At 68.8% G+C, this 54,248-nt stretch carries 54 protein-coding genes and 6 pseudogenes (1 of these 60 running past the window's edge); 24 read left to right on the top strand and 36 right to left on the bottom strand.

Annotated features, from left to right (window positions below):
• Positions 1 to 44, bottom strand: partial view of an SHOCT domain-containing protein gene (locus ACFYYJ_RS06600; protein ID WP_389129214.1) — the beginning only. It extends 241 nt beyond the left edge of the window; the window shows 44 of its 285 coding nt (coding positions 1-44); the start codon lies at positions 42 to 44; the stop codon falls past the left edge of the window.
• A gap of 379 nt (positions 45 to 423) precedes the next feature.
• Between ACFYYJ_RS06600 and ACFYYJ_RS06595 the strand changes: the two genes are divergently transcribed.
• On the top strand, positions 424 to 1,089 hold the full coding sequence (locus ACFYYJ_RS06595) for a class I SAM-dependent methyltransferase (RefSeq protein ID WP_389129211.1): 666 nt from the start codon (positions 424 to 426) through the stop codon (positions 1,087 to 1,089).
• Between the two features lie 105 nt (positions 1,090 to 1,194).
• Here ACFYYJ_RS06595 and ACFYYJ_RS06590 read toward each other — a convergent pair.
• Positions 1,195 to 1,299 (bottom strand): annotated as a pseudogene (locus tag ACFYYJ_RS06590) (universal stress protein); the annotation flags it as partial.
• Between the two features lie 361 nt (positions 1,300 to 1,660).
• On the opposite strand from ACFYYJ_RS06590, the gene ACFYYJ_RS06585 reads away from it, so the two are divergent.
• From ACFYYJ_RS06585 to ACFYYJ_RS06565, 5 genes are all read left to right on the top strand, one after another.
• Positions 1,661 to 2,443: a CBS domain-containing protein gene (locus tag ACFYYJ_RS06585; RefSeq protein ID WP_389129208.1), complete on the top strand. Its 783-nt coding sequence runs from the start codon at positions 1,661 to 1,663 to the stop codon at positions 2,441 to 2,443.
• A gap of 38 nt (positions 2,444 to 2,481) precedes the next feature.
• Positions 2,482 to 3,087 (top strand): CBS domain-containing protein, encoded by a 606-nt coding sequence (locus ACFYYJ_RS06580; RefSeq protein ID WP_389129205.1) that lies wholly within the window; start codon positions 2,482 to 2,484, stop codon positions 3,085 to 3,087.
• 12 nt (positions 3,088 to 3,099) lie between these two features.
• Entirely contained in the window at positions 3,100 to 3,726 is a 627-nt protein-coding gene (locus ACFYYJ_RS06575; RefSeq protein WP_389129202.1) for a CBS domain-containing protein, read from the top strand.
• Positions 3,727 to 3,735: 9 nt separating this feature from the next.
• Positions 3,736 to 4,392, top strand: a complete 657-nt coding sequence (locus tag ACFYYJ_RS06570; RefSeq protein WP_385129566.1) for a CBS domain-containing protein — start codon at positions 3,736 to 3,738, stop codon at positions 4,390 to 4,392.
• Between the two features lie 77 nt (positions 4,393 to 4,469).
• The gene (locus ACFYYJ_RS06565; protein ID WP_389129198.1) at positions 4,470 to 5,345 is read left to right on the top strand and encodes a universal stress protein; all 876 of its coding nucleotides are present in this window, start codon (positions 4,470 to 4,472) and stop codon (positions 5,343 to 5,345) included.
• A gap of 23 nt (positions 5,346 to 5,368) precedes the next feature.
• Here ACFYYJ_RS06565 and ACFYYJ_RS06560 read toward each other — a convergent pair whose 3' ends face one another.
• Entirely contained in the window at positions 5,369 to 5,887 is a 519-nt protein-coding gene (locus ACFYYJ_RS06560; protein ID WP_389130474.1) for a CBS domain-containing protein, read from the bottom strand.
• A gap of 231 nt (positions 5,888 to 6,118) precedes the next feature.
• Here ACFYYJ_RS06560 and ACFYYJ_RS06555 point away from each other — a divergent pair, with 231 nt between their 5' ends.
• Entirely contained in the window at positions 6,119 to 6,994 is an 876-nt protein-coding gene (locus ACFYYJ_RS06555) for a universal stress protein (RefSeq protein ID WP_389129196.1), read from the top strand.
• Between the two features lie 586 nt (positions 6,995 to 7,580).
• On the opposite strand, the gene ACFYYJ_RS06550 is transcribed toward ACFYYJ_RS06555, so the two are convergent.
• The 8 genes from ACFYYJ_RS06550 to ACFYYJ_RS06515 all read right to left on the bottom strand — a co-directional run bounded on the left by ACFYYJ_RS06550 (position 7,581) and on the right by ACFYYJ_RS06515 (position 15,517).
• Positions 7,581 to 9,056, bottom strand: a complete 1,476-nt coding sequence (locus ACFYYJ_RS06550; protein ID WP_389130470.1) for an AAA family ATPase — start codon at positions 9,054 to 9,056, stop codon at positions 7,581 to 7,583.
• 103 nt (positions 9,057 to 9,159) lie between these two features.
• Positions 9,160 to 10,035 carry a universal stress protein gene (locus ACFYYJ_RS06545; protein ID WP_389129193.1) on the bottom strand — a complete coding sequence of 292 codons (876 nt, stop codon included), beginning with the start codon at positions 10,033 to 10,035 and terminating at the stop codon, positions 9,160 to 9,162.
• A 259-nt stretch (positions 10,036 to 10,294) separates the two neighbouring features.
• Entirely contained in the window at positions 10,295 to 11,659 is a 1,365-nt protein-coding gene (locus tag ACFYYJ_RS06540; protein WP_385124606.1) for a Ni/Fe hydrogenase subunit alpha, read from the bottom strand.
• The gene (locus ACFYYJ_RS06535) at positions 11,656 to 12,474 is read right to left on the bottom strand and encodes an oxidoreductase (protein ID WP_389129191.1); all 819 of its coding nucleotides are present in this window, start codon (positions 12,472 to 12,474) and stop codon (positions 11,656 to 11,658) included. The genes ACFYYJ_RS06540 and ACFYYJ_RS06535 overlap by 4 nt, the downstream gene beginning before the upstream one ends.
• 1 nt (position 12,475) lies before the next feature.
• Positions 12,476 to 13,282 (bottom strand): FAD/NAD(P)-binding protein, encoded by an 807-nt coding sequence (locus ACFYYJ_RS06530; RefSeq protein ID WP_389129189.1) that lies wholly within the window; start codon positions 13,280 to 13,282, stop codon positions 12,476 to 12,478.
• The gene (locus ACFYYJ_RS06525) at positions 13,279 to 13,773 is read right to left on the bottom strand and encodes a cyclic nucleotide-binding domain-containing protein (RefSeq protein WP_389129187.1); all 495 of its coding nucleotides are present in this window, start codon (positions 13,771 to 13,773) and stop codon (positions 13,279 to 13,281) included. The genes ACFYYJ_RS06530 and ACFYYJ_RS06525 overlap by 4 nt, the downstream gene beginning before the upstream one ends.
• Positions 13,770 to 14,939, bottom strand: a complete 1,170-nt coding sequence (locus tag ACFYYJ_RS06520; protein ID WP_389129185.1) for a 4Fe-4S dicluster domain-containing protein — start codon at positions 14,937 to 14,939, stop codon at positions 13,770 to 13,772. Before ACFYYJ_RS06520 ends, ACFYYJ_RS06525 begins: the two co-directional genes overlap by 4 nt.
• Positions 14,936 to 15,517: a hydrogenase maturation protease gene (locus ACFYYJ_RS06515; RefSeq protein ID WP_385124596.1), complete on the bottom strand. Its 582-nt coding sequence runs from the start codon at positions 15,515 to 15,517 to the stop codon at positions 14,936 to 14,938. Before ACFYYJ_RS06515 ends, ACFYYJ_RS06520 begins: the two co-directional genes overlap by 4 nt.
• Here ACFYYJ_RS06515 and ACFYYJ_RS06510 point away from each other — a divergent pair.
• Positions 15,438 to 16,046, top strand: a complete 609-nt coding sequence (locus tag ACFYYJ_RS06510) for a CBS domain-containing protein (protein WP_389129181.1) — start codon at positions 15,438 to 15,440, stop codon at positions 16,044 to 16,046. The genes ACFYYJ_RS06515 and ACFYYJ_RS06510 overlap by 80 nt on opposite strands.
• Before the next feature lie 108 nt (positions 16,047 to 16,154).
• The gene (locus tag ACFYYJ_RS06505) at positions 16,155 to 16,859 is read left to right on the top strand and encodes a response regulator (protein WP_389129178.1); all 705 of its coding nucleotides are present in this window, start codon (positions 16,155 to 16,157) and stop codon (positions 16,857 to 16,859) included.
• Positions 16,860 to 17,182: 323 nt separating this feature from the next.
• On the opposite strand, the gene ACFYYJ_RS06500 is transcribed toward ACFYYJ_RS06505, so the two are convergent.
• The 5 genes from ACFYYJ_RS06500 to ACFYYJ_RS06480 all read right to left on the bottom strand — a co-directional run bounded on the left by ACFYYJ_RS06500 (position 17,183) and on the right by ACFYYJ_RS06480 (position 21,827).
• The gene (locus ACFYYJ_RS06500; RefSeq protein WP_389129176.1) at positions 17,183 to 17,482 is read right to left on the bottom strand and encodes a DUF1876 domain-containing protein; all 300 of its coding nucleotides are present in this window, start codon (positions 17,480 to 17,482) and stop codon (positions 17,183 to 17,185) included.
• An 18-nt stretch (positions 17,483 to 17,500) separates the two neighbouring features.
• The gene (locus ACFYYJ_RS06495) at positions 17,501 to 20,185 is read right to left on the bottom strand and encodes a cation-translocating P-type ATPase (RefSeq protein WP_389129173.1); all 2,685 of its coding nucleotides are present in this window, start codon (positions 20,183 to 20,185) and stop codon (positions 17,501 to 17,503) included.
• Positions 20,178 to 20,690 (bottom strand): hypothetical protein, encoded by a 513-nt coding sequence (locus ACFYYJ_RS06490; RefSeq protein ID WP_389129170.1) that lies wholly within the window; start codon positions 20,688 to 20,690, stop codon positions 20,178 to 20,180. Before ACFYYJ_RS06490 ends, ACFYYJ_RS06495 begins: the two co-directional genes overlap by 8 nt.
• A gap of 178 nt (positions 20,691 to 20,868) precedes the next feature.
• Positions 20,869 to 21,372 carry a flavodoxin domain-containing protein gene (locus ACFYYJ_RS06485; protein ID WP_389129167.1) on the bottom strand — a complete coding sequence of 168 codons (504 nt, stop codon included), beginning with the start codon at positions 21,370 to 21,372 and terminating at the stop codon, positions 20,869 to 20,871.
• On the bottom strand, positions 21,369 to 21,827 hold the full coding sequence (locus ACFYYJ_RS06480) for an Hsp20/alpha crystallin family protein (RefSeq protein WP_389129165.1): 459 nt from the start codon (positions 21,825 to 21,827) through the stop codon (positions 21,369 to 21,371). The genes ACFYYJ_RS06485 and ACFYYJ_RS06480 overlap by 4 nt, the downstream gene beginning before the upstream one ends.
• A gap of 372 nt (positions 21,828 to 22,199) precedes the next feature.
• On the opposite strand from ACFYYJ_RS06480, the pseudogene ACFYYJ_RS06475 reads away from it, so the two are divergent.
• Positions 22,200 to 22,547: pseudogene (locus ACFYYJ_RS06475) on the top strand (nicotinate phosphoribosyltransferase); the annotation flags it as partial.
• A gap of 136 nt (positions 22,548 to 22,683) precedes the next feature.
• Here ACFYYJ_RS06475 and ACFYYJ_RS06470 read toward each other — a convergent pair.
• From ACFYYJ_RS06470 to ACFYYJ_RS06460, 3 genes are all read right to left on the bottom strand, one after another.
• Positions 22,684 to 22,839 carry a hypothetical protein gene (locus ACFYYJ_RS06470; protein ID WP_389129162.1) on the bottom strand — a complete coding sequence of 52 codons (156 nt, stop codon included), beginning with the start codon at positions 22,837 to 22,839 and terminating at the stop codon, positions 22,684 to 22,686.
• 466 nt (positions 22,840 to 23,305) lie between these two features.
• Positions 23,306 to 23,986 carry a helix-turn-helix domain-containing protein gene (locus ACFYYJ_RS06465; RefSeq protein WP_389129159.1) on the bottom strand — a complete coding sequence of 227 codons (681 nt, stop codon included), beginning with the start codon at positions 23,984 to 23,986 and terminating at the stop codon, positions 23,306 to 23,308.
• Positions 23,952 to 24,317: a hypothetical protein gene (locus tag ACFYYJ_RS06460; RefSeq protein WP_389129156.1), complete on the bottom strand. Its 366-nt coding sequence runs from the start codon at positions 24,315 to 24,317 to the stop codon at positions 23,952 to 23,954. Before ACFYYJ_RS06460 ends, ACFYYJ_RS06465 begins: the two co-directional genes overlap by 35 nt.
• Positions 24,318 to 24,478: 161 nt before the next feature.
• Here ACFYYJ_RS06460 and ACFYYJ_RS06455 point away from each other — a divergent pair.
• Positions 24,479 to 25,078, top strand: a pseudogene (locus tag ACFYYJ_RS06455) (MBL fold metallo-hydrolase); the annotation flags it as partial.
• A 10-nt stretch (positions 25,079 to 25,088) separates the two neighbouring features.
• Here ACFYYJ_RS06455 and ACFYYJ_RS06450 read toward each other — a convergent pair.
• Positions 25,089 to 25,372: pseudogene (locus ACFYYJ_RS06450) on the bottom strand (cytochrome P450); the annotation flags it as partial.
• A 670-nt stretch (positions 25,373 to 26,042) separates the two neighbouring features.
• On the opposite strand from ACFYYJ_RS06450, the gene ACFYYJ_RS06445 reads away from it, so the two are divergent.
• Positions 26,043 to 26,894 carry an IS5 family transposase gene (locus ACFYYJ_RS06445; RefSeq protein ID WP_389129154.1) on the top strand — a complete coding sequence of 284 codons (852 nt, stop codon included), beginning with the start codon at positions 26,043 to 26,045 and terminating at the stop codon, positions 26,892 to 26,894.
• Between the two features lie 145 nt (positions 26,895 to 27,039).
• Here the strand turns inward: ACFYYJ_RS06445 and ACFYYJ_RS06440 are convergent, their stop codons facing one another.
• The 4 genes and pseudogenes from ACFYYJ_RS06440 to ACFYYJ_RS06425 all read right to left on the bottom strand — a co-directional run bounded on the left by ACFYYJ_RS06440 (position 27,040) and on the right by ACFYYJ_RS06425 (position 30,335).
• Positions 27,040 to 27,270, bottom strand: coding sequence for a hypothetical protein (locus tag ACFYYJ_RS06440; RefSeq protein WP_389130530.1), 231 nt, complete (start codon positions 27,268 to 27,270; stop codon positions 27,040 to 27,042).
• A gap of 112 nt (positions 27,271 to 27,382) precedes the next feature.
• Positions 27,383 to 27,880: pseudogene (locus ACFYYJ_RS06435) on the bottom strand (pyridoxal-dependent decarboxylase); the annotation flags it as partial.
• Between the two features lie 132 nt (positions 27,881 to 28,012).
• Positions 28,013 to 28,657, bottom strand: a complete 645-nt coding sequence (locus tag ACFYYJ_RS06430; protein WP_389130467.1) for a GAP family protein — start codon at positions 28,655 to 28,657, stop codon at positions 28,013 to 28,015.
• Between the two features lie 388 nt (positions 28,658 to 29,045).
• Entirely contained in the window at positions 29,046 to 30,335 is a 1,290-nt protein-coding gene (locus ACFYYJ_RS06425) for a cation:proton antiporter (protein ID WP_389129152.1), read from the bottom strand.
• Positions 30,336 to 30,971: 636 nt separating this feature from the next.
• Between ACFYYJ_RS06425 and ACFYYJ_RS06420 the strand changes: the two genes are divergently transcribed.
• The 4 genes from ACFYYJ_RS06420 to ACFYYJ_RS06405 all read left to right on the top strand — a co-directional run bounded on the left by ACFYYJ_RS06420 (position 30,972) and on the right by ACFYYJ_RS06405 (position 34,135).
• Positions 30,972 to 31,586 carry a DUF6230 family protein gene (locus ACFYYJ_RS06420; RefSeq protein WP_389129150.1) on the top strand — a complete coding sequence of 205 codons (615 nt, stop codon included), beginning with the start codon at positions 30,972 to 30,974 and terminating at the stop codon, positions 31,584 to 31,586.
• Between the two features lie 90 nt (positions 31,587 to 31,676).
• A complete protein-coding gene (locus ACFYYJ_RS06415) occupies positions 31,677 to 32,138 on the top strand; it encodes a DUF6114 domain-containing protein (protein WP_389130464.1) in 462 nt (153 codons plus the stop codon).
• A gap of 670 nt (positions 32,139 to 32,808) precedes the next feature.
• Positions 32,809 to 33,303, top strand: coding sequence for a hypothetical protein (locus tag ACFYYJ_RS06410; protein WP_389129148.1), 495 nt, complete (start codon positions 32,809 to 32,811; stop codon positions 33,301 to 33,303).
• A gap of 355 nt (positions 33,304 to 33,658) precedes the next feature.
• On the top strand, positions 33,659 to 34,135 hold the full coding sequence (locus ACFYYJ_RS06405) for an SRPBCC family protein (RefSeq protein ID WP_389130461.1): 477 nt from the start codon (positions 33,659 to 33,661) through the stop codon (positions 34,133 to 34,135).
• Between the two features lie 46 nt (positions 34,136 to 34,181).
• On the opposite strand, the gene ACFYYJ_RS06400 is transcribed toward ACFYYJ_RS06405, so the two are convergent.
• The 4 genes from ACFYYJ_RS06400 to ACFYYJ_RS06385 form a co-directional block, all read right to left on the bottom strand.
• The gene (locus ACFYYJ_RS06400) at positions 34,182 to 34,355 is read right to left on the bottom strand and encodes a hypothetical protein (protein ID WP_389130528.1); all 174 of its coding nucleotides are present in this window, start codon (positions 34,353 to 34,355) and stop codon (positions 34,182 to 34,184) included.
• 363 nt (positions 34,356 to 34,718) lie between these two features.
• Positions 34,719 to 35,753 (bottom strand): intradiol ring-cleavage dioxygenase, encoded by a 1,035-nt coding sequence (locus ACFYYJ_RS06395; RefSeq protein WP_389129146.1) that lies wholly within the window; start codon positions 35,751 to 35,753, stop codon positions 34,719 to 34,721.
• Positions 35,754 to 36,257: 504 nt separating this feature from the next.
• The gene (locus tag ACFYYJ_RS06390) at positions 36,258 to 36,779 is read right to left on the bottom strand and encodes a hypothetical protein (RefSeq protein WP_389129143.1); all 522 of its coding nucleotides are present in this window, start codon (positions 36,777 to 36,779) and stop codon (positions 36,258 to 36,260) included.
• A gap of 28 nt (positions 36,780 to 36,807) precedes the next feature.
• Positions 36,808 to 39,216: an arylsulfatase gene (locus ACFYYJ_RS06385; RefSeq protein ID WP_389129140.1), complete on the bottom strand. Its 2,409-nt coding sequence runs from the start codon at positions 39,214 to 39,216 to the stop codon at positions 36,808 to 36,810.
• Positions 39,217 to 41,082: 1,866 nt separating this feature from the next.
• On the opposite strand from ACFYYJ_RS06385, the gene ACFYYJ_RS06380 reads away from it, so the two are divergent.
• Positions 41,083 to 41,529 carry a DUF6325 family protein gene (locus tag ACFYYJ_RS06380; protein ID WP_389129138.1) on the top strand — a complete coding sequence of 149 codons (447 nt, stop codon included), beginning with the start codon at positions 41,083 to 41,085 and terminating at the stop codon, positions 41,527 to 41,529.
• 1 nt (position 41,530) lies between these two features.
• Positions 41,531 to 41,692: a hypothetical protein gene (locus ACFYYJ_RS06375; protein ID WP_389129135.1), complete on the top strand. Its 162-nt coding sequence runs from the start codon at positions 41,531 to 41,533 to the stop codon at positions 41,690 to 41,692.
• A 111-nt stretch (positions 41,693 to 41,803) separates the two neighbouring features.
• Here ACFYYJ_RS06375 and ACFYYJ_RS06370 read toward each other — a convergent pair whose 3' ends face one another.
• Both ACFYYJ_RS06370 and ACFYYJ_RS06365 read right to left on the bottom strand, forming a co-directional pair.
• Positions 41,804 to 42,142, bottom strand: a complete 339-nt coding sequence (locus ACFYYJ_RS06370) for a hypothetical protein (protein WP_389129132.1) — start codon at positions 42,140 to 42,142, stop codon at positions 41,804 to 41,806.
• Between the two features lie 176 nt (positions 42,143 to 42,318).
• Positions 42,319 to 43,314, bottom strand: a complete 996-nt coding sequence (locus ACFYYJ_RS06365) for a formylglycine-generating enzyme family protein (RefSeq protein ID WP_389129128.1) — start codon at positions 43,312 to 43,314, stop codon at positions 42,319 to 42,321.
• A 464-nt stretch (positions 43,315 to 43,778) separates the two neighbouring features.
• On the opposite strand from ACFYYJ_RS06365, the gene ACFYYJ_RS06360 reads away from it, so the two are divergent.
• From ACFYYJ_RS06360 to ACFYYJ_RS06350, 3 genes are all read left to right on the top strand, one after another.
• Positions 43,779 to 43,973, top strand: coding sequence for a hypothetical protein (locus tag ACFYYJ_RS06360; RefSeq protein WP_389129125.1), 195 nt, complete (start codon positions 43,779 to 43,781; stop codon positions 43,971 to 43,973).
• Between the two features lie 164 nt (positions 43,974 to 44,137).
• A complete protein-coding gene (locus ACFYYJ_RS06355; protein WP_389129122.1) occupies positions 44,138 to 44,263 on the top strand; it encodes a hypothetical protein in 126 nt (41 codons plus the stop codon).
• Between the two features lie 182 nt (positions 44,264 to 44,445).
• Positions 44,446 to 44,646, top strand: coding sequence for a hypothetical protein (locus tag ACFYYJ_RS06350; protein ID WP_389129119.1), 201 nt, complete (start codon positions 44,446 to 44,448; stop codon positions 44,644 to 44,646).
• A gap of 491 nt (positions 44,647 to 45,137) precedes the next feature.
• Here ACFYYJ_RS06350 and ACFYYJ_RS06345 read toward each other — a convergent pair whose 3' ends face one another.
• Positions 45,138 to 45,374, bottom strand: a complete 237-nt coding sequence (locus ACFYYJ_RS06345; RefSeq protein WP_389129115.1) for a hypothetical protein — start codon at positions 45,372 to 45,374, stop codon at positions 45,138 to 45,140.
• An 840-nt stretch (positions 45,375 to 46,214) separates the two neighbouring features.
• Positions 46,215 to 46,685 carry a GNAT family N-acetyltransferase gene (locus ACFYYJ_RS06340; protein WP_389129111.1) on the bottom strand — a complete coding sequence of 157 codons (471 nt, stop codon included), beginning with the start codon at positions 46,683 to 46,685 and terminating at the stop codon, positions 46,215 to 46,217.
• A 147-nt stretch (positions 46,686 to 46,832) separates the two neighbouring features.
• Between ACFYYJ_RS06340 and ACFYYJ_RS06335 the strand changes: the two are divergent.
• The 3 genes and pseudogenes from ACFYYJ_RS06335 to ACFYYJ_RS06325 all read left to right on the top strand — a co-directional run.
• Positions 46,833 to 47,300, top strand: a pseudogene (locus ACFYYJ_RS06335) (transposase family protein); the annotation flags it as partial.
• 474 nt (positions 47,301 to 47,774) lie between these two features.
• Complete coding sequence (locus tag ACFYYJ_RS06330) at positions 47,775 to 48,611, top strand: class II glutamine amidotransferase (protein ID WP_389129107.1); 837 nt, start codon at positions 47,775 to 47,777, stop codon at positions 48,609 to 48,611.
• Positions 48,612 to 48,645: 34 nt separating this feature from the next.
• The gene (locus ACFYYJ_RS06325; RefSeq protein ID WP_389129104.1) at positions 48,646 to 48,888 is read left to right on the top strand and encodes a hypothetical protein; all 243 of its coding nucleotides are present in this window, start codon (positions 48,646 to 48,648) and stop codon (positions 48,886 to 48,888) included.
• A gap of 111 nt (positions 48,889 to 48,999) precedes the next feature.
• On the opposite strand, the gene ACFYYJ_RS06320 is transcribed toward ACFYYJ_RS06325, so the two are convergent.
• The 4 genes from ACFYYJ_RS06320 to ACFYYJ_RS06305 form a co-directional block, all read right to left on the bottom strand.
• Positions 49,000 to 49,677, bottom strand: coding sequence for a hypothetical protein (locus ACFYYJ_RS06320; protein ID WP_389129101.1), 678 nt, complete (start codon positions 49,675 to 49,677; stop codon positions 49,000 to 49,002).
• Positions 49,678 to 50,379: 702 nt separating this feature from the next.
• Entirely contained in the window at positions 50,380 to 51,744 is a 1,365-nt protein-coding gene (locus ACFYYJ_RS06315; RefSeq protein WP_389129098.1) for a glutamate decarboxylase, read from the bottom strand.
• A gap of 118 nt (positions 51,745 to 51,862) precedes the next feature.
• A complete protein-coding gene (locus tag ACFYYJ_RS06310) occupies positions 51,863 to 53,443 on the bottom strand; it encodes a GMC oxidoreductase (protein ID WP_389129095.1) in 1,581 nt (526 codons plus the stop codon).
• 173 nt (positions 53,444 to 53,616) lie between these two features.
• Positions 53,617 to 54,204: a gluconokinase gene (locus ACFYYJ_RS06305; protein WP_389129093.1), complete on the bottom strand. Its 588-nt coding sequence runs from the start codon at positions 54,202 to 54,204 to the stop codon at positions 53,617 to 53,619.
• Positions 54,205 to 54,248: the final 44 nt, after the last annotated feature.

Genomic DNA, 54,248 nt, shown 5'->3' with positions numbered 1-54,248 from the left:
GCGATCCAGCCCCATCCGCCCATTCCGGGGTCGTACCAGAACATGACTCACGCTCCTGTTGCGACGGTCCGGGACACGGCCCGCAGGGCATATCCCCGATGTCCTCACCGTCCGTCGGCCCGTGCCGTCCCGGCATGGGCCGGTTGGGGTCGCGGGCGGGGCCGATAGGCCCATCCCCATGGCGGTGTCCGCCCCCTGGCCAGGCAGCGGGGACTCACACGAAGGCCGCAATGAGTACGCGTTCCGACCCCGGGCGCCACCTCAAGCGTCGGCTCGCCATCGCATAACTTGTGGCAGAGGCCAAGTATCGACGGCACGGACTGCCGTGGCGCAGTGTGCGGGCGCCGGACAGCACGGTGTCCTTCCAGGTGGCCTGGCGGGGGCCGGTTGGGGCGATACCGGCCTGGTGAGGAGAGTGTCAGCATGTCGGATCCGGAGCAGGGCCTGGGCGATGTTCAGCGTGCGCACTGGCAGCAGATCTACGGCGAGCATCCCGGCATGTACGGCGAGGAGCCGTCCGATCCGGCGATCCATGCCGCTGCCGTCTTCGGGGCCGCTGGTGCCCGGAAGGTGCTGGAGCTGGGGGCCGGCCACGGCCGCGATGCGCTGTACTTCGCCCGCCGGGGACTCTCCGTATGGGCCGCCGACTTCAGCCCGGCGGGTCTGGAACAGCTGCGCGTAGCCGCCGCGGCCCAAGGGTTGGCCGGGCAGGTCACCACGGCGGTTCACGACGTCCGCCAGCCTCTGCCCATCGCGAACGCCTCGGTGGATGCCGTGTTCGCGCACATGCTGCTCTGCATGGCGCTGTCCACCCAGGAGATCCACGCCCTGGTCACCGAAGTACGACGGGTACTACGGCCGGGCGGAGCCTTCGTCTACACCGTCCGCCACACCGGGGACGCCCACTACCGAGCCGGTACCGGGCACGGAGACGACATCTGGGAACACGGCGGCTTCGCCGTCCACTTCTTCCCCCGCGACCTCGTCGACGCCCTCGCCAGAGGCTGGATTCTGGACGAGGTCGCCGCGTTCGAGGAAGGCGACCTCCCCCGGAAGCTGTGGCGCGTCACGCAGACCGTCCCTCAGTGAGGAACTGTTGAGGGCCCAATGCTGTCCGATCTCGGGTTCTGGTCGGACTCTGTCATGCCGCCCCGATGCTCGGTGCACCGGGCGTCAGACCTCGTCAGGCAGTCCTCACCGAACGGGAACCGTGATCACCGGGCAGTGCGCCCGGTGCAGCAACCCGTGGACGACCGATCCGAGACGCATACCGGTATACCCACCCCTCCCTCGACGGCGTGCGGCTTCCGCCGCTGCCCACAACGCCGCCCGCCGCGGGCCGGTTCGGACCCGCCGACGCCGGCGCCGAGTTCCGAACCGCTCGCGGTGCCTTCCATGGTTCCCCCCTCAGGGAGCCGTCAGGGGTCCGGCTCTCGGGTCGGCTCGTCGGGCTCCTCCGCCAGGAGGGCCGTCCAGTCCCTGACAGGGACGGGTGGTCCTGGTTCATGCGATCCCGCGCCGTGGGTGCGGCACGGGTCCGATCGGGCCCAGCTCCGGACCATTCGGCCCTCCTCCTCCCTTCGCATGCGGCGGATCGTGGATATCGGCGTCCTCCGGCCTTCCCGTCCGGGTGGATCACCGCAACGGCAGGAGATGCCTCATGAAGCACATCAAGGTCGAAGACCTGATGACCGACGAGGTCGTCTCGGTCGTGACGTCCACCCCTTTCAAGGTTGTCGCCAAGCTGCTCGCTCAGCACGACATCAGCGGACTGCCGCTCCTCGACGACGAGGACCGCGTGCTCGGCATCGCCTCCGAGAGCGACCTGATCGGCCGCGCAGCCGCCGATCACGCACCGGTGAGCGAAGAGCCCGATGCCGGCTGGGGCGGAACCGCGTCTCCGTCCGAGGTGACCTTCACCGCTGGTGAGGCCATGTCCGCACCGGCAGTCACTGTTCACGCGGACGAGACCGCGGCAGGAGCCGCCCGGCTGATGGCCCGCCGAGGCGTCGAGCGGCTGCCGGTCGTGGACGACGAGGACCGACTCGTCGGCATCGCCACCCGCCGTGACCTGCTCTGGCTCTTCCTGCGACCGGACTCGGAGATACGGCACCGCGTGTGCGCGGACATACTGGTGGACACCATGGGACTGGGCGCCAAGGCGGTCACCGTCCACGTGGTCGACGGCATCGTGACGCTGGAGGGCCGACTGGAACGTCAGAGCCAGGTTCCGGTCCTGATCCGCCTCACCAGCCAGCTGGACGGTGTGGTCGCAGTCGCCTCCCGACTGGCCGCCACCCTCGACGGCTCCCTGCTCACCCCAGCGCGCTGCGGCGCGCCGCAGCGCCTACGGGGTGTCCCCGTAGGCGCGACGCCCCGGGTGGACCGTCTGGGGGACTCCCCCGACGACCGCTCGCCGCGTTTGCGGCTTCACCCGACTTGACGCTGTCGGACCTATCAGGACGCCGCTCTGGAGGCATCATGAAGCACCTTCGCACCGTCGAGGACGTGATGACCCATGCCGTCATCTCCGTCGAGCACAGAACAACGTTCAAGGACATCGTGGAGTCCATGCGGCAGTGGCGGATCAGCGCCCTGCCCGTCCTGTCGGAGGAGGGACGGGTCGTCGGCGTGGTGTCCGAAGCGGATCTGCTGCTCAAGGCCCAGGGCACGGACGAGTCTCGCGCAGTCACCGCCGGGCAGCTGATGACCGTACCTGCGGTCACCGTGACCAAGGACGCCACGATCCCCGGCGCCGCCCGCCTGATGGCTCGCGGCCACTTCAAGCGGCTCCCGGTCGTCGACGGCGACGGCCGCCTCATCGGCGTGGTCAGCCGGGGCGACCTCCTCAAGATCTACCTCCGCCCCGACGCCGACATCGCCGAGGAACTCCGCGAACTGATCACGGCAGAGCTCATCCCGGCCGGATCGGCCATGGTCCAGGTCCACGTGGCCGACGGCATCGTGTACCTGGACGGCTCCATCCCCGACCCGGCCCTCAAGGACGTGCTGGTGCGTGTCGCACGCACCGTCCCGGGCGTCGTGGACGTCACCGCCGTGCGCCTCGACACCGAAGTCCGTACGTGAGGGAGGCTGACGATGAGGCACCGCAGGGTCGCCGACCTGATGACCCCGACAGCCGTCAGCGTCCAACGGGGCACCCCGTTCAAGGAAATCGCCAGGCTCCTCAAAGAGTTCGACATCTCCGCCGTGCCCGTGGTGGACGAGGCCGAACGTCCCGTGGGCGTCGTCTCCGAAGCCGACCTGCTCCGCAAGCGCAGCTCCGGCAGCGGCACGAACACGGCCGCCGATCTCATGACCAGCCCCGCCATCACAGCCCAGACCGAATGGAGCGTCGTCCGTGCTGCGCGAGTCATGCGGGGGCGCCAGGTCAAGAGACTGCCCGTGGTGGACGCCACCGGCCGACTGATCGGCATCCTGAGCCGCAGCGACCTGCTTCAGCTCTTCCTGCGCAGGGACCACGCGATCCAGGAGGAGATCCTCGAAGACGTGCTGACCCACACCCTCGGGCTCAGCCCGTCGTCGTTGACCGTCGAGGTCACCGACGGGCTGGTGACCCTCAGCGGCGCCGTGAGCAGACGCAGCCTGGTCCCCGTCGTGCTGCGCCTGTGCCAGAGCGTCGACGGCGTCGTCGACGTCGTCAACCGGCTCGAGTACGAGCAGGACGACGTGTCGGTCGGCGCACGAACGCCCACCGAGCGGTAGGAGAAGAGCATGAAGCATCGGGAAGTCCGCGAGCTGATGACCCGCGAGGTCGTCACCGTCCCCAACAACGCTCCGTTCAAGGAGATCGCCCGCACCCTGACGGAGCACAAGGTGTCGGCCGTTCCGGTCGTCGACTCTGCCGGCCGACCGCTCGGCGTGATCTCGGAAGGGGACCTGCTGCCGAAGTCGGCAGGCCAAAGCGACTACTTCCGGTCAGCTCCGGAACGGGAGGCCTGGCAGGAGGACAAGGCCTCGGGTACGCGCGCCGAGGAGCTGATGTCCTCGCCCCCCGTGTGCGCCAGACCGGACTGGACCGTAGCCGAAGCCGCCAGGTTGATGGAAGCCCAAGGAGTCAAGCGGCTCCTGGTCGTGGACGACTCGGACGTACTGATCGGAATCGTCAGCCGACGGGACCTGCTGCGGATCTTCCTCCGCGACGACGAGGACATCCGTCACGAGATCATGGGTGACGTGCTCGAACTCGGCGCGCGTCAGAGCCCCTCGGCCATCACCGTGGCCGTCACCGACGGCCGGGTGGAACTGCACGGAACCGTCGACTTCAAGAGCCTCATCCCGCTCATCGAACGCCTCTGCCGGACCGTGGACGGCGTGGTCTCCGTAACCCAGCATCTCGGATACGCCATCGATGACACGAACTCAGCCTGAAGAAACCGCTGCGCCGCCTCGACACGTGCGAAGACGAACTCCCTGACCCATGCGGGCCCCTGCCGAGAGAAGCCATCATGAACGATCGAATCGCCGCCGGCCTCGACGGATCCGCGGAAAGCCTCGCTGCCACCCACTGGGCGGCACGAGAGGCCCTGCTGCGCGGCGTGCCACTTCATCTCGTCCACGCCGAGGAATGGTCAGCTCCCCCGGGCCTCCCGGTGCCGACGAGCGATGTGCGCCACCACTGGGCCCAGGCAATGCTGAACGAGACGGCCGACGGACTGCGCGCGAGCCACCCCGAACTGGAGGTCGATGTCCGGTCCTTCGACGGCAGGCCGGCCGCCGAGCTCGCCGGCGTCGCGGCCGGCGCGAACATGATCGTCCTGGGCTCTCGGGGGCTGGGCACCGTCGCGGGCTTCGTCCTCGGTTCCGTCGGCATGGCGGTCATCCAGGCGACGGTGCGGCCGGTGGTCATGGTGCGGGCGAGCGAGGACGCGGCGCCGCACCCCGACGGCCGGCACGCGGCCCGTGAGCTGCTGGTGGGCGTTGACATCAGCCGGCCGTGTGATGCAGTGCTCGCCTTTGCCTTCGAGGAAGCAGCGCGGCGCGCATGCGCCCTCCACGTCCTGCACAGCTGGTCGCTGCCTCCCCTGGTCGGGTACGGCGCGGCGTACGATCCGAGGGTTCACGCCCAGCTCGAAATGAGCGCGGAGGCCTCGCTGCGGGATGTCCTGGTGCCCTGGCAGGAGAAGTACCCCGATGTCGGGGTCATCGCACGCGCGAGCGTCGGGCACGCCGCCACAGAACTCATCGGGATGGGCTCCGGGGCGGGTCTCATCGTCGTCGGCCGCCGCATCCGACGGAGCTCGATCGGCGCGCACATCGGACCGGTCACCCACGCGGTCCTCCACCACGCCAAGGCGCCGGTCGCCGTCATCGCACACGAATAGCCCCCCATGCGTGGTGCTGCGGCTCACCGCTCCGCGCAGATCGTCTCGACGAAGTGTCCCACCTGCACCTCGGACAGGTGCCTGGCGAGATCGGCCTCACTGATCATGCCGACGAGGCGGTGGTCCGCGATCACCGGGACACGCCGGATCCGGTGATCCTGCATCGCCTTCAGCACCTGGCTCGTGTCAGCATCCGCGTCGACCGTGATCGGCTTGCCCTGCGCCAGCTGTCCGGCTGTCATGTGGTGTGGGTCCTTGCCCTTGGCCAGGCACTTCAGCACGATGTCACGGTCGGTGATGATGCCGTGCAGACGGTCGTCGGGCCCGCAGATCGGCAGTGCGCCGACGTCCAGTTCGCTCATCCGCCGGGCCGCGTCCATAAGCGTCTCGGTCTCCTGTACGCAGGTGGCACCGCTGTGCATGACGTCCCGCGCGGTGGTCAGGGCTGCCTCCTCACATATGTCTCTTCCATGCCGTCTCCAGTCCGGGCTTGGGTCCAGCACCGCGCTCGTCGACGCGAGATCATGGGGACGTGGCTTCATCTGCGCCACGGGAACAAACGGAAGGCCTTGCGAGCGCTTGCCGGACGTCGGGCAGACCTGCAGGCCGCCTGACGTGACCGGCTCCGGTTGGTCAGGCCCCACTTTCGTGCACCGCACCGGAGACAGGCCAGTCGGTCTCCGGGCCGACCGGCCCCTCAACAGGAGGCCCTCGGGTAGTCAGTCTGAAGTTGACGGGAGAAGCGCCGACCCACGAAGAGGGAGATGGAGACCATGGCGAACCGAGTGACCGTCGGCCTCGACGGGTCCCCGGAAGGTGCGGCGGCCGCCCGCTGGGCAGCCCATGAGGCCGAGGTTCGCGGTGCCTCCCTGGACCTGGTCCACGCCGAGGAATGGCTGGAGAATCCTCCCCTTCCCGTCACGACCACCGAGGAACGTCGGCAGTGGGCCGCGGCCGTCCTCCGTGACACCGCCGATGAGACGCGCCGCGTACATCCTTCCCTGAAGATCGACACCCGCCTAGTGCGCGGGCTGCCTTCCCTGGCCCTCGCGCGCGCCGCCGAGGACTCCGACATGCTCGTACTCGGCTCGCGTGCGCTCGGCAGCATCAGGGGGTTCCTCGTCGGGTCCACCGGCGCCGCCACCCTCATCGAGGCCGTGCGCCCCATTGTGCTGGTCCGGTCCGTGGACCACGCGGGCAATCCGCCGGACAATACCCGCGACCGAGGGCCCATCGTGGTCGGTGTGGACATCCACCAGCCCAGTGACAAACTGCTCGCCTTCGCCTTCGAGGAGGCCTCCCACCGTCACTGCCCGCTCGTGATCATCCACGGCTGGTCACCACCGCCCATCCTCAGCTACGCACCGGCTCTCGACCCCGGGGTCCAGCAGGAAATGGCCCACGGCATCACCACCACACTGGACGAGATGATCAGCCCCTGGCACGAGAGGTACCCTTCACTGCAGGTCGACTCCCGGGCCAGCATCGGCCAGCCGGCGATTCAGATCCTCGACGCGGCTTCCACCGCCGCCCTTGTCGTCGTCGGCCGCCGTGTCCGCCACTCCGCGTTCGGCACTCACATCGGCCCCATCACACACGCCGTGATGCACCATGCCGTCGCGCCGGTCGCCGTCATCGCCCACGAGTGAAGCCGTACGGCGACGTCATGACTCTGGGCAGATACCTCGGGCCGTGGCCGCGGCGCCTGCCCGAACGGCTTCGACAGCACTCTGGTGCACGGTCCGACTGGCTCGTTCGCTACAGGACAGGGGGCTTCCGGTCATGGTGCACCACTCGGGGGCGCCCCCGTACTGCACCGCGATGTGGGCCTGTCCGTCCTTCCACGTGGTGCGTACGCCCACCTCGCCGGTGATGATCCCGGCCTCGTCGGTGCGGACGCCACCCGCCCCGGTGAACACTCCTGCGGTCGTCCACGTCGGTGTCATGTCCCGTGTCCTCCTCCGCGCTTCCCCCCCCCCCACACACACACACACACGGCCATGCTCCACCGGGCGGTAGGCGTGGTGCAGGGCTGATTGGCCCCCCGGCCAGGGCCGCACGGCCCAAACAGTCCGGCAGCTCGCGCGGCAGTCCGAGGCCCCCGGCAGGGAAACGGTTCAGGCGGCCCGAGACATGAACGTGTCTCGGGATACGGCCATGCACGACATGCGGCATTGCCCCGGCAGGACGTTGGTTGCGGCGAGCGTGCCCGTGCACGCGGCGTCGCCACTCTGCTCAGTCCGGTTCCATGTAGGGGCGGCGGAAAACCGGGGCTTGGCCGGAGCCGTACGGGCGTACGGCCGCCATCGCCTGGATGACCGCGGCCTCCAAGAGGCCGCCGGTGTCGATGGGGACGGCCTCCTCCCACGGCGGCTCTGCGGCTGCCATGGCCGTGGCCACCTCAGGAGTGGCGTCGGAATCCCCGGGGGCACGGGTGCGCAGGCGCGCTGCCGACACGTCTCCCGGAGCCTGGCAGTGCAGGGCCACCAGGTCGGAGCTGGTGCGTTCGGCCATGCGCAGGGCGGCTTCACGCTGTCCGGCATCGGACCAGGTGGCGTCGAGGACGACGGACTCACCCCGGGACAGGAGAGCGGAAGCCCGGTCGAGTAGCGCCGTGTACGTCCTCACGGTCCACTCGGGCGTGTACAGCCCTTCGCCGTAACCGGCGGCTGCGGATTCCTCCGCCGGCATGCCTGCCAGTTCCTTGCGGAGACGGTCGCTGCTGAGCAGCGTGACGCCCAGGCGATCGGCCAGTGCGCCGGAGAGCGTGGACTTACCGCTGCCCGGGAGGCCTCCGACGAGGGTCAGGCTGACAGCGGAGGTGCGCAGGTGACGCAGCGTCGTGCTGACCAGTCGCCGCGCTGCCGTCTCTGCGCCGCCGGCGCCTTGAGCTGCCTGGATCAGGGACACCTTGGCCCGGACGAACGCGCGGTAGGCGACGTAGTGGTGCCACAGGGACGGCGGTGCGGAGTCGCCGGAATGCTCGCCGTACTGGGCGAGGAAGAACGCCGCGGCCTCCGGGGCACCCGCCTGCTCCAGGTCCATGGCCAGGAAGGCCGCGTCGTCGAGACCGTCGACGGAGCGAAGGCGGTCGTCGAACTCCAGGCAGTCCAGGACGCGGGGGCCGTCGTCGAGACAGAAGATGTCCTGGGCGAGCAGGTCGCCGTGGCCGTCGACCACCCGCCCCTGCTCGATGCGTGTGTCGAACAGTTTCTCGCGGCCGACGAGATAGCGCCGCACCAAGCGCTCGATCTCCTCCACCCCGTCGAGCAGTTGGACGTCGTCGATCAGTCCCCTGACCTGCGTGAAACTCGCTTCCCAGCGCGCGGACAGCGCGTCCCGCCTGCCCTGCTCGTCGATGTCCGGGCCGCGGGGGGCATCCGCGTGACGGGAGGCGAGGAGGCGTGCAACGGTCCGCAGAGCGTCGTCGACGTCGGCGCCTTGGCTCACGAGCGAGGACAGGCGGCGTTCCGCCGGCATGCGGCGCATCACCACGACCGGTTCGGGCCTCTCCACGTCCGGGCTGCGGAATTCTCCCAGCCCCAGGTAGACGTCAGGGGCGAAGCGGCGGTTGAGAGCGACTTCCTGTTCGCACGCGGTCCGCCGGGCCGCCGTGGTCGTGTAGTCGAGGAACCCCAGGTCGACCGGCTTCTTGACCTTGTAGGCGCGGTCACCGACGAAGAACAGCACGGCCGTGTGCGTCTCGCACACCTCGGCCCGCGGAAGCGGCGGAACATCGAGGCCGACGCCGGTCCGGAGCACGGAAGCGTCGGCCCGGTGCGCCGAGACCGGCGGCTCCTCGGGGTGGCCCGGCTCAGTCATGGGGAATGACGGCGACGGGGCAGCGCGCGTGATGGATGGCGGCAGTGGCCACGGAACCCAATGGGGGCGCGAGGGCAGGGCGGTGCCTGCGGCGGCCGACAACCAGTAGTCCTGCACCCTCGGCGGCCCGGACAACGGCCTTCGTAGGGCTTTCAAGACCGACGCCGTCGACCACTTCCACGCTCGGGAACTTCTCGCGCCAGGGACGGAGGGCGTCGTTCAGGAGCTTCTGCGCGTCCTGCCTGATCTTCTCGGTCACGTCGTGGTCCACGCCCCAGGGAGCATGAGCGTGCAGGGGCACGCTTCGGCCGTGGACGGCTCGAAGGGGCACACCCCGTGCCGCGGCGGCAGCGAAGGAGAAGGCGAGCAGGTCGTCGCACGGACCGTGGAGTTTCAGCGCCACCACTACGCCGCCTGAGGCGCCTGGAGCGGACGACGTCCCCTCTTCCCACGTCCCGGCGCGTACCAGGACCACCGGCCGCTCGGCCCGTGCCACGACGGGCATGCTGATGTCACCCAGGAAATAGCTCTCGACGGGTTCAATCCCCCGCGAGCCGAGCACGGTCATCTCGGACTCCGCTGCCGCTCTGAGCAACGCCTCCTGGGCATCTTCGGCGACCAGATTGCCGACGATGGAGAGGCCCGGGTGACGCGCCTGGAGCTCGGCCTTCGCGTTGTGCACGATCCGCTTGGCCCAGTAGTTCTGATCCATCTCGGCAGGAAGGTGGGTCGGTTCCGGCACGAGCAGGGGCCACGCGTGAAGCAGCCGCAGCGTGAGTCTGCGGCGGGCGGCCTCGTCAGCGGCCCAACGGGCGGCGGCGAGGCTCTCGGGCGAGCCGTCGAGGCCCACGGTGACGACTGGCTCCATGCCGGCTGCTCCGTCTGGTAGATGGCTGGAATGGCGGTGAGGTATCCGTCCGGCCGACCCGGAGCCTGTCTCCCCGCGCTCGCGCCGCTAGCCGTGCAGCGACCGTATGCGGTACTTGACGAAGCAACTGCGCCAACGCGCCGAACACACGGCCGCATGTCATCCGAGCAGCACTCGATGCCTCCCCGCAGCCCAGGTGACGACGCCTTGCGGACCGAACGCAGGCCCGCGTGGAGCAACCGGTCATGCCTGGGCGGGATCAGCGGGTGCGCTCGATGTCCAGTTCCAGGAAGTGGGCCGAACAGGAGATGCACGGGTCGTGGTTGCGGACGGCCCGCTCGCACAGCCGGGTGAGCTCGGCCTCGGAGTCCTCACCCCGGTCGAGCCCGGCTTGGACCAGCCGACGCAGGTCCTCCTCGATGGCGCCCTGGTTCTGGGCGGTCGGCGGAACGATGCAGGCGTCGGTGACACGGCCCCCGCCGTCGAGCGCGTAGCGGTGGTAGAGCAGGCCGCGTGGCGCCTCCGTACCACCGTGCCCGGTGCCGACCCGGGCCGGCACCTCTGCGTACGGGCGGGCGGGACGTTCGTACGCCGCGATGATCCTGAGGGCCTCTTCCACCGCGTACAGGACTTCCACCGCACGGACCAGGATGCTTCGGTAAGGGTTCCTGCAGACCTCTCCCCGCCCGGCACCAGTGCGTGACGGGGGGTCGCCCAGCCCTGCCTCCCGTGCCGCTTCCAGGGCCAGCGGGGACAGCAGGTGGCCGCTGACCGCCCAGCGGGCGAGGGAGCCGGTAAGGTGCCTTCGGCCGTCCAGCCGTGAGTGGAGGGCTGTGGAGTGGGAGACCTGCTCCTCGGCCACGTGGTCGGAGAAGTCCCGCAGGGGGAAGCTGTACGGCGGCAGCGTCGCGTCGTACGGGAGCACGGTGGGGACGCCGGACTCGATGGCGTAGGTGCCGGTCTCGGCGAGGGCGAGCAGGTCGGCGTCGCACTCGGCGTCGGGGAATTCGAAGCCGGCGACCCAGCGCACCGTGTCCCAGGCGTCGTCGAGGGCGGTGCGCAGCCGTTCTTCCAGGGGGCGGAGCTCGGCGCGGGTAGGGGCGCGGTGGAAGCCGCCGAGCCGGACGTTGACGGGGTGGATGGCCCGGCCCCCGAGCAGTTCGACCACGGCGTTGCCGGCCTGCTTCAAACGCAGTCCGCGTTTGACGTGCTCCAGGTGGGAGCGGGACAGACCGATCACGTCGCCTTCGCCGAGGAAGTCCGGTGCGTGCAGCATGTGGATGTGCAGCGTCTGACTCTCGATCCATTCGCCGCAGTACAGCAGGCGGCGCAAGGCGGCCAGTTGTCCGTCGACGACAACGCCGCACGCGTCCTCGATGGCATGGCAGGCACTCATCTGATAGGCGACGGGACAGATCCCGCAGATGCGGGAGGTGAGATCGGGTGGTTCCGTGTGCGCTCTGCCCCGGAGGAAGGCTTCGAAGAACCGCGGAGGCTCGTAGATCTTGAGCCGCGCCTCGATGACGGTGCCGTCGTGGATCCTCAGGTGCAGCGCGGTCTCGCCCTCGACACGGGCGAGTGAGGGGATGCGGAGCTCCTGGGACCGGGGCGTGGGATCGCTCATCCGAGGCCTTCCGCGTCGGTCGTGCCGGGCTGCTCCTGCTCCTCCACGGCGGCGAAAGCGGTCACATTGAAGGTGTGCAGGAACCTGCCGATGTCCTCCTCGGTCATCCCGTCACGCTGCATGAGCGGGACCAGCGCGGGAAGGTTCGTGGTTCCGGCCGGCCCGAAACACCCGTAGCAGCCGCGCCCGTAGGTCGGGCACAGAGCCCCGCAGCCCGCGTGGGTGACGGGGCCGAGGCAGGGCGTGCCGTGGGCGACGGTGACGCAGACGTTGCCGCGCCGCTTGCAGGCGAAGCAGACGCTGTGGTTCGGGACGGCGGGTTTACGCCCGGCGAGGAACGCGGTGATGACCTCGACGAGCTGACCGCGGTCGATGGGGCAGCCGCGCAGTTCGAAGTCGACGGGTACGTGGGCGGAGATCGGCGTGGAGGTCGCGAGGGTCTCGATGTACTCGGGGCGGGCGTAGACGGTCGCCAGGTACGCGTCGACATCGGCGTAGTTCCGCAGTGCCTGCACGCCGCCCGCCGTTGCGCAGGCACCGATGGTGACGAGGTGGCGGGCATCGGCGCGGATGCGCCGGATGCGCTCCACGTGCTCGGGCGTGCTGACCGAGCCTTCGACCAGGACGAGGTCGTACGGGCCGGGCGCGGGCTCGCTGGACGCTTCCAGGAAGTGGGCGATCTCCAGTTCGGCGGCGATGCCGAGGAGTTCGTCCTCGCAGTCGAGGAGGGTGAGCTGGCAGCCGTCGCAGGAGGCGAACTTGAACACGCCGAGGCGGGGACGGGCAGGAGGCTGGGGTGTGGTGGAGGTGCTCATCTCACAGTTCCCGGACGGTGAGCAGGGGCTCGGCCTGGTCGTAGCCGACGACCGGGCCGTCGCGGCAAAGAAGCAGGGGCCCGAGCTGGCAGTGGCCGCAGTGGCCGGTGGCACAGCGCATGTTGCGTTCGAGTGAGACCTGGATACGGTCGGGACGTATCCCTTGGTGGATCAGCGCCCGTGCGGTCGCGCGCATCATCACCTCGGGACCGCAGACGAAGGCGACCGTGTCCGGCGGCGTGAACCGGGCCTCGCGGAGCAGCGTGGTGACGACGCCGACCCGGCCGGTCCAGCCGCTGGCGGGCCGGTCGACGGTGACGGCGGCGAACGGCTTCTCCCAGGCTGGGAACTCGTCTCCGTAGAGCAGATCGGCAGGGGTCCGGGCACCCGCGAGGACGTTCAGCTGCCCGAAGGCGTGGGGCTCGGCCAGAAAGGTGTCGACGAGGGGACGCAGCGGGGCGAGCCCGATGCCGCCGGCGATGACGAGCAGGTCGTTGCCGCGAGCGGCAGCCGTGTCCCAGGCGGTACCGAAGGGGCCGCGCACGCCGACCCACCCGCCGGTAGGCAGGCCGCACAATGCGCGGGAGACGGCCCCGACGGCCCGGACCGTGTGCGTCAGCCGGTCCCCGTCCGTGAGCCGGGACACGGACACCGGAATCTCGCCGACACCGAACGCGTAGAGCATCGCGAACTGGCCGGGTGCGAAGGAGTTCAGGGCGTCCCTGGCAGGCTCCAGTACGAGCGTGACCGTGTCGTGCGTCTCGTCGCGGCGGTCCACCACGCGATAGGAAAGCGGTGCGGGCGTCATGGTGCTGCTCCGCCCCCCTGCAGTCCCGGCGGTCCCGGCGGTCCGTAGAGGTCGAGCAACCGGGTGCGGGTGGCTCGCAGCCGGTCGCCGATGGTCTCGGCGACGGCGGTGACCAGCGACAGGCCCAGCGATGTGTCCTCGGCGCACAGGTCATGGACAGCCGCGGCATCGAACTCCCAGGCGCGGACGGGATCTTGTGTCTCGGCCGCGAGGTGCCACTGCCGGGGCGGGCACAGCCATGACCAGCCAAGAAGGCTGCCCGCGCCGATGGTCTCGACGACCGCTCGCCCCCGGCCGGGCATGTGGACGTCGAGCGCGACCGTGCCCGAGCGGATGATCCAGAAGCGGTCGGCCTTTTCTCCTTCCTCGAAGATCCGCGTGCCGCCTGGAAGGGCGACGTCCCGGGCGAGGGCCATGAGCTTCCCGCGCTGCTCCGCCGTCAGAGCGGCGAGCACACCCTCGCCGGGAGGCACACCCGGATGCGGGGTCACGGCGTGTTCTCCCGCTGCGCGGCTTCCTGGTGCAGGGCGTGGGCTTCCTCGGTGAGGTCGATGCCCGTGGGGCACCACACGATGCACCGGCCGCATCCGACACAACCCGAACTGTCGAACTGGTCGTGCCAGGTCCCCAGCTTGTGGGTGAGCCACTGGCGGTACCGGCTGCGCGGGGTGGACCGGACAGGACCGCCGTGGAGGAGCGAGAAGTCCAGGTCGTAGCAGGAGTCCCAGAGACGCCAGCGCTCGGCGTGATCGCCGGTCAGGTCGGTGACGTCCTCGGTGGTGGTGCAGAAGCAGGTGGGGCAGACCATGGTGCAGTTGCCGCAGCTGAGGCACCGGGCGGTGACGTCGTCCCAGCGCTCCGCTTCCAGGTTGTCCCGCATCAGCGTGCGCAGGTCCACCGGCGGCATGGAGCGGCCCATGCGTTCGGCGGCGGTGCTCACGGCCTGGGCCGCGGCCGCTCGGGTGGAGCCATCGGGAATCCGCCCCGGCACTTCCGCGAGGACCGCGGCTCCCTCCTCGCTCCCGCTCCGGCACAGGAAGCGGTGGCCGGCATCGTCCACGACCTCGGTGAGGGCGAGGTCGTACCCGGCGTCGGCGGCCGGCCCGCTCCCCATCGAGACGCAGAAGCAGGTGGCACCCGGCTCGGTGCACTCGGCCGCGATCAGGAAGGCGCTCGTCCGCCGGGACAGGTAGGTGGGATCCCGGTACCTGCCTCCGCTCATCACACGGTCCAGGATCTGAATGGCACGCAGATCGCAGGGCCGCACGCCGAGGAACGCGTACGAAATGCTCTCCCGCTCCTCCTCCCGGACGACCGGAGTGCCGTCCGGGCCGCGGTCCGCGGACCACTGACGGACGCGCTGCGGATGCAGGAACGACTTCCATGACTGGGGTCCCGCGCTGTGCGCGAAGGCCGCCCCGTCCTCGCGGCGACGGAGCCGGTACCGCCCCGCCTCCAGTTCGACCCCCCATCCGTAGGGGAGTGCGTCTGCGGAGTCCAGCTCGTCGAGGACGATCGCGCCGTCGCGCACGGTCGGGCCGATCACCGTGCGACCGCGCCGCTTCAGGACACGCACGAGCGCGTCCAGACCGTCGCGGTCGAGAACCGCCTCGTCGTGGTGGTCGAGGACGGCTCTGGCATCCGAAGCGTCGGTCATGGTGCACCTCTCGGTCTCCACGTGCCTAGATCCGGCAGCATGTCAGACCTGCGGGCTCCGGAGTTCGAACCCGGTCCGGCGAGTCCGCTCGCCGTGCGGCGGACGTCCGCCTCGATGCGCAGGGCCAGAAGCGGCAGGGCGGCCGCCACCGCCGGGGTGAGCCCCGTGCCCAGCGAGCGGTCCGCACCCTCGACCGCGTACACGATGAGACGGCCCGGGCCACGCCCGACGCGGTCGGCGAGGCACAGGGCCTCGGCGAGCCCCAGCCCGTGCGTGCTCTGCCTGCCTGCGGCGGCCGGGTGCGGCATCTCGCCCGGGGACACACACCACCGATGTGTTCGCCCGGGCTGAGCCGCAGGTGGGAAGCAGGCGTCGACGACGAAGGTGAGGGCCTTGCCTTCCCAGAGGCTGATCAGCCGGCCAGGGTCTCCCTGGCACTGTGCGAGCTCAGTGCCGGACGGGAGACGTAGCTGTGCTCTCCGTGCGCGCAACAACGCGATGGTGGCCCACCCCACCCCGTCATCGCGCCGGAACTCGTTCCCGATCCCGATGACCGCCGTACCGGCGAGAGGCTTCATGGGTACCCGCTTCCTCTTCGGGCGTCTCCAGTCACAGCCTGCCCTGCTCGCGGGACGAGGTCCTGTGCCACGGGGCAAACGGCGTACGGCCCGGTACCGAGTCGGGGACGGGGCCCCAATGACGGGTCGAGCAGCGCCGCAAGCCGTTCGACTTCGCCACGGTTCACGATCGGCTCGGCGTAGCCGACCACCACGACGCTCCAGCCGAGGTGCATGTCCAGCTGCTCCGTGGACCGAATCGGGTTCGAGACAGGGCCGTGGGCCGGTCTCCAGGCGGCTTCATGATCCACCCCACGGCCGGGGGTGTGGTGGCCGAGGAACTGAGCACCCCGACGGCACACTCGCCGAGGCTGCCCGGATCATGGCGCGCAAGCATGTGAAGCGCCTCCCCGTGGTGAACGGTGCGGGGATGCCGGAGGGGGGCGTCAGCCGGAGCGACCTGCCGCTGATGGGCCGCGCGGTCCGTGCCGTGGAAGGCGTGGTGGAGGTACGGATGGAACTGGAAGGGCAGCCCGCCGGAGCCTCCTGAGGCCTTCTACCGCCCCGACCCCTGAGGCGCGCCCAGGGTGCGTCCGCCCGCTCCGCTGAGACAATTCGTACGAGACATATGCAGAGCGGATCGACTACAGGGGCGTACATGTCCGACGCACCGGCGGCCTCTGATGAGGCCGCCATCCGAGTCTTTCTCCTGGACGACCACGAGGTCGTACGCCGCGGGCTGTACGACATGCTGGACGCGGAGCCGGACATCGAGGTCGTCGGTGAAGCCTCCACCGCCGAGCAGGCGCTGGCCCGCGGGCCGGCGCTGCGCCCGGACGTCGCCGTGCTCGACGTCCGGCTGCCCGACGGCGACGGGATCACCGTGTGCCGCGAGCTGCGCTCGCGCATGCCGGATCTCGCCTGCTTGATGCTGACCTCGTTCGATGACGAAGACGCGCTGCTCGACGCGATCATGGCTGGCGCGGCCGGCTACGTCCTCAAGCAGATCACCGGCTCCGACCTCGTCTCGGCCGTACGGACGGTGGCGACCGGGCAGTCGATGCTGGACCCGGCAACGACCGCCCGCCTCATGCACTCCCTGCGGGACCCGGAGACCGTCAGGGTCCCGGACGACGATCGGCTGTCCGCTCTCTCCGAGCGGGAACGCTCCGTACTCGAACTGATCGGCGAGGGCCTCACCAACGCGCAGATCGCCAAGCGGCTGTACCTGTCCGAGAAGACGGTCAAGAACCACATCTCGAGGCTGCTGGGCAAGCTGGGGGTGGAGCGCCGGGTGCAGGCCGCCGTCATCGCCACCCAGGTCCATGAACACGAGCCGGAGCGCGGCAAGGGCCGGAGTTGAGTGACTGCGGGGAGCACTTCACCCGGAAGGTGGGCAACGACCTCCGGCATCCAACGGGACCCGCCATTCCAGTTTCGTGCCCTGCCCGGTCGGCCCGTGCGCCGAAACGGAACGGGCGAGTGCCTCGTCCGCGGCATCGGCGGGTACGTCGGTGTCGATCAGGCCCTCCGATCCGCAGGGCCGGGGCGAAGCCGAGTACCTGGGCCGCCTCCTCCACTCCTTGAACGGCGGTGCGGAGCTGCAGCTTCGGCGGCACCCCGGGTGCCTCTCCAGAACCGACTGCAGCGGATCGCACAGCTGGGCCAGCCGGGCTTCGTCCGTGCTCACGCTTCGGTGTCCAGCCATCCGGTGTAGGGCTTGAGGGATTCCTGGAGGGACCGGACACCGGCGGCCCGTATATCGCCGTAGGCGGCTTGCTTCATCTGGAGGGCGAGATCCTCCATGGCGCGAGCGACCGCGAGTTCGTCGCCGATCTCCGGGACGTCGTTGTCCTGGGGTGCGCAGCGGGCGGTGCCGTGTCCCGTGAGCCTGTTCGTGCCCGTGTCGAGTTCCAGGCGTGCCTTCGTCGTGTGCTCCTCCTCGAAGAGGTAGAGACGGACCTTCCATTCGGCTGTGCGTGACATGGGAGCCTCCGGACAGGTTCAAGCGTTCGTACTAGGGCGAGTACGCCGGGCCCAGCGCCGGAGTTCGTCGGTGCCCCACACGAGGACCGGGAAGGTGGCGATGAGCGCGACGACGTCAAGGGAGAGGGCTGCGGTGCCGAACAGGTCTTGCAGCGGCGGCACGTAGACGAGTGCCGCGGTGAAGACCAGCTCGAAGGCGATGCCGGCCAGGAGCAGGCGGTTGGTGAAGGGGCCGATCTCGCGCAGAGCAGCGTGGTCGGTGCGCGCGGCCATCGCCGTGCCGATCTGACAGGTGACGATGCCGGCGAACGTGGCGGTGGTCGCGGTGACGTACGCGTGGTGGAGGGGGGTGCCGGGGCCGCTGGGGTCGCCGGGGTGCCAGCCCGCCCGCCACAGCACGTAGAAGAACGCGGTCATGACCAGGGCGGCGGACACCGTGCCGAGCCATCCCCAGCTCCGGACGAGCATGTCGCGGGAGATGACCCCCTGCGAGCTCGGCCGCGGCGGACGGCTCATGACGCCCGGCTCGGCCCGTTCCCGGCCGAGGGCGAGGGCGGGGAGGGTCTCGGTGCCGAGGTCGATGGCGAGGATCTGCAGGACGGTCAGCGGCAGGGGGACGGTGCCGGCCGAGAGAGCGAACACCAGGAAGGGAATGACCTCAGGGGTGGCGTGGGCGAAGATGTAGACGATGAACTTGCGGACGTTGTCGTAGACGCGGCGCCCGGACTCGATGGCGGCGACGATGGTGGCGAAATCGTCGTCGGTCAGCACCATCGTGGAGGCCTCGCGTGCCACGTCCGTGCCGGACCGTCCCATCGCGACCCCGATGTGCGCACGGTGAAGCGCGGGGGCGTCGTTGACGCCGTCGCCGGTCATGGCCACGATCTGCCCGTGGGCGCGCAGGGTGTCGGCCACGTGCAGCTTGGTCTCCGGTGAGGAGCGGGCGAAGACGACCTCGGCATCGCCGTGTGCCAGGAGCTGGTCGAGCTCCTGGTCGCCCACCGTCTCGGACTGGGCCACCACCGTGAGGCGCGGCACTCCGATCCCGACCTCCCGCGCGACGGCGGCTGCGGTGGCTCCGTTGTCACCAGTGACGATATGGACCCGAACGCCCGCGTCGTGACAGCGGCGGACGGCCTCCGCGACCTCGGGCCGCGGAGGGTCGTACAGGCCGACGAGCCCCAGAAGGCGCAGACCGCTCTCCGCGTCGTGGCGCCGCGCCGGTGTCGCGGCTCCCTTCGGCAGGTCACGCACGGCAACGGCCAGGACGCGCATGCCGTCGTGGGCAAGCCGGTCCGCGGCGACGAGCGCGGCGGCGGTGTCCCCGCCGTCGAGGGCGCCCACCACCGCCTCCGGCGCGCCTTTGACGATGACGTGGGCACCGTCCGGTTCCGCCTCCTGAACGACCGACATCAGGCGCAATCGCGGGTCGAAACGGAAGATGGCCTGGCGGTCAGCGTCCCGGCTGACCAGGTCGACGGGGGCGCCGTGGGCGCCGGCTCCTTCGACCAGGGCGATCTCGGTGGGGTCGCCGTGCAGGTGGCCCTCGGCATCCCGCGTGACCGTGGTGCACAGGGCGCCTGCACGGGCGAGTTCGCCTGCCCAGGGGCCTTTGCCCGTACCGTGTTCAGGTGTCCACACGGTCTGGAGCCGCATGCGGTTCCGGGTGAGGGTGCCGGTCTTGTCGGTGCAGATCACGTCGGTGGAGCCGAGAGTTTCCACGGCGCTCAGCCGCTTGACCACAGCCCCCTGGCGGGCGAGGGCCCGTACCCCGACGGCCAGGGCGAGGGTGATGGTCGGCAGCAGGCCCTCGGGCACGTTGGCGACCAGCAGGCCGATGGCGAAGATCAGTGAGTCGGTCAGCGGGAGTCCTACGGCTACGCCTGCCACGAGGAACATCGCGCCCATGGCGACCGCGACGGCGGCGATCAGCCAGGCGACCTTCTTGACCTGCCGCTCCAAGGGGCTGGGGTCGCGCTGGGTGCGCTGGCTGAGTGCCGCGATCCGCCCGAGTTCGGTGTGGTCGCCTGTGGCGAACACGATCGCCTGGGCCTGGCCCTCGGTGCAGGCGGTACCGCTGAAGACGAGGTTCGGCTCCTGGAGGAGCGGAGCCCCTGCGAGACCGGGGCCGGCGACGCGTTCGGCGGGGGCGGACTCCCCTGTCAGCATCGACAGGTCGACCTCGATGCCGCCATCGGTCAGGCGTGCGTCGGCAGGGACCTTGGCGCCCTCTTCGAGGACGATGAGGTCGCCCGGCACGAGCTCGCGCGACTCGACGGCCGACGGTTGGCCGTCGCGGATCACCCATGCGTGCTCGGGCAGATACCGGGCCAGGGTCTCCACTGCCTGCTCCGCCTGGCGCTCCTGCAGGAGCGCGAAGGCGGCGTTGAGGATGACCACGGCGACGATGGCCCAGCCGAGGACCGCTATGTCCGCCACGAAAGCCAGTGCGGCGGCCACCCAGAGCAGCATGGCCAGCGGGTGGACGAGCTGGCGAACGAGTTCGCGGCCCATGGAGGTACGGGCCTTGCGGCGGACCTCGTTGGGGCCGTAGACGGCGAGGCGGCGGGCCGCCTCGCGTGCGGACAGTCCATTCGGCCCGGTGCCGAGTTCGCGCCTCAGGAGCGGCAGCGGTTCGAGAGGGTCGGGGCTCAGTGGCAGCCCGTCGGCCGGGGATGGGGGCCGGGTGGCCGCCTCAGGCATCGCCAGGTCCCTGTTCGCGCCGCAGCCTGCCGGACCAGCGCGGCTCCACGGCCTCCCACTCGTGCTCCCACTGGGTCAGGCTGCGGGTCTCGACGGGAAACAGACGAAGGCGGACCACTGTTCCCGTGGCAAGGGCGAGCAGGCTGAAGGATCCGACTCCCGCGGCCGCGGCCGTGAGGGCGCGTTGAGCTTCGGACGACGGTCGCTGCGCTTCCCGGCCCGCGTCATCGACCCAGATCGTGGCCGTCCGGCCTGCCGGTGTGCCGAACGGGACGGAGATCGTGTCGGAGTGCCGGTGAGCGGCCGGGTACGCCCAGACGGCCGGAGCAACCGTCCGGGAGGCACCGGCGGAGCGGTTGGAGACCGCACGCTCCATGGCGCCGACCGTCGTCGCCTCGATCCGGTGCCGGTGGCGGGCCGTTACCCGGGCAGTGCGGCTTTCGGCGTCCCAGGCGGCCGTCGTGACGACGACGCCGCAGGACAGGGCCATCAGGAAGGAGAGCACGAAGGCGACGTTCCAGCGGCGCCGGGTCCGGTCGGCAGAACGGCGCAGCTCGTTCTGCCGTCCGCCGAACAGCCGACGTACCCGGCCGGCCCTCGCCGGGCGTGATCGCGTGGGCCCGTTTCCGGGTGTACCGGCCTCGGACACCGTGCACCTCCGCGCTCTGATCCTGCCCGGCCGCTCAGTGGGGAGGGGCGAGTTCGGCGCTGATGTGGTGGGCCCACGTCCGGATCCGCTCGGGATTGCGGAAGTCTCCTCCCTTCCCCGCGCGGACCATGGCCCGGGCGATGAACCCCGGCGTACTGGCGGTGACGCTGCCGCCGAAGGTGACGTGCTCGCGTGCACCGAGGCGCTTCATCTCCCGGGCCACGGAAGGCACCGGCGCGATGTCGTGCTGCTCGGCGGAACTGTCGACGGGGCCGCTGCTGAACAGGTAGACCGGGCGGTGCTGGAGGTAGTGCTCGTTGCGTTCGGCGCAGCGCTTGGCCTTGCCGCTCCAGTGCCCGGCGTACAGGGCGCCGCCGAGCACCACGGCGTCGTACCCGCGCACGTCGTCCACGTCGTCGGCGGGGACCACGACGGCGTCGAGGCCGTCCTCACGCAGGGTCCTGCCGATCTCGGAGGCGATTCCGGCGGTCGCACCGTGCTTGGTGCCGTAGGCGACCAGGACGCGCTTGGACGTCATGACGACTCTCCTATGCCGTCCGCCGTGGTGCGCTTGACGGGGATGCTGCGCCTGGACTCCTCGGGCGAGGCCGGCGTGGGCACGCGCACGGTGAGGATGCCGTCCTCGTACGCCGCCTCGACTTCGTCGGCGGGGATCGGCCCGGGCAGGCGCACGGCCCTCTGGAAGGAGCCGTAGCGGAACTCCGAGTGGTCCTTCTCCTCCGTGCTCTCGGTGTGCTCGGCACTCACGGTGAGGGTGTCCCCCTCAACCGTGATCTGGATGTCCTTGTCGGGGTCCATCCCGGGAAGCTCGGCGCGCAGCGTGTACCGACCCTCCTTGTTGGTCACCTCGATCGGGATCGGGAAGGTGTCGAACGACGACCGCCACAGCGGGAACCGGGGGAAGTCGGTACCGAACCATTCCCTGAAGTCGGGGAACGGGCTGCGCCTGCGCTCCAGGTGCGCTCCTGACATGGTGTGCTCCGTCCCGGCGCTCGGTCAGCGCCTTCATGTGTTGTCTTCCTTTACTGTCCCGAGGCGAACGGCTGCTCCGCTTGAGACCATCGGGTCCCGGATGGGGCCATTCGGCCCTCCCCGTACCGGCCCGGTTCGGCGGCGGCCACGTGCTGCTTGACCATGGCGAAGCTGTCCGGGGCGACGGGGGTGGAGTCGATCCCTGCCTTGACCAGGAACCCGGTGAAGACGGGGTCGTCGCTGGGGCGCTGACCGCAGAGACCGACGGGGCGGCCTGCGGCCTGGGCGCGGGGGGGACGAGGATCTCGATGCTCCGGGTGACCGCGGGGTCGGTCTCGTCGAAGACGCGGGCGAGGGCTTCGGAGTCGCGGCAGCAACGTCGCCGCCACCCGGCACGGCATCCCCGCCACCGGCACCATGGCCCACTCGTACATCGAGTGCTTCCCGAGCGAGGAGGACGCCTCCCGGGCCTTCGCCCGCATCCACCCGAGCCCGCTGACGTTCCTTGTCGACACCTGCGACACCGGACCCGGCGTCGCGACCGCCGACCGCGTTCTCGCCGAGCTCCGGCGCGGGCCGGGCTGCGCGATCCGGCTCGACAGCGTCGATCTGGGGAAACTCGCCGACCTTTCACGCCGTCTGCTCGACGCGGCGGGCCTGACCGACATACGCGTCATCGCCAGCGGCGGTCTGGACGAATACTCCGTCGCCGAAGTCGTGCCAGGTCCACGCGGTGTTCACGGCTGCACTCCGGCGACGGTGTCCACGACGGCGGTGAGGTCGATGTGAACGACATCCGCGCCGCGAGCCCGGAGGTTCGCTGCGGCAGACGTGACGCCGGTCCGGTCGAGGCCGATCACCAGACCGAAGTGGCCGCGTCGGCCAGGGAGTCTTCGGGCATGGCTGCGTCGACGGGGTCCACACGCACCCGGCGTACCGCTCCGAGGAACAGGGCGGGGTCCGGCTTGCCCGCCAGGTTCATCCGGTCGGCATCAGTCCCGTCCACGAGCACGTCGACCAGGGGGCGATTGCGGCCGACTCCAGCAAAGGGCGGGCATGTCTGGATGCCGAGACGGCGGCGTATCGCATCCCCTGGGCGCGCAGCGCTTCGAGTGCGGGCCGGACCTCGTCGAACGTCTCGACGAGGTCCGGCTTCGAGCGCTTCCGTGAACGCGTGCTCCTTTCGGGCGGCGACCGCCCATGCCGTGCTGCACCCCGGCGGATCCGTGGCGCTGCCCCGCGGCAACTCCATGCCGCGCGCTCAGAAGGGCGAGAGCTCCATCGAGACGGGATTTCCCGTCCACCAGCTCCAGATACTCCCGCTCAGCTTCGAAGGGAAGCTGCGCCGGGGGGGCCAGTGCCGGCCGCCGCCCAGGCGTCGCGGCAGCCGTCGAAAACGGACTTCCACGCAACGGCATGCAGCGTGGCGGAGTCGAGGAGGACCCCGTAGGTGTCCAGGACGACGGCTCGAAGCGGGCTCACTGCCTGATCACCCTGCGCCCGGTGATCCGGATCGCAGTGACCTTCATCCAACGGGTCCGCGGACCGCCGGCCCAGGGCAGGGAGTACGCGACGGCGTCGAGGCGACCGAGCTCCTCCCCGTCGGTGACGCCTCTTGCCTCGCCCACCGCCATAACGCTCCAGCCCAGGCGCGTGACGTCGTCGATGTGGTCGACCTCGAAGGCCACGTCGGTGCCGGCCGCCCGTGCGAGCACCGCGTCACCCGAGGTCCGGAAGGCGATGTCGCGGCCCGCCACCACGTAGTTGACCGGGAGGATCGCCGGACCGTCCGGAGTGAAGACAGCGACCCTGCCCACGCCGTGCGTGGACAGCAGCCGTCGGCACTCGCCGTCGGACAACTCGACGAGCTCGGCGTTCAGCGCGGCCGTTCCTCTGCCTGGCGGGTATTCCGTCGTCGCGCCGGAAAGATCCGCGGTGGTCGTCCCCAGCGCGTCGGCGAGGCGCAGGAGGGAGCCGATCGCCGGCGCTGCCGCGTGTTCCTCCAGGTAGGTGATGTACGCGCCGTCAGCGCCGCAACGCTCACCCAGTTCGTCGCGGGTGAGGCCGAGTTCCTCACGGCGCATGGCGATCCGCCGCCCGAGGTCAGTGCGTCCGGCTGGCGCCTCAGTGGCGCCCGGCCCGTGCTGGGTTCCACTCATTGTCTTCAGGTCCTCTCGGTGTCGGGGCTGGGTGGCCGGGACCGTGACAGCGTGTGCCGGGGTCGTGGCGACCGGCGGTCACGACGGCTGCCAGTCCGACAGGTCCCGTGCCGACCACGACGGCGGGGTCGGGCCCGACGTTCCCGTTCAGGACGCCCACGTCGTACGGGGTCGGGAAGACGTCGGTGAGCAGCACGACGTCATGGCTGCGGACAGTACTGGGCAGGTGGACAGAGGTGCCGCCCGTCTCGTGCCCGAGGATCCTGACCGTGTTCACCTCGGGCACGTCTGCGACGGTCTGTCCGGAGCCCTGGAAGGCGAGTGTCTTCACGACGCTCCCCTCTTCCCTTGCGTACCTCTAGGAGGTTTCATCGCCAGGCTGGACCAGGCTCGACCGCCCGCGCATGGGCCGGTCGGTCCCCTGCTTGGGCTTGTCGGCCCCCTGTCGGCCATCGCACTCGGTGCAATGGTGAGAACCGGATCCCCATACCGATGGGAGAGTGGGTCATGTCCGCTACCGCCTCGCCCAGACCCGCGCTTCTGCGGATGCTCGGTGCGGTACGCACGGTCACCGGCAGCAAGTTCCTCGTCGAGAGCGACCACGCCCGCGTCCTGGTCGACTGCGGGCTCTTCCAGGGTTTCGCGGACCTGCGCCGCCGCAACTGGGAGAAACCCGGCTTCAATGCCTCCGACCTCCGCGCTGTGGTCATCACCCATGCTCACCTGGACCACTGCGGCTACCTGCCGCGCCTGGTCCGGCACGGCTTCCGCGGTCCGGTCCTGAGCACCGCCGCAACGGCCCGGCTCGCCGAGATCGTGCTCCGCGACAGCGCCCGCCTCCAGGTGGAGGCCGCCGAGCACGCCAACAGCCACGGCTGGTCCAAGCACCGGACCGCGAGGCCGCTCTACGACGACACGGACGGCGAGAACACGCTGAACTTCTTCGACCCGGTCGAGGTCGGCAGCGAGATCGAGATCATGGCCGGAACCAAGCTGAAGCTGCACCACGGCGGGCACATCCTCGGCTCGGCCTGGGCCCACCTGACACTGGAGGACGGCCACACCCTGGCCGTCAGCGGCGACCTCGGCCGGCCCGCGAGCGTCACTCCTGCTCGACGTGGAAGTGGATCGGGCCGCGAAGAACGGACTGCGCCGGTACGGCGGCGGGTCGGCGACCAGCCGGGGTCGGTTGAGGCGGCGTACCAGTTCGTTCAGCGCGATCTGGGTTTCCCGCCGGGCCAGTGGGCCGCCGAAGCACGGGTGGATGCCGCCGCCGAAGCCGAGGTGCAGGTTGTCTCGCCGATCGGGGTCGAAGCGGTCGGGATCGCGGCTGCCCGAGGCCAGCATGAGCACGATCCGAAAGCCTTGGGGATCACCGTGTCCGCGACGGATCGGCCGAACAAGTCCTGGTCGCCATCGTCGATCTGCGCTGCCAGAACGGCGCCACCCGCACGATGATCCTGCGCAACGGCACGGTCTGCGTCACGGAGCGGGCGATCCGTGTCCATCGCCCCCATGACTGTCTCACCTGGGTCCGGGCGACAAGCCCGGACCCAGGTGTAGGGGCTTGAATACCGTCGCCGCAGCTGTCGGGTCAACCGCATGACGCTGGTGAGGATCGGAGTGGTGACACTCCGGCTGCTTTCGCCGAAATGCCGGACACGGCACCGGCTCCTGCCCGGAGATCGTCACGGGCTGGTATGGGCCCTTTCCGTGTAACGACGGCAGGTGGGGGCGACGCCACAACGCCATCCGCAAAGGCGCGTCGACCCCACGTCCCGCTTGACCGAGGCGTGCCGGAGGCCGGGGAAGGCCGGCTCGCCGGGACCCGTCGTCAAACGTTTCGTAGATCCTGCCTCGTTCGGGTGGCGGGCTGACGCTTTCCGTGATCCCTCGGGGTCCCGTACGTAGGCTCCTTGGTGCCCCCTTGAACACCGGGCAGTCGGACCGTTGACCGAGCACCATCCGGGAAGCCCCTAAGAGGGCATCTGATCTAGGTAGTTGGTGGTTTGGGATGTTCTTGTGACTGTAGGTCGTAGCGCTCGTTGTCCGGGACGTGACACCTCGACGTGCATATCGCAGTGACGTCTCCGATGCCCGCTGGGCGCTGATCGAGCCCGTGTTCATCGCCTGGCGGGCGGCCCGATCTGGGCCCGGGACGGCAGCGCGGGTGCATGATCTGAGAGAGATCGTGAACGCGATCCTCTACGTCAACCGCACCGGGATCCCGTGGGAGTACCTGCCGCACGACTTCCCACCGTTCAAGACCGTCTACGACTACTACGCCAAGTGGGAGACGGACGGAACCACCGAGCAGGTCCACGATCTGCTGCGGGACAGGACCCGCCGGGCGAACGCCCGAACGGTGGAGCCGTCCGCGGCCGTGGTGGACGCCCAGAGCGTCAAGACCTCCAGCAATGTCGCCGAGGCCAGCCAGGGCATCGATGCCGGCAAGAAGATCAAAGGGCGCAAGCGCCACCTGGTCACCGACACCCTCGGTCTGGTCCTGGCCGTCCTCGTCACCGCCGCCTCGGTCCACGACTCCGCCGGCGGCAAGGAGGTCCTGAACGAGCTGGCGGCGGCCCATCCGAGTGTGACCAAGGTGTGGGCGGATGGCGGCTACCAGACCAGCGTCATCCAGCACGGCGCAGGCCTCGGAATCGACGTGGAAGTGGTGCAGCGACCGAAAGAGAGGGGCTTCCAGCCGCTGCCCAAGCGGTGGGTGATCGAGCGGACCTTCGGCTGGCTGATGCAGCACCGCCGCCTCGCACGCGACTACGAGGCCCTGCCTGAAAGATCCCGAACGATGATCCACTGGGCGATGGCTAACAAAATGAGCCGCGAACTCACCGGAGAATCCTCACCAACCTGGCGAATCGAAATGGACATCCCACCCACACCAGCGTAAACGCTGATCAGATGCCCTCTAAGCGTTCCCGAAATGAGGAAGGTTCGGAGTCCTCAACTGGGCGGCTGTCCGCGGCTGCCGGGCAAGTCGGCTGGAAGGAAGTGCAGGGAGATGCGGTGGTCGGCTCAGCCCGCCTCCTCGCCCCTCAGTGGTCGAAGGAGGCGCGGGCCGCGTCTTTCGGGAGGCCCTCATCGAGGTGCTTGATCGCTCTGCGCATGTGGTCGGCGAGGAGTTCGATTTCGTCGCGGTCGACGCCGTGCCGGACCAGGAATCGCTGGATGACCGTCTCCTGGCGGTCCGGCAGCAGCGGGGAGGAGGGCACCTGCCAGCCGCGCATGCGCAGCAGGTCGGATAGGTCGAGGAGACTCCAGCTCATCGACGCAGGGTCGGTCAGCGTGTACGAGACGGCAGGCGGCGCCTGCGCCGTCGTAGAGCAGGGTGAAGGGGACCGTCTCGGCGACCTGTCGGGCCAGGTGCTGCGCGGTGTCGACACAGGCCTGGTAGACCTGCCGGTACCCCTCACGGCCGAGGCGCAAGAACGCGAAGTGCTGGCTGACGACCTGCCCGCCGGGGCGGGAGAAGTTCAGGGCGAGCGTCGGCATGTCGCCGCCCAGGAAGTCGACGTGGAAGACCAGGTCCGTCGGTAGGGCGGCCTTGTCGCGCCACAGCGCCCAGCCCACGCCGAGTGGCGCCATGCCGTACTTGTGGCCGGAGGCGTTGATCGAGGAGACACGGGGCAGCCGGAAGTCCCAGACCAGATCGGGGTGGAGGAAGGGCGCGATGAATCCGCCGGAGGCCGCGTCGACATGCAGCGGGACGTCGAAGCCCGTCTCCGCCTGCATGCGGCCGAGCTCGGCTGCGATCTCCGCGACCGGCTCGTAGGTGCAGGTGTACGTGACGCCGAGGATCGCGACGACGCCGATGGTGTTCTCGTCGACGTAACCGCGCAGCTGCTGCGGCTCCAGCCCGGTCCCCCCCGACTCCACCGGACCTGCCGCAGCTCCACGTCGAGGTACCGGGCGCCTTCAGGCACAGTTCCCAGGGGTCCGACAGCCTGTGTATCGCGGCGATTTGCATTCCCGCGGCCGTCGGCAGCGGCGTAGCGGCCATACGTGCCGTCAGGCCACCAGCGCGTAAATACCCGTCGCTGTCAGCCACAGACCGACGATCAAGGAGAGCGTGACGATGAGCTGGTTCTGGTTCTGCCCCAGCCAGGTCCGCAGAGCGTTCAGCCTGGCACTCGCGACCGCTGGTGCCCGGACCGTGTACGTCTCCATGACGATGAGGCTGAGCGTGGCCAGCAGGCAGTAGCCGATCAGGGCGAGCCAGTCGGCGAGGGAGGAAAGGTCCGCGGCGACGACCGTCGCGGCGCCGGCACCGACCAGAGCCCAAGGCTGCAGCAGCCAGGCCAGCAGGGCGGCCGTGGCCTGTGAGGCCTGGTCCACCCGAGCGGTCCAGCGCGGTGGGCCGTGCGGGGGCGGCGGCCGACGGCGCCGGTGCGCGCCGTACAGCACCAGCCCTACACCGATGGCGAGTTTCACACACGCCGCGGCCACCGACGGCGCGCTGTGGCGGGCCGGAGGCTCACCACCGGTCAGCAGCAGCACGCACGCGATCACCACGACCATGTTGGCGAGCCACGACAACAAGAACGCCAGGCCCTTGCGGACGCCATGCCGCGAGGCGAGCAGCAGGATGAAGGCACTGTTGTGCATGGGTCCCAGGGTGATGGCCGTACCGATCACGAGCAGGTCGAGCACCATCAGCGCAGTCACTCCCAGAGGTCGAGGCCATCCGCCGTCTTTGGACGGAAGAAGCGGGAATTGGGGTCGAGTTGCACTGTGACGGCACGGCATCCTGACTCTGCGGGCGGCGGTCCGAGCAGCCAAGCAGGCCACGCGCAGGTCCCCAACGCCGCACGCCGGGTTCGGGAGGAGGGTTTTCCGACCGAGCGGCACCGCGCGCCCCCCACCGAGGACACCGCGTCATCCGCCACAACACCCATCCGGCAGATCCGCAGCGCCGCAGGCACCCCCGCCTCCTCCTCGGCTGACAGCGCCCGTAAAGGCGTGACACACCGTCTTGAAGTCGATATCGGAGGTCTCACACTGCACTGCCCGGCGCGAGATCGCTTCGAACTTGCACTCTTCACTACCACAGGCGTGGGGCGTCGTGGTGCGCGAGTGCGTTCTCCCGCAGGTCCGGCGTGACGCGCAGTGTCCTGGTGAACCATGCGCCGTAGCGGTTGCCCAAGAAGGGAGCTGATGCTCCGTGGAGGATGACGCTCAGGCCCACGGTCACGGCGATGACCTCGCTCAGCAGGGTTCCCCCGGGTAGCTCCTCTTCCAGCGCGAGCAGGCCGAACACGAGGGAAGCGAGTCCGCGCGGACCGAACCAGCCGATGTAGGCGACGGAGGCGGGACGCAAGCCGGTGCCGGCCAAGGCGAGTGCTACGGGCAGTATCCGGATGATGGTGAGGCTGACCAGTGCGTAGACGACGACCCGCCACGTCAGGTGCTGGAGCGCGGGTCCCAGGATGACCGCGCCGAAGACGAGGAAGCTCAGCGAGGCGAGCAGGAGGCCTAGGCGTTCGGTGAACACGGTGCTCTGCGCGGGGTCCGAGTCCTGGGAACGGATGCCGAGGTCTGCGGGTGTCCGGCGCAGGTGGATGCCGAAGGCCAGGCCCGCGGCCCAAGCGCCGATGAAGCCGCTGCCCTCGCCCATGGAGCACAGGACGTAGGCGATGACCGGAACGGCGAGTACCAAGAACTGCCGCCAGTCGGAGCTGCTCCACCCTCGGGAGAGCGACCAGCGCAGCAGACTCGCCCCAATCCAGCCGGCCGCGACTCCGATGGCGCCGCTCAGCAGCAGCGCCCTCAGGAACGTCTCGGCAGCACCCGGATGGCCGTGCCCCTCATCGGCCGCCGCGAGCGCCAGCACGAAGAACGGAAGCGCCAGGCCGTCGTTCAGACCGGATTCGACGGCCAGACCGTCGCGGGTCAGCGGCGGCACCTGCTTGTTGGAGAAAGCCTGCTGCCCGAGCGCTGCGTCCGTCGGCGCCAGGATGATGCCGACCAAGGCCAGCTCCCAGACGCCCAGGCCGGGTAGCAGGGGCCAGGCGATCAGCCACCCCAGAGCCATCGTGACCGGCAGGCCCACAGCGAGCAGCCGCAGCGGCAAGAACTCCTCCCGGCGCAGGTTCCGGGCCCTGATCCCCGCCGCGTCGGCGAACAGCAGGAGCACCAGTGCGCTCTCCAGCAGCGTCCGCGTGACCTCGGGGTCCTTCGCCTGGTCCAACAGATCCAGGCCCAGCGGGCCGATCGCCAGACCGCACAGCATGAAAACCATCGGTCCGGAGAACACCGTGGTGGACAAGCGCCGTGAGAGCGCCCCGTAGCCGATGACCACACCCCCGGCGACCACGACGGCCCAGCCGTTCATTCGTACTCCTCATACCCGGCATTCATCGTCGACAGGGCGACCACGCCACGGGCAGCGTGCCGGGTCTCCCAGGAGCGCCCTCCCTCCTCACACAAAGGCATGAATTGTGACCTTATGGCGCTTCCGGTCAAGCCCCACGGGAAGCCTCCTCCGAACGCGCCGAGAACACACCGGTCGGCCCAACGCACGTCGACCGCGACGAGCCGGACGTGGCTGGGGACGCTGCCGACCTCCGCAGGAAACCCCCGCGTCTTGGCCTGCCTGGCCCCCGTGCGGCCTCGCCGACAATATTGCCCCTTGAATCACAATCTACTTATGCGGGTCCGATCGGGTGGTTCCCCCCACGTTGGCTGCGCCCCGCTTGCCGGATTCTGTGCTGCTACAGATCATTTCCCTGTCGGGGTCTGCTCCGCGTCTGCTTCGCGAGTCGTCGTTCCGTTACAGATATCTCGACGCCAAAGCGTGCCTGGCGGCATCTTTTCGACTTTGACGTGTCACCTCAAGACCCCTTATGGCCTGAGCATTGGAATCTCCGAATTTGGCGTGAAACAGTTCGCATGCGAAAAATCATCCGGCTTTGGCCGTATCGAGATGCCCGCGTGACGCGACATCCCATGTGTGCGAGGAGTGAGAGAAATGCGCAGAACCCGGTGGAAGCGTTTCGCCGCAGTATTGCTGCCGAGCCTCGTGGCCGCCGCTGCTCTGGTCTTGAGCCTGGCTCAGGGTGCCTTCGCCGCCTCTTTCTTCATCTCCGGAGAGAAATTCAAGCTCTCTGTGGACACCCTGCAGGCCAAGGGCCTGAGCCTGTACGGAATGGTGGATGTGACGCGCCGGGGCAAGGCCGTACCAGTGATCGTCACGGGAGCGAGGAGCGTGACGATCGACGGGCTGTGCCAGTCAGTACTCATCCCGATCCCTGTACTGGGCCCCTTCACCCTTCGACTCACGGGAGGCGATAAGGGAAATTCTGCCACCGCAACCAATGCATTCCTCGACACCGATCTCCTAGCGGCCTCCAGCGCGACGATGAACAACGTGGACATCGGCATTGCGGCAGGCTCGCTGACCACGGGTGAAGTGAACTCCGGGGACGAGAACTCCAAGTTCTTCGCCCCGAACACCATCGCGCTGCAGGGGACTTCGGCCACCCTGACCAACGTCCGTACCACCGGGGTTGCGGCCACGATGGGTTCCATCACCCTGCCTGGGATGAAGGCATCACTCCAACACGGTGACCACCAGTGCTTCTGAGCTGTACGCAATTCAAGGCCCTTATGGGACGGGGCCCCGCGCCTCGACCTCATTGGAGTCTTTGAGTAGAAAGTCATTTGCGTGACGAAAATGACCACGTCAACCGAATGGCGTGAGGCTCTCTCCAGAGCACTGAATGAATTCCAAACCTGGCGCGACAGCAGGCCCTTCTGGGCTGGGCTGCTGACACTTTCAGCGGGCTGGCCCATCCTGTATCTCGCCTATGGGGACCTCACCCTGGGGGGCGTCACCATGGCCCTGTCGACCGCTGCGGGTGCGGGGTCGCTGGTCATCGGGATCCTCGTCGTCACCCTGGGTCTTCTCATGTGGCTCCGGCCGCTCGGACGTGTCTTCGCAGGGATCGCCGCGATCCTGCTGTCGCTGGTTTCCCTGCCGATCGCCAATTTCGGCGGTCTTCTCGTCGGCGCATTGCTCGGTCTTGTAGGTGGTTCTCTGGCCTGCGCCTGGTCGCCCCCCAGCGAGGATCCGAACGGCGACGGCCAGAACGCCCTCCCCGCGACTCGAGAGACTGGTGGGCGCCATGCGCCGTGACGACACGGAGGAGGCCGACCGCGGCAGCCTGCCGGCCCCGAGATTCGCCCAAGTCTTGCGTCCTGTGAGGCAAACGGGCCCCTTCCCGCGGGTCCCGAGACCAGTCAGCCACCTCTTGGCACTGACTGCCCTACCGGCCGCCCTCCTGACGACCCTGGCCGTCGAATGGGGGGCAATGCCCGCAACCGCTCACCACGCCCTCCCGGCCGGCAGGAGCGCCCTGCCGAGCACCACGGCAGGAGTGGACGGAACCCCTTGCGCGCCATTGCCGGTGACAGCGCCGGCCGCCTCCAGCACTCCGGTCTCACCCCTCGCCGCCAACCCTCAAAGGTCCGGGAGGGCAAACCCGTCGGCCACGCGGGGCGGGGCCGCTGAGCCCAACACGGGCCACCAGGAGAGCCCAGGATCTCCCTTGCCCGGGCAACGGGGCTCCGGCACGGCCCTGCAGGCTCCGAGCGCCTCCCCTTGCCAGGTGACCCCCGGGGCCCGGCCACATACGTCCGAGAGTCCGGTGCCGCCTGCTGGGACGACACCGGCGTGCCCGTCGGCGCCCCCGATGTCCGCCGAGCCCACAACCCACAAGGCTCCGCCCTCGCGGACGCCCGACCGACCGGGCGGCAGCGCAGCTGTCGCCTGTGCCACACCGACCCCAGCAGAGCACAGCGTGCCCTTGGGCCTCGCCGAAGGTGCCTGGACGCTGAACTCGCCCAGGCTCGTGCTGCTCGACGGCGTGTTCCGCGGAGTGGTGACCGTCGAAAGCGAGGCGGGCCCGAAACAGCTGCTCGAATTCACCGCCCGCTCCCTGGAGGTGGCGGATCTCGATCTGGAGATGCGCCAGACCGTAGGGACCTGGCACCTGCAGGCCGCCCCCGGGACGACTTCCACCATCGTCGGAGACGACGTGACCCTGTACACAGAGAGGCTGGTCGGCACCTTCACCAGCACGCGGCAAGGGTCACCACCACCCGGCGACAGAGTCACCATCACCCCGAGCACCATTCCGCCGTGGCTCCTCAACCCGGCCGCCGCGGCATCGGGCTCGACCCCGGGGACGATCACGATCAAGGACGCCGTGGTCTCCCGGCTCCGTCTCGCGCGCGTGAGCCTGACCGTCCCGCGCGCTCATGTCCGCACGGGCAGCGCCTCGGCCCCCTTGCTGGGGTAGCAGGCCATGAGATACCTAGCCTGCTGGCGAGCCATGCACATCCTGATCCCGCCGTCGAAGTCGTACGCGATCTCTGAGTCACACATGTTCCCCAAGGCGACCGGCCAGCAGCCGGGGCCCAGATCTGCACCGCTCACGACCCGTTTGACCTAACACACCTCGGTGATGGAGGCACAGGCCTACCAGCTGTGTGATCTCGGCGATCGGCCCCCAGCCGCAGTCCGGTCTCGTCCCGAAGAGCATCTACCCCTGGCTGGGTTTCCGGATCGGCCTGATCGGCAACCCCGGCAGCTGACGGGCATCGGCGCCTGAGGGCTCGCCTCAGCCGGCGAGAGCAGGAAAGGAAGGCTTGTCGATGTATACGTTCGAGGTCCGCAGAACGGCGGACGCACCACCCGAGACCGTGTTCGGTGTCTTCACCGAACACCGCAAGTACGCCGCCCTCCTCACCGTCATCAGGAGTTCCGTTCTGGAGCGGGAGGGCGACCCCGCCCCCAACGGCGTGGGGGCCGTGCGAAAGCTGCACATGCCGGGCGTGACGGTCCGGGAACAGGTCACCGCGTACGAGCGGCCCGGACGTTACTCCTATCGGCTGGTCTCGGGGCTGCCCTTGCGGCACTTCAGCGCGACCGTGACCTTCAATCCAGTCCAGCGCCAGCGGACCGAGGTGGTGTACTCCGTGACCCTCGCGCCGAAGCTGAGTGTGCTCAAGGCGGTCATCGGCAAAGCAGCCAAGAAGGCCATCGCCGACTTCACGGACGCGGCCGTTGCCAGGGCGGAAGCTCTCACAGCCTCGACCGCTTCCAAGGACCACCCGCCGAGGTCGGGCTGACCGACCGGAACCGGCTACAGCTCCCAGGGCGCGCATCGAGTCGTAATCAATGGGCGGCTCGGGCGAGGTCCTTGATCCAGATCATCGAGGCGCGCAGGTGGAGGCCGGCGAGGTAGCTGTCCGGGGTCTTGTCGTACCGGGTGCACGACCGCGTCGGGCCGGGTGCGGGGGCGGCCGACTGGCCTGCGGACCTGGACTCCGTCTTGAACCGCCAGATCACGCCCTCGAACTGCTGCCGCAGCCGCTCGGAATACGGGCCGTACTCGCCGATCGGCAGGTGCTGCGCAATGAACTCTCATTCCTCGTCCGTCAGTTGCGCTCGCGTCATGCGGCAAGATCTACTCGTCCAGGCCCGCCACGCGGGCGATTCCCAACGTTTGCCGCACAGGCGCGGTCACGCATCCACATCGCCGGAGCGCGGCTGGGGCTTGCCAGTGCGGCAGTACGGGCCGTCAGTTCCGTGACCTCTCGCCCCAGACGGACGCATGCCCTGGCCGCCTCCGGAGGGACGCATGAGCAGCCAACCCACCGGAGCCTGCCGCCACGTCCGACGTCGCGTCCCGGGATCCCCGGAGAGCCGAGCTCAGGACCGGGGGGAGAAGGAGGCCGAAGGCGCGCCGCTGGCCTGGCCCGGGATGGTGGAGCTGTCCGTGCCGGTGTTCGTCTTGGAGGGGTCCACGCCGAGGGTGAGTGAGGCGTCGATGCCCTTTTGGATGTCCTGCTGGTCGCGCAATACCAGGTCTAGCAGCCCGGCCTTGGCTCCGCCGCCGGCGGCTGCGTAGATGGAGTCGACGTCGAGTTTCATGCGCGTGGCTTTGTTCGCAGCGTACGTCGCGAGGGTCTCGATCTTGGTGGCCGTCGCCTCAGCGAAGTACAGCTGCCCCGTGTGGCAAACCCGCCCACCCTGGTACCCGCTGTCGGTGTGCGTGCCGTCGACATGGACCTTGGTGTGGATGTGGAGGGCACGGCCGGCGTACCAGCCCGGGAAGACGGTCCGGAACTCCACGTTCCCGGCGCTGTCGGACATCTGCGAGCCGCGAAGATAGGTGAGCTGGTCCGTGGGCTCCAGGTGCAGAGAGCCGCCGGGCTGGCCGCCAGGCTGGCCGTCCGGCATACCGCCGGGCGCGCCGCCGGGCGCACCGCTGGGGAATCCACCGGTCGGCATGCCGCTTGGCATACCGCCGGACGGGCCGCCCGCCGGGATCCCGCCGACCCCGGCGCTGGCGTAGCCGGAGTAGACACCCAGTGCGTCGCACTGCCAGACCTCCACTGCGGCGTTGCTCAGCGGGCGGCCGGTGGTGGTGTCGACAACGTTGAGCCGCAGGGCGAGCGGGACGCCCGGCTTGCCCTCGGTGATGTCCTGCCGGAACAGCTCGTAGTCCAGGTAGTACGGGCCCTCCATCTGCTCTGCGGAGAGCCGAGCCGTCCCGGACGCGCTCGTGGATGCCGACGCGGAGCCGGACGGCGTGGAGCTGCCGGTCCCGCTGCTGCACCCGACGGCGCCGAGGCCGATGACTGCCATGCCGGCGCCTCCCAGGGCGAACAGCCTGCGGCGGGAGAGTAGCTGGGAGACCTGGTGGTTGTCCGGCTCTTCGTTGAACTCGGGTTGGTTCGTCATGGCGCGAACCTACGGATCAAGCCTGAGGAGAGAGTGAGAACCACATGTCAGCACCCTGTGTGGCGCTGGCTGGTCCAGCGGTATACCCGCTTGCCCCCATCGCCGAGCACACGGTGATCCATCGAACATCGCGACAATGTCAAACACTCCCAGCCGAGGAACTGCCCGGCTTCGCCTCTCGCAGAAGCAAGGACGCCCGACTCAGTCCCTCGACACGACCGTCGAAATCCTTGAGCACGCAGAAGAAGCCAGCACAGCCTCCACGGTTCTTTGATCACAACCGGATGCGCGCCCTGGTCCCCAGCTGAGGTACGGGCGGGAGCGGCGGCTTCCAGCGACCCTCACGCTCCTCACCAGTACCCGCGACGCACACCTGAGCTCCTCCAGGCTCAGGTGTTCCAGGACCGGTGTATTTCGGCGGAACTCCGCGAAGGGGGCGCACCAGTCACGGTCCGAACTCGCAGCGCACGGCACGGAGTATGAGCCGACTACGTCATGCGCTCCCTAAGCGTCAGGATCCGCTTCGGCCATCTTCTGCTGCGCGTCTGCGATCGCGCCCTTCAGGGCCTTCACGTGGTGGCCCTCCGCCTCGCCGACCGCCTTCCTGACCGCGCGGGTCACGGCCGGCTCGACCTTCCCGGCTGCCGAGCGCGGGTAGGCGACGATCAGTCCTGCACCACCGAGCGGGATGGTGGCCCCTGCCTGTTCCTCCAGCTTGGCAGCGGCTTTGTGATGAAGGAGTTTTCCGGCCCCGGCACCGATCGCCGCGCCGACCGCGGTCGCGGCAAGCAGCGGTGGTGCGAACAGCCCGACCACGAATCCGACGGCGCCCAGGCCCGCTGCGCCCTCGCGAACCATGTGGTCGGTCTCCTCCACCGACAGGTCGCCGTCGAGGTCCTTGGCCACGACCACGGCACCGTGCAGGTAACCCCCGCTCGCCAGAACCGCCTCGTAGTCCTCCTGCGCGGCGTCCTTCGACATGTATCCGCCGATCAGAACGTCGATCGTTTCGTCGTCGAATCTCATCGATCCTCCTTCCCGTTGCGGACACGTCTCACCCGGCGAGTCCGTTCCCGACGTGCCCGTGGTGGGTGGCGGCGTGCAGCTCGTCCTCGGCCTCGTTCGACAGGTGCGGCTTGGTGTCGAAGACGACCTTCTTGACGGTGCCGGTGAAGGCGAAGGGCTTCTTGTCCTCGTAGCTGAGGTCGACGACACCGCCGTTGTCGCGGCCTATGTCCATCCCCGAGTAGGCAGAGAAGCGGACCGGGACCGTGTGGTCCATGCGGCCGGTGGCGACGATCTTATCGTCGACCAGCAGGGTGACCTGCCCGCCGGTGGCGGGCTTGGGCGCATCAGCCATGAACTCCAGGCGGACGTTCACCTCGCCTGCCGGCAATTGCACTTCGGCCTGCTGCCGGTAGACGAACACGCCCATCATCGAGTACGTGTGAGTGAGCTTGCCGTCCTCGACGAAGAGCGAGAATCCGCCCAGATGGTCGGCCTCGGCCACGATCACGCCTTCGGCTCCCTTCGCCGGGACGACGAGATCGGCGCTGATCGTGTACGAGTGGTTGTAGATGCGCGGGATCATCCCCGACATGACGTTCTGGACGTCTCCCCGGTACTCGAAGTGGTCCACATCCGGCCGCGGCGGGAGGATGCCGAAGAACACCGACAGCGTGGAGAGCAGGGGCAGCACCTTGTACTTCTCCGCCTCCTGCCAGAAGAGCTCCTTCAACTCCCGCACCTTCTCGGGGTGTTCTGCGGCGAGGTCTTTCGCCTGGGTGAAGTCGTCGGGCAAGTAGTACAGCTCGGTCGGGTCCGCGTCCGGATCCCAGACGCCGGGCGCGTACGGTCTGAGCGCATGGGGTGTGAGCACCCACGGGATGCGCTCGGTCCTCATCGCCAGCCACCAGCCGTCCTTGTACATGGCACGGTTGCCGATGCTCTCGAAGTACTGCTGTGTATGGCGTTCCGGCGCGGCTGCGTCGGACAGCGAGTCCGCGAACGTCACACCGTGGTGAGGCTCCTGCTCGATCCCGTCGACATGAGAAGGGGCCGGGATCTTGGCGATGTCCAGGATCGTCGGCCCGATGTCGGTGATGTGGGTGAACTGCGAGCGCAGTGCGCCGGGGTCGGTGATGTGTCCTGGCCAGTGGATGACCATAGGGTCGCGCGTACCGCCCAGGTGCGAACCGACCTGCTTGCCCCACTTGAACGGAGTGTTGCCGGCCCACGCCCACGCCGCGGAGTAGTGAGGATCCGTGATCTGGGTGCCCCAGGCCTCGATGCCGCCGTAGCGCTCGGCCAGCTGGAGCTGCATCTCGTCGGTGAGCGGGATGCCGTTCTGCATCGTCATCTCGTTGAACGAGCCGGTGATGGTGCCCTCCATGCTGGCGCCGTTGTCACCCCAGATCCAGATGATCAGGGTGTTGTCGAGCTCACCGAGCTCCTCGATCGCGTCGATGACCCGGCCGACGTTGTGGTCGGCGTTCTCCGAGAATCCCGCGTAGACCTCCATCTGGCGGGCGTAGTAGGCCTTCAGCCGGTCGGGAACGTCGTCCCACGCGGGGAACGCGTCGTCACGCGCTGTCAGCTCCGCTTCTGCGGGGATCACGCCCAGCTCCTTCTGCCGGGCGAAGACCTCCTCGCGAAGCCGGTCCCAGCCCTGGTCGAACTTGCCCTTGTACTTGTCCGCCCATGCGGAGGCCACGTGGTGCGGGGCGTGGCTGCACCCGGTGGCGAAGTAGACGAAGAACGGCTTGCGGGCGTTCTGTGCCCGGACCCCGTGAAGCCACCCGATGGTCTTGTCGGCCATGTCATCCGGCAGGTAGTACGGGTTCTCCTTGTCGTAGAAGCTTTCCGGGGTGCCGATGATCTTCTGGTTCTCGGCGAGGCAGGGGTCCCACTGACCGGAGTCGCCGCCAAGGAAGCCGTAGAAGTAGTCAAAGCCCCATCCGTTCGGCCACCGCCCGAACGGTCCGGCCGGTCCCTGGTCGCCATCGGGGGTCAGATGCCATTTGCCGAACGCCGCGGTGGTGTATCCGTTCTCGGCCAGGACCCTCGGCCATGGCGTGCAATCACGTGGAACCATCGCCGTGTAGCCGGGGAAGCCGCTGGAGAACTCACCGACCGAGCCGAAGCCGACCGCATGGCTGTTCCGCCCGGTGAGCAGAGCCGCACGCGTCGGAGAGCACAGCGCCGTGAGGTGGAACCGGTTGTAGCGCAACCCCGCTTCGGCCATCTGTGTATAGCGTGGGGTGCTGATGGGGCCGCCGAACGTGCTCGGATTACCGAAGCCCGCATCATCGATGAGCACCAGCAGGACGTTCGGGGCTCCCTCAGGAGGTTCCGGGTGCCCGATGAGGTTCCAGTCCGGCTTCGAACCGTCGAGTGTCCTGTTACTCACCCCTTGGAACGGCGGCCTGCGTATCGGAAGCTTCGTACGGTCGAGCTCACTCATCGTTCTTCTACCTCTCGTTCACAACCATCCGCGCCGCGCCTGTGTCGGTCCGGGAACCAATTCCGCGAGTCATCCTCGGTAGCGTCAGGGACACGGCCTTCACGGCCTGCATGTGGTGGGACTCGCCCTGAGGGAGCGGACCTCCGGCGTGGTGGACGAGTCGGTCGATCACCACGGCGGCGACGGTCCCATCCCCCGAAGGCCTCTCCCCGGCACCCGAAGGGTTCGTTTGAGGTGACTATCGCTCTGACTCTGCAAACCTGTTCGAGGCGATCGGGAGGAAGCAGGCTGCGACCTCGGCATCGACCGGGATACAGCCCACTTCCTCACCAACAGGTGGGTGGCAGCCGGGCTTGACCAGCTCGTCCTGAGCCGGCCCCCGTGGCGTGGCGCGCCACGCTGTCGTCCCGTCGGTGACGGTGACCCCTTCATTGTCCGCCCGGATCACCCCGTCCGCGCGGGGATGGGCGGAGGAGTGACCCTACCGGGCGGGAAGCCGGTTCCCAGGTAGCTGTTGGCGCGTTCGACCTGGCCCTTCGGGGCCGATTCTCGGGGCCGAAACGAGACCCCTGTGATTGTCTGCATGCCCGCGAACGCGGCGAACTCGCTGGTCATCCCGCTCTGGCCGGCACCGGCTTTGTTGTCCCACGCAAGTGTTCGAAGCGGCTCCAATGCCGTCGGCGAGCAGGCACCAGTAAATCGGCCGCAGCTCGTCCGCGACTCGAGGTTCGTCGCCTGCGTCGCGAGATCAGCGAGCGCCCATCGTCCGCTGCGGAGGGAGGAATGGACCATGTGCCCGTTCGCGATCCCCCGCCGGAGCGGCAGCCTCAACGCGGGCACCGCCCTCGACCACCAGGAGCACAACGGTGACGCTCTTCCCAAGACGTTTCACCTCGCCCGGCCCGGCCGCTCGGTCCGGGCCCGCCAGGTCCTCCGCCAGGACGAACTCGCTTCGGAACAGGAAGGGTGCTTTCTCCCAGACGAGACATCGCCTACCCAGCGGCCGTATCCGCGGCGCCACTTGGCCGACAACCCCGCCACCTCACCCTCGACCACCCGGATGGCCCCCTTGAAGGAGTTCGGCTGACGGCGCAGCCGGCGTCGGCGCGCCAGCACTCCGGCCAGCAGGAACACGATCACGGTCGTGTCCACTCCCAGCACGGCAAGCAATGCAATCAGCATGCTGCAAGTCTGGTGTGGTGCGAAGTAGTGCGCATTCCCACCACCGTCGGGCCCTGGCACTGCAACTTACGCGAGCCGGTGTCGGTGAAGGTCACCCCCCTATGCCGTCGATCCAGCCATCCGACCCGAACAGCCTCTGCCCTTCAGGGGCGGCCGTGATCACGCCGATCGAAGGCCGGATGACCAGGAGGTCGGCGCTGGTCACGGGCGGCGGGGACGTCGCCGAGGCTCTCGCGGACAGGGCGAAGTCGATCAAAGCGGTCCGTTGGTGTGGGCCATGGCGGGGGTGACGTCCCGGTCGACGAGCTTGCTCCAGGCCAGCCGAACCGCGTGCAGGTCCGCGCCGAGATCTCCCGGTCGATGCAGACGGCATCTGACACGTCCAGGTGGGGACTTCGGCCAGGATGCGGGCCCACAGCCACCGTGCAAGGCTGACAGGCACACGGGCACGACCGCCTCATTCCCGGGCGCCCTCATCGCCCTAGCCGGTGGCGCTTCATATCAGTGGCGGTACCACGCTCGCGGGGTAGGGCGTGAACACCAACTCCCTCTGGCCGCCGCTTGGCCCTTCCCGGCCACCGTGCCCATCGCCGTCAACGTCTTCATCATGTGGGCGCTCTCGGGTGCTCATCGAGAGGACAGAAGCGCAGACATGACGCTCATCGATAGAACGGAAGCACAGACATGACATCGACTGACACAGAAGAACTGGGTCCTGTCGACTACCTCGTCGTCGAGTTCCCGCCGGCCACCTCGCACTTCACCGGCGAGATGGCCAAAGAGCTCGACAAGCTCGTCACCTCGGGGACCATCCGGGTCTTGGACCTGATCATCCTTACGAAGGGGACAGACGGCAAGATCGACGCACTGGAGGTCGATGACCTCGAGGGCGCCGGTGAACTGCGCGCCGCAGAGGCCAAGCTGGCCGGCCTTCTCGCCGAGGAAGACGTCGTCAACCTGGCCGCCGCCATGGAGCCCGGCACGACAGCCGGGGTGCTGGTCTGGGAGAACGTGTGGGCAGGGCCCTTCGCCTCCGCCGCACGCCGCTCAGGAGGCCAGCTCATCGCCAACGGACGTATTCCGATCCAGGCCATCCTGGCCTCGATCGAAGCCGACGAAGAAGGAGAATGAGATGCCCCTCGCACCCATGCGCAGAGGACGACGCGGAGTCATCGGCGCCCCCGTCGCCCGCACCGCGGCCGTCGCGGGTACGGCAGCTGTCGTCGCCCACGGGGTCGGTCGCCGCAGCGACCGGCGCGAAGACCGCCGGGACGACCGCCGCGACCGGCGCTGACCGAGCCTCACCGCCGGTCCAGCACGGCGCGCCATTCCTCCCGGTCGCCCGAGGCGGCGGCCGGGAAGCGACCAGTGGCGGGCCACCACAACCGCGACGGGTGCCGGTAACTTACGCGTGACTCCGAAGCATGTCTTTGATGCTCTTCACCAGAGCAGCCACGGCGTGGGCGATCGCCGTCGCCCCCAGCAAGACGGTACCGAAGACGATCCACCCGCCCAGTCCGGGCTGCGCCCTGTCGTGCGCGGCCGGCTTGGTCCCCGACTCAGACACGTCCGGTGGCTCATCACCCATCATCTCTCTGACGATCTCCACGAAGCCCGCGATGGCGTGAAGGAACGCTCCCGCCGCCATCGTTGTGGCGCCGATGAGGAGCCATCCGGCCCGGCCGATCGCCTCCGGGGGCCGTTTCAGCGTGGCGTTGCCCTCGCGGCGTCGGATATGGGGCATTCGGTCCGCCTCCTTCGCCTTGGCCGCCTGCGCCTCCGGAGACTCCCCGAACGGCGCCTGCTCTCTCGACGATGGCTGGTTTCGGCGAGGCGCGCATCTCGCGCAGCACCCGGCGCGGGTCGTCCTCAGCCGAGCGCTACGGGACCGTGGGAGGCGTCCGCGCCGCCGTCCGTTCCTCAAACAAGGGGATGGGAGACCCGGCTTTCCGAGGCCGGGCCTGCACAGCGAAAGCCGATGTTGCCGGTGGAGGAGTCTGGCGTGTTGGGCATCCGGGCGGAGACCCGATAGCGGCGGCAGTACGAGGCGTGGCAGAGGTAGGAGCCCCCGCGAAGAGCGCGCGCTGTGCCGGTCGGAGGGCCGGTCGGGTCCTCGCGGGGGCCTGTGGCATGCCAGACGGGGTGGAACCAGTCGGCCGTCCACTCCCAGACGTTGCCGGTCATGTTGTGGAGGCCGTAGCCGTTCGGGGGGAAGGCGTCCACGGGGCAGGTGCCGAGGAAGCCGTCCTCAACGGTGTTGTGCTCGGGAAACGACCCGTTCCACACGTTCATCCGGTGCCCGCCGCCGGGGCGGAGTTCGTCGCCCCACGGAAAGGGCTGCTGTTCGAGCCCGCCTCGGGCGGCGTACTCCCATTCGGCTTCGGTGGGCAGCCTTCGGCCTGCCCAGGCGCAGTACGCGAGCGCGTCGTTCCAGGAGACATGGACCACCGGGTGCTCCGCGCGTCCGTCGAGGTCGGAGTGGGGGCCGTGCGGGTGCCGCCAGTCGGCGCCGAGCACCTCGCGCCACCACGGAGCGGCAGCGACCGCCCGCGTGGGCGGGAAGTCGTCGGGCAACAGGCCGCCGAAGACGAACGAAGCCCCGTAGCGCTCGGCATCGGTGACATGGCCGGTTTCGGCCACGAACGAGGCGAAGCGCGCGTTGCTGACGCAGTGCGGATCAATGGCGAAAGGACTGACCCGGACCCGTCTCACCGGACCCTCGCCGTCCGCAGAATAGGCGAGCACGTCATCGCTGCCCATGTGGAACCAGCCACCATCCAGCCGGATCTCAGGGGGGCCGACGGGGGTCGTGCCGGACTGGTCTGGCAGCCGAGTCGCGGCCATGGACAGCTCCGACTCGCCAAGCACTCCCCTACGGCGGTCGGGGGTGCAGCAGGAGGGGGTCTCTCGCGTCATGTGCTTGGCTTCTCTGCTTCCTGGTGGCCGGAGGAGGCGACAGGGGAAAGGTCGGCGGGCGCCCAAAGGGCAGGACGGTTCGACCGTGCTGTTACCGCGGCTCAAGGGTTCGCGTAACGTTCTTCGTCCAGGACGCAATCCGTTCCTGTCCCGCTGATCACGCTGCTCGACGTCGAGGCGATCTACGAGCTGACCGCAGCTTGCCGCACCTGCGAGGACCGTCGGCGAACCGGATGGCGTGTCCCCGGGCGAGTCGCTAGGAAGATGTACCCGATACGCGGCGACCGTGGGGACGCCCCCAGGGAAGGTCGAGCGACAGACCCGGCCGCCGCCCTGCCTTGGAGCGCCATGAGCAGCGCTCCTGAGCCAAAGCACACCGGGAGACGCCGGCACCCGACCCAGCCGCAAAGGGCCGAACGGGTGCCTCATGTGCCGGACGGATCACAACGAGGACCGTACCGACCATGGTGACTACGCCCACCTCAATCGCCCTGTCGGTCTGCCCTGCCAGTCGGCTGTACTTCTGCGAGCACTACCCCACTGTTGAGGTGCACTTCTATGACGTGCAGCTGGAGGCGGACCGCGCGGTGATGCTCGCCGGTGCCTTCCGCGGGCTCGCCACCACCCCGATCGCCAAGCAACAGGCGGGATTCGCTTAAGCACCATGCCGACCGGAGCTCCTGCAGGCCGCCCCATGGCATGCGGCCAGACTCGGACTGGGCAGCACGCTGGTGGCCCCGACGGGCGGGCTACGGAGCAGCAGAGATGTGCTGTACCCGCTCCTGCGGTACATCGGCCCGACGAGAGCGGTGACCACCGCGACGTGACCGCGCTCGTCCACCGGCTGCTCCAGCAGGGAAGCTTGGCCGACCGCCAGCGCCGCGCCCTGGCCGAGGCCTGCCTATCGGCGGCCAGCGCGCTGATCACGGCAGGAGCCGCCACCGCCTGAACCTTGCCGGGATTGAGAATCAGAGCGCGCCGGACCCAGACCCCGTGCGGGGTATTGCGGAGCTGGACGTAACTCGGTGGACCCGGAAGACCGATCGGCTTGATTCCAGGTCGCCGATCGCCGTCGTGGCGTCTGGAGCACGGCAGGCTGCCGTCACAACGCCGGTGTGGTCGCATCACCTCATGAAAGATCCGTTCGCGTGCGACGATCCGGCTGTGCTGTCCCGCTCGGCTCCGACCGACCGTGCGGCGGCTCGCCGCGCGGTGGCCGCCCGCGCCGCAACCCCCGCGGAGTTCGAGGTTCTGCTCGACATGCTCGGGCTGCTCCCCTGCGACGAACACTTCGGGACCCCCCAGCAAGGTTCCGAACGCTCGGACGAGTGAAACGCGAACGGACAGCCCAGCGGCCCGGCCGCCCGGGTTGTTGCTGTCAGCAGGCGTCTGTCGGTTCTGAGGGCCCTCGACGACGCCCGCTCGTCACCACGCACTCCGTCACGCGCTGACCCGCCAAACAGGCCAATCCGGCCTACCGTGGACGTATGACCAGTGGAGAGCGGCATCAGGCGCACGAGAGGGTCGCCCCGCGGGCTGGGCACGAGCAGCAGGTGTGCCCGACCTGCAAGAGCCCCGTCGACACGGTGCTCAGGCGGCGCAAGTCCCTCGGAATCTTCATCCCCGTATGGGCTCCAGGCCCCTGCCGGAACCCTGAGTGCACCAGGTAGGGAACTGTACGGTCAGCAGCCCTGGCTCACGTTCCACTCTCGACCCCGTATCGACCGGTACACAACGGTCCTCCCCGATCCGCGGTAGCCCCTGCGGTGCGTAACGCTGTGCGGACCGCCGGATCGGCGGACCACACAGTGTGATGCGGGGCGTCAGCAGTCGTCATACCCTCCGCCCCAGTCGTCGTCGTAGCCACCGCGGTAGTGTCCGTAGCCGCCGTCATCATCGTCGTCCCAACCGCCTCCGTGGGTGACGGTGGTGACAGAGGTGACGGGGTGCGTGGGCACGGCCGCGGAGGCAGCACCCGCAGCGCCGAGCGCGGCGCCACCGGCCATCAGGACACCGATGGCGGACACGGCGAAGAGCCGCTTCGCTCTGATTGCCTTCATGATTCACAACCCTTCTCGCAGTTGTGCCACTCATTGCGGCACGAAGTCGTCCTGCCTCCTCTCGAAAAACCCAGACGGAACTTCCCGGTCGCCGGATGAATGTGATGAGCGCGTATCCGCCGTCAACGTGGCTTCGTCGGACCACGGACCTTTTGGACTGGAACGCAAGTTCTCAAGCCTCGCGCATCGCTGCAGTCCAGAGAGCGGATCCCGCAGTTGCGGCCGTCTTGTACCCATGATAGTCACCGTCACGCGACTCGTCATCCGGGTCACGGACCTGGATGTGTATTTCGACTTCCGCACCCCTCAGAGGAAACTGCTGTTCACAGCACCCGGCCGATTTGCACGCGGACGCAGAACCATCAGGAATCCGCTCGCCGGATGCCGACGTCACCATTACCGGCCACGATGATCCCCGTGCGGTATGCGCCTCCTGGGCTCACCCCATCCCCGCAAAGGATGTGGTGCTGCGGAGCGCACGAATGTGCTGCGCGATGGGCCCAAGGCACCTCAGCCCCTCTTGAGTTCGAAGGGAGGGACCGCGCCAACCGTGCAACGGCCGAACAGGGGATCCTGAATCCATGTCAGCCGACTCTTACCAGGTGGTAGTGCTTTGTAGCTGAGGTTGACCTCGTGGGGCTGACCGCCGAACGCCACGAGTTTCGCAAGCGGTTACCGCTCCAGGCGACGGAGCGGTTCACTCAGGGCGAGGCGAGTACGGTGATCGCCAAGGATCTCTGCGGGTGAGCATCAGGCCGGTGCAGCGGTGGCGGCGGACGCGGACCGAGGGCGATCCACGGGCTCTGCGGTCGCAGGGGCTGGCGTCGCAACTGTTGGTCGTCACCGGGCGGCGGCGTGCAGGTCCCGCGTGTACCAGTCGAAGCGTGTGCCGTCCGAGCTGTGCGTCGGCGTGCCGGGAGCGAACCCTGCCCGCTGCGCGACTGCGGCAGATGCGGGGTTCTCCGGCTCAACCTGGATTACCGCCTCCACCCCGCCCTCGCTCGCTGCGTACTCGGATGCCAAGAGGACCGCGCGGATAGCCGGGCCACGCCCCCGCCAGGACGGATAGAGGCCGTAGGCGACATTCACTTGGCCGGGCGCCAGATCTTCTCCGGCGAACCGCAAGTCGATCGTGCCCGCGAGGACCTCGTCGGCACCCGTCCGGATGCCGAACGCGCGGAGTGGCCCGGCGGTGTCCCACTGATCCCGGCAGTGCCGGAAGTACGCTTCGATGCCCTCGCGCGTGCTGGGACCGCCGTTGAGCCGGCGAACGAGTGGCTCGTCTTCCCCCGCGAGGTGCTGCGCCTCCACGTCTTCCAGGCGTAGGGGGACAGGCTGATGGTCCCGTCGGACAGCTTCACTTCATGCATCCGCCGATTCTTGACGCCGAAGCCGAGTCACGCGATCGGATTCCGCGGACGTCGCCCGGAGCTACCCGGCCGCGAGAGATGATCTCGTGTGGCTGGTGTGATCACGGCGTCAGAGCCGTCCTGGACAACCCCGTACACCGGGCTGAACCTGCGTGCGTTCAGGAAACCGGTGACGGTTCTGCGACGCAAGGGCGCAGACGCGGTCCGGAAGGGGCGGCTGTGGAGTCTTCCGCTGAAGGACAGGGCACTACCGGTCGCGGCGTACTGGCGCACGAACCTGACCATGCGCCGGCTCGCCCCGCTGTTCGGGGTGTCGAGGTCAGCGGCGGACCGGAACATCGACCACGTCGCGCCGATGCTCTCGCTCCAGTCCCGCAAGCGGTTCGCCAAGAACACCGTACTCATCGTGGACGGCACTTTGGTGCCCACCCGAGATCACACCATCGCCGAGCGGTCGAAGAACCATCGGTACTCCAATAATCACCAGGCCGGCATCGACGACGACACCCGCCTGGTCGTCGTGGTCGGCCGGCCGCTCGCAGGAAACCGCAACGACTGTACGCCCAGTACGAGGACGACCCTCCCCGCTTGCGATGCACCGCATGTGATGTCGCGCGCTGACCCACCGCGGGCTACGGGACATTCCGGAGCTGCCCGACCTCGCCCCGGCTCGCGGCCGGATGCGGTGGGCCGCACATACACACCTTGCCGACGATGGAGCGGACAGCTCGGCTGGGTCCATCGCCCCGAATTCAGAGCGATCGCCATGCGATCCGGACCGCATGGCGATGTGCGGCAGAGCAGGCGAAAATGAAATTGGCTGGAGCGAGAGCCACCGGACCAGCGGACACCGCCTCGCCCGCAGCGCGACGAAGAGCGCCACTCCACTCTCAGCGTGCTCCAGGCAGAGCCAGCCGAGCAGTGGAGCGCTGGGGCAAGAGGACCAGCTACCTCATTCCAGACTCGGAAGCCGGGGAGTGGACAAGGCGGTGTTCCCACAGGTTCAGGTGAGGAAATCAGGTGATGACTCATGTGCCGATGGCTTGCCTACTCGGGAACACCCCTGCTGCTTGACACCATTCTTTACAAACCGGCCCACTCGCTGATCGATCAGAGCCTGCACTCCAAACTGGGTGTCGAGACGACGAACGGTGACGGGTTCGGCGTCGGGTGGTACCCGGAGGGCAGTGACGGCACCCCGGCGCTCATGCGCGACGTCGGCCCCGCCTGGAACAACCGCAACCTGCGGGAGCTCGCCGACCACGTCACCTCGCCGTTGTTCTTTGCCCACATCCGGGCGTCAACGGGTACGGCGGTGCAGCAGACGAACTGTCACCCCTTCCGGCACAGCCGCTGGATGTGGATGCACAACGGCTCCATTTCCGGCTTCCACTCGATGCGGCGGGACCTCACCATGCTCGTCGATCCCGCGCTGTACGCAGACATCGAGGGAACGACCGACTCGGAGACGATGTTCTACCTGGCGCTCACCTATGGCCTGGAGGAAGACCCGCCGGGCGCCGTCGCCAGGATGGTGGGGCTGGTGGAGCGCGTCGGCCGCGAGCACGGCGTGGAGCACCCGATGCAGATGACGGTCGCCGTCAGTGACGGGACCACAGTGTGGGCCTTCCGCTACTCCAGCCAGAGCACCTCGCGGTCACTGTTCTACAGCAGCCGGGTGGACTCGCTGCGCAAGCTGCACCCCGAAATGACCGTCCTCCAGGAAGTGTCCGACGAGACCCGCCTGGTGGTGTCCGAACCCCTCGGCGATCTGCCCGGCGCCTGGAACGAGGTACCCGAGAGCAGCTACGGCGTCGTACAGCCCGGGGCCGACGAGTTGCGTGCCTTCACCCCGGAACCGGTATGACGCGGGGCCGGATTGCCACACATGGACCATCTTCGTGATCCTGCTGCCCTTCCCGGGCGGGTTCGTCTACCTGATCGCCCGGGGGCGCGGAATGCGCGAACGCGAAACGAAGCTGGCCCAGCAGAACGAGGAGGAGTTCCGCTCCTACGTGCGCCCGGGTGCCGCCGGGACCGGCGGCCACGCGGAGGAACTGTCCCGGCTCGACGAGCTCAAGAACCGCGGCGACATCACGAAAGCCGAGTTCCCACAGGCCACGGACAAAGTCCTCACGGGCTGATCGGGCAGCAGCGACCCGACTACGGAGACCCGCGCGAGCCGGGTACCCATCCAGGTCCAGTCCTTCGCCGAGGGCGAGGACGTCGCCTGGGCCCGGTCGTCCGGCGGTTCGTCAGGCGAGGACGTTGACGGCCCGGGCGATGACCAGACCCAGGATGACCAGGGAGACGATGGACTGGATGATCATGATGATTTTGGCCCAGGGGGCGAGTGGCATGACGTCGGTGGGGCTCAACGCGGTGGAATTGGTGTATCCGAGGTAGAGGTAGTCGACGTAGCGGGGACGCCAGTGCGAGGCGTTCAGTTCGGGGCTGAGCTGCTGGGGAAAGGCGAGTGCGGGAGTGGCGGGCATGTGGTGGGCCCGGGCGGCCGGCCCGCCGCTGTCGAGTTCGAAGTACAGCAGGGAGAAAGCGAGGATGGTGGAGGTCCAGACGATGCCGCCGGCCACCAGGAGGGCACTCGCGGAGTTGGTCTCGCTCCCGCCGTGGATGAGGTCGTCGATCAGCTGGACGGTTGACCAGATGGCGCTGCACACCATCAGGCTGACCAGGGTGATCGACACCGCGCGCAAGGCAGCCGAGCGGCGGCCGATCCGAACGGGGTCGGCCGAGGTAAGAGCCACCAGGAGCAGCCCTTCGGCGAGGGGGACGGCCCACCGGGGCCCCAGGCGCAAGTCGTCGGGCAGGAGCATGGTCAGCACCCCGGACGTGATGACGGCTGCGGCCATCGGCCAGCGGGCCTCGGCGTACGCCGCAGGCTCCGGCTCGTGCGGATCGCTCCCACGGTTCATGTCGGAAGGGGTGTGACCGGTCACGGCCGACTGCTGCCCGGGCTCGGTAGCGGCTCAGATCGCGCTGTCCGCAGCGGGCACCCGGCGCCGGAAGCCGCACGTGGCGACGGTCGCCCATGATGTCGCGCTCATCTGCGGCTCCTCTGAGGTGAAGGCGTGTGGCGGCGGCCTGGACGATCGTTCCTCACTCGCTCGGAGTCGAGGCTGGGATCTTGGATCCCACCGTAGACCGAAGTGAATTCGGCGGCGTGACCGACACGCTCCGTACTCGCACGTCTTCCGAAGCGTCAGGCCTCGACGGACCTTCGACGTCGGGGATAGGGCCTTGGTGGCCTTGCTGTTCGCCCACTTCGGCTTCGGTGCACGCGACACACGCTCCTCTCCCCCGGAGACCTCAGGTGTACCGACGTCATCCGTTCAAGTTCACGGGTGCCTTCGGCTGTCGCGTTCACCGTCACCCTGCTCGACGTGGAGGTGGATCGGGCCGCGAAGAATGGGGCTGCGCCGGTATGGCGGCGGGTCGGCGACCAGGCTGGGCCGATCCTCGACGCCCCGCAAGAGTCAGTCCGCCCCCATCCGCATATCTCACACACCACGGATACGGGCATCCACTTCCACCTATCCGGGAGTTCGCAGCGATTCACCCCAATGAGCTGAAGTCAGTAATGCAGCCGGCGCGTCCTCGGCGGCCTGTTGCGGGTGTCAGTAGCCGGTGCCGCGCTTGACCTGGGTCCGCTCGATGCTGTGGGTCGCTCCCTTGTCGTCCAGCGTGCGGCATGCGTCGGCGATGTCCTGGGTCAGGCGGTCGACCTGTTCGCGGCTCAGGGTCTCCTTGACCAGGGCGCGCAGGATCTTCACCCGTTCCGCGTTGGGCGGGAGGGTGTACGCCGGCACCATCCAGCCCCGCTCGGCCGAGAGCTGCCAGGCGATGTCGGACTCGTCGTAGGAGTGCTTGCCGGCGAGACGGAAAGCGACCAGCGGCAGCTGCTCGAGGTCGCTGCCGATCACTTCGAAGCGGCCGCTGTCGCGCAGGTTGTCCGCCAGTGCGCGGGCGTTCTCCTGCATCGTCTTCATGACGTAGGTGTAGCCCTGACGGCCCAGCCGCACGAAGTTGTAGTACTGCGCGAGCACCATCGACGCACCGGTGGAGAAGTTCAGGGTGAACGTCGCGTCGGTCTTGCCCAGGTAGTTCTCGTAGAAGACGAGGTCCTTGGCGAGGTCGGCCTCTTCGCGGAAGACCAGCCATCCGATGCCCGGGTAGACCAGTCCGTATTTGTGTCCCGAGACGTTGATCGAGCGGACCTGCTCGAGCCGGAAGTCCCATTTCGAGTCCGGGTAGAGGAAGGGCCAGACGAATGCGCCGCTGGCGCCGTCGACATGGATCGGAATGTCGAGATCCCGCTTTTTGCGGACGTCCCGCAGAAGCTCGTCGATCCCGACGACATCGTCCTTGTGGCCGGTGAACGTGGTGCCGAGGACGGCGACGACGCCGATCGTGTTCTCGTCGAGGTGGGGCTCCACGTCCTCCGGGCCGATCGTGTACTTGTCCTCGGCGAGCGGCACGATCCGCGGCTCGACGTCGAAGTAGCGGCAGAACTTCTCCCACACGACGTGGACGTCACCCCCGAACACCAGGTTGGGCCTGTCGATGGAAAGGCCGGCTGCCTGGCGGCGCTCGCGCCACTTCCACTTCAACGACAGCGCGCCGAGCATGATCGCCTCGGATGAGCCCTGGGTCCGGCATCCGGTTGTCTTGCCGGGCGCGTGGAAGAGGTCGGCGAGCATGCGCACGCAGCGCTGCTCGATCTCTGCGGAAATCGGGTACTCCGCATGGTCGATGAAGTTGCGGTGGAGGTTCTCGGCGATGATCCGTTGCGCCTCCGGCTCCATCCACGTGGTGACAAACGTGGCGAGGTTGCGCTGCGGGTCCCCCTCCATGGCAAGGTCCACGCCCACCAGCCTCATGGCGTCCGTCGCGGCCATGCCTTCCTCGGGAAAGGTCTCCGAAGGAGCGGGCACGGTCAGGAAACGGTTGCCGAACAGATCCGCGGCGTCACTCTTGGTCATACCCGCAACTCAACCACGGTCGGAGAAGGAGCCGTGCTCAGGACCTGTGGACGGGCCCGGGATGCACGCGAACGGCGTACCTTCCCGAGCATTCCGGTCTTGGTGGCTGCTGAGTCCGTCAGCGCATCCGCTCGATGAGGCGGTCGCCGACGCGCAGGGCGTTGGCGATGGCGGTCAGCGACGGGTTCACCGCGCCGATGCTGGGGAAGAAACTCGTGTCCACGACGTAGAGGTTGTCGAGGTCATGGGCCTTGCAATCGACGTCCAGGGCCGAGCTGCGCGGGTCGGTCCCGAACCGGACCGTGCCGGCCTGGTGGGCCGTGGCCCCGATGGGCATGCCCTTGTGCAGGTAGATGCTGTGCGGCAGCAGGTGGTGCTCGTGCATGCCCAGGTGTCCGAGCATCCCCTTGAGCTTGTGCTGGAGGCGCTCCAAGCCGGCGACGTTGTTCTTCTCGTCGAGGGCCAGGTGGATGTCGCCGTTCCCGTCGAGGGTGACGCGACTGTCGGGCAGCGGCAGGTCCTCCCCGCAGAGCCAGAAGTCGACGGCGTGGTGCGCGAGCATCTCGAACGGCATGTCGGGGGTGAGCTTTCCGGCCCAGCGCGGTGCCTCGCCGCGGATCTGGTCGGAGTCCGACTTGCCCAGCATCTGGATGCCGCCGAGCGGGAAGTCCCAGTCGTCCGCCCCGAGGTACCAGTCGTTGAGCGCGAGGGTCTTCTGGAACTTGGTGGGGTTCGGCTCCTTCGACACCGCCATCAGCGCCAGGTTGTTGTGCCGCATGTAGTGGCGCCCCACCACGTCCGAGCTGTTGGCGAGGCCGCCCGGATGCTTGTCGTTGGCCGAACGCAGCAGCAGGGCTGCGGAGTTGACGGCCCCGCAGGCGACGACGACGATGTCGGCGCCGAACCCCTGCGTCGACCCGTCGCCGAGCTCTGCGACCACGCGGGTGACGGTGCGCCCGGTCGGGTCGGTCTCCAGACGCCGGACGTTGGCGCCCGTCACCATCGTCACGTTGTCGTACGCCAGGGCCGGATCGACGCAGATCACCTGGGCGTCGGACTTCGCGCCGAGCAGGCAGGGGAAGCCGTCCACCCGGTCGCAGCGGATGCAGACGCTGTCATGGGTGGCCCGGCCGCTCCCGTCCTGGGTCAGGTTCACCCCGATGGGCAGGTGGAAGGGGTGCAGGCCCTTCTTCTCCAGGTCGTCGCTGAGCTGCTGGATGCGCGGCTCGTGCTCCACCGGGGGGTGCGGGTACTGGCCGCTCGCCCGGCCCTCCGTCGGGTCCTCGCCGTGCCGTCCGTGGACGAGGTAGAGCTGCTCCGCCTGGGTGTAGTACGGCTCCAGGTCGTCGTAGTCGATCGGCCAGGCCGGCGAGATGCCGTCATGGTGGCGCAGCTCCCCGAAGTCCTCGGGCCGGAGGCGGAAGAGGGCGGCGCCGTAGAACTTGGTGTTGCCCCCGACGTAGTAGTTGACCTCCGGGGGGAAGGCGTCGCCGTGCTTGTCGTACCAGAATTCCGGTGCCCGGTACTTTCCCTTGACGAAGACGGCCGTGGAGTCCCAGTTGTCCCGCTCCCGGGGAAGGTAGTCGCCGCGCTCCAGGATCAGGACCCGTTTGCCGGTGGGGGCCAGCCGGTGGGCGAGCGTACCGCCTCCCGCTCCCGTGCCGATGATGATGACGTCGTAGTGCTGATCGCCGGCCATGGGGGTCCCGTTCTAGGAGAGACAGGGAGCATTGCGTACCTTTCCGACGCTATCCGGCAATCCTGGCTGTGGCGACCGAAGGGTTCCGGTCGGGGGGCCGCCTCAACCGGTCACCCGCACCGCCCGCACCGCCGCGTCGACGATGCTCCGCGGGGCGGCCGTCGCGTCCAGGGTCACGCCGGGCTCGTCGGGGCGCAGCGGTTCGAGGGCGGTGTACTGGGAGTCCACCAGCGGGGCGGGCATGAAATGGTCCCGGCGACCCGCTGCTCGGCGCGGGTACGGTCGAGCGCGAGGTGGACGAACACGACGCCCGCGCCCGCCCGGCGCAGCAGGTCCCGGTACTCGCGCCTGAGCGCGGAGCAGGCCATCACCCCGCCCCGGCCGGAGGCCGCCGCCTCCCGGATCCAGCCTGCGAGGGACAGCAGCCACGGCCCGCGGTCCCCGTCGTCGAGGGGCCTGCCGGCGGCCATCTTGGCGCGGTTCGCGGCGGAGTGGAAGTCGTCCGCCTCCGCGAAGGGCAACCCCAAGCGGTCGGCGAGCAGCCGTCCGACGGTGGACTTCCCCGCTCCCGAGACACCCATGACGACTACGACGGGCGGCACCGACGACGCTGCTCCCACGGCGTTGACGTGCTCGCACGGCTCGGGATCGTCGGGCCCCCGCTCGGTCTCGAACCGCGCCGCCATCGTCACCGTCCGGCCGGAGCGCACCTCGGCCGCGGTCAGCCGCGGCGCTCCCGCCGCGGGGGCGTGCGCGGGCATGGTCAGCGTTCCATCTGCTCGTCGAGCGCCCGGTCGAGGGTGGT

This window comes from Streptomyces sp. NPDC002467 (assembly GCF_042889825.1).
Classification (GTDB): domain Bacteria; phylum Actinomycetota; class Actinomycetes; order Streptomycetales; family Streptomycetaceae; genus Streptomyces.
This window is presented reverse-complemented; position numbering and strand designations above follow the sequence as displayed.

Excerpts from the sequence above, each read along its gene's own strand:
- ACFYYJ_RS06595 (WP_389129211.1), top strand. The coding sequence starts at position 424 with ATGTCGGATCCGGAGCAGGGCCTGGGCGATGTTCAGCGTGCGCACTGG.
- ACFYYJ_RS06420 (WP_389129150.1), top strand. The coding sequence starts at position 30,972 with ATGCGCAGAACCCGGTGGAAGCGTTTCGCCGCAGTATTGCTGCCGAGC.
- ACFYYJ_RS06385 (WP_389129140.1), bottom strand. The coding sequence starts at position 39,216 with ATGAGTGAGCTCGACCGTACGAAGCTTCCGATACGCAGGCCGCCGTTC.
- ACFYYJ_RS06585 (WP_389129208.1), top strand. The coding sequence starts at position 1,661 with ATGAAGCACATCAAGGTCGAAGACCTGATGACCGACGAGGTCGTCTCG.
- ACFYYJ_RS06405 (WP_389130461.1), top strand. The coding sequence starts at position 33,659 with ATGTATACGTTCGAGGTCCGCAGAACGGCGGACGCACCACCCGAGACC.
- ACFYYJ_RS06510 (WP_389129181.1), top strand. The coding sequence starts at position 15,438 with ATGGTGGCCCACCCCACCCCGTCATCGCGCCGGAACTCGTTCCCGATC.
- ACFYYJ_RS06505 (WP_389129178.1), top strand. The coding sequence starts at position 16,155 with ATGTCCGACGCACCGGCGGCCTCTGATGAGGCCGCCATCCGAGTCTTT.
- ACFYYJ_RS06350 (WP_389129119.1), top strand. The coding sequence starts at position 44,446 with ATGAAAGATCCGTTCGCGTGCGACGATCCGGCTGTGCTGTCCCGCTCG.
- ACFYYJ_RS06310 (WP_389129095.1), bottom strand. The coding sequence starts at position 53,443 with ATGGCCGGCGATCAGCACTACGACGTCATCATCATCGGCACGGGAGCG.
- ACFYYJ_RS06515 (WP_385124596.1), bottom strand. The coding sequence starts at position 15,517 with ATGAAGCCTCTCGCCGGTACGGCGGTCATCGGGATCGGGAACGAGTTC.
- ACFYYJ_RS06540 (WP_385124606.1), bottom strand. The coding sequence starts at position 11,659 with ATGAGCGATCCCACGCCCCGGTCCCAGGAGCTCCGCATCCCCTCACTC.
- ACFYYJ_RS06375 (WP_389129135.1), top strand. The coding sequence starts at position 41,531 with ATGCCCCTCGCACCCATGCGCAGAGGACGACGCGGAGTCATCGGCGCC.
- ACFYYJ_RS06320 (WP_389129101.1), bottom strand. The coding sequence starts at position 49,677 with ATGAACCGTGGGAGCGATCCGCACGAGCCGGAGCCTGCGGCGTACGCC.
- ACFYYJ_RS06315 (WP_389129098.1), bottom strand. The coding sequence starts at position 51,744 with ATGACCAAGAGTGACGCCGCGGATCTGTTCGGCAACCGTTTCCTGACC.
- ACFYYJ_RS06395 (WP_389129146.1), bottom strand. The coding sequence starts at position 35,753 with ATGACGAACCAACCCGAGTTCAACGAAGAGCCGGACAACCACCAGGTC.
- ACFYYJ_RS06330 (WP_389129107.1), top strand. The coding sequence starts at position 47,775 with ATGTGCCGATGGCTTGCCTACTCGGGAACACCCCTGCTGCTTGACACC.
- ACFYYJ_RS06520 (WP_389129185.1), bottom strand. The coding sequence starts at position 14,939 with ATGACCGACGCTTCGGATGCCAGAGCCGTCCTCGACCACCACGACGAG.
- ACFYYJ_RS06465 (WP_389129159.1), bottom strand. The coding sequence starts at position 23,986 with ATGAGTGGAACCCAGCACGGGCCGGGCGCCACTGAGGCGCCAGCCGGA.
- ACFYYJ_RS06380 (WP_389129138.1), top strand. The coding sequence starts at position 41,083 with ATGACATCGACTGACACAGAAGAACTGGGTCCTGTCGACTACCTCGTC.
- ACFYYJ_RS06425 (WP_389129152.1), bottom strand. The coding sequence starts at position 30,335 with ATGAACGGCTGGGCCGTCGTGGTCGCCGGGGGTGTGGTCATCGGCTAC.
- ACFYYJ_RS06305 (WP_389129093.1), bottom strand. The coding sequence starts at position 54,204 with ATGCCCGCGCACGCCCCCGCGGCGGGAGCGCCGCGGCTGACCGCGGCC.
- ACFYYJ_RS06570 (WP_385129566.1), top strand. The coding sequence starts at position 3,736 with ATGAAGCATCGGGAAGTCCGCGAGCTGATGACCCGCGAGGTCGTCACC.
- ACFYYJ_RS06415 (WP_389130464.1), top strand. The coding sequence starts at position 31,677 with ATGACCACGTCAACCGAATGGCGTGAGGCTCTCTCCAGAGCACTGAAT.
- ACFYYJ_RS06575 (WP_389129202.1), top strand. The coding sequence starts at position 3,100 with ATGAGGCACCGCAGGGTCGCCGACCTGATGACCCCGACAGCCGTCAGC.
- ACFYYJ_RS06545 (WP_389129193.1), bottom strand. The coding sequence starts at position 10,035 with ATGGAGCCAGTCGTCACCGTGGGCCTCGACGGCTCGCCCGAGAGCCTC.
- ACFYYJ_RS06565 (WP_389129198.1), top strand. The coding sequence starts at position 4,470 with ATGAACGATCGAATCGCCGCCGGCCTCGACGGATCCGCGGAAAGCCTC.
- ACFYYJ_RS06495 (WP_389129173.1), bottom strand. The coding sequence starts at position 20,185 with ATGCCTGAGGCGGCCACCCGGCCCCCATCCCCGGCCGACGGGCTGCCA.
- ACFYYJ_RS06530 (WP_389129189.1), bottom strand. The coding sequence starts at position 13,282 with ATGACGCCCGCACCGCTTTCCTATCGCGTGGTGGACCGCCGCGACGAG.
- ACFYYJ_RS06370 (WP_389129132.1), bottom strand. The coding sequence starts at position 42,142 with ATGCCCCATATCCGACGCCGCGAGGGCAACGCCACGCTGAAACGGCCC.
- ACFYYJ_RS06440 (WP_389130530.1), bottom strand. The coding sequence starts at position 27,270 with ATGAGCTGGAGTCTCCTCGACCTATCCGACCTGCTGCGCATGCGCGGC.
- ACFYYJ_RS06535 (WP_389129191.1), bottom strand. The coding sequence starts at position 12,474 with ATGAGCACCTCCACCACACCCCAGCCTCCTGCCCGTCCCCGCCTCGGC.
- ACFYYJ_RS06430 (WP_389130467.1), bottom strand. The coding sequence starts at position 28,657 with ATGGTGCTCGACCTGCTCGTGATCGGTACGGCCATCACCCTGGGACCC.
- ACFYYJ_RS06485 (WP_389129167.1), bottom strand. The coding sequence starts at position 21,372 with ATGACGTCCAAGCGCGTCCTGGTCGCCTACGGCACCAAGCACGGTGCG.
- ACFYYJ_RS06480 (WP_389129165.1), bottom strand. The coding sequence starts at position 21,827 with ATGTCAGGAGCGCACCTGGAGCGCAGGCGCAGCCCGTTCCCCGACTTC.
- ACFYYJ_RS06500 (WP_389129176.1), bottom strand. The coding sequence starts at position 17,482 with ATGTCACGCACAGCCGAATGGAAGGTCCGTCTCTACCTCTTCGAGGAG.
- ACFYYJ_RS06390 (WP_389129143.1), bottom strand. The coding sequence starts at position 36,779 with ATGAGATTCGACGACGAAACGATCGACGTTCTGATCGGCGGATACATG.
- ACFYYJ_RS06365 (WP_389129128.1), bottom strand. The coding sequence starts at position 43,314 with ATGACGCGAGAGACCCCCTCCTGCTGCACCCCCGACCGCCGTAGGGGA.
- ACFYYJ_RS06560 (WP_389130474.1), bottom strand. The coding sequence starts at position 5,887 with ATGAAGCCACGTCCCCATGATCTCGCGTCGACGAGCGCGGTGCTGGAC.
- ACFYYJ_RS06580 (WP_389129205.1), top strand. The coding sequence starts at position 2,482 with ATGAAGCACCTTCGCACCGTCGAGGACGTGATGACCCATGCCGTCATC.
- ACFYYJ_RS06360 (WP_389129125.1), top strand. The coding sequence starts at position 43,779 with ATGGTGACTACGCCCACCTCAATCGCCCTGTCGGTCTGCCCTGCCAGT.
- ACFYYJ_RS06345 (WP_389129115.1), bottom strand. The coding sequence starts at position 45,374 with ATGAAGGCAATCAGAGCGAAGCGGCTCTTCGCCGTGTCCGCCATCGGT.
- ACFYYJ_RS06555 (WP_389129196.1), top strand. The coding sequence starts at position 6,119 with ATGGCGAACCGAGTGACCGTCGGCCTCGACGGGTCCCCGGAAGGTGCG.